The 57,671-nt window shown below is 42.2% G+C and carries 57 protein-coding genes and 4 pseudogenes (2 of these 61 only partly in view); 45 read left to right on the top strand and 16 right to left on the bottom strand.

The window, feature by feature from the left end:
- Positions 1 to 496 carry the 3' portion of a DNA topoisomerase 3 gene (locus tag MHH52_RS15550; protein WP_340003488.1) on the top strand. The gene continues 1,760 nt to the left of window position 1, outside the view, so only the last 496 of its 2,256 coding nucleotides appear in the window; its start codon lies beyond the left edge, outside the window; it ends in the stop codon at positions 494 to 496.
- Between the two features lie 193 nt (positions 497 to 689).
- On the opposite strand, the gene MHH52_RS15545 is transcribed toward MHH52_RS15550, so the two are convergent.
- The 3 genes from MHH52_RS15545 to MHH52_RS15535 all read right to left on the bottom strand — a co-directional run bounded on the left by MHH52_RS15545 (position 690) and on the right by MHH52_RS15535 (position 3,219).
- On the bottom strand, positions 690 to 1,415 hold the full coding sequence (locus MHH52_RS15545) for a DsbA family protein (protein WP_340003487.1): 726 nt from the start codon (positions 1,413 to 1,415) through the stop codon (positions 690 to 692).
- A gap of 103 nt (positions 1,416 to 1,518) precedes the next feature.
- On the bottom strand, positions 1,519 to 2,265 hold the full coding sequence (locus tag MHH52_RS15540; RefSeq protein WP_340003486.1) for an HAD family hydrolase: 747 nt from the start codon (positions 2,263 to 2,265) through the stop codon (positions 1,519 to 1,521).
- Positions 2,266 to 2,301: 36 nt separating this feature from the next.
- Positions 2,302 to 3,219, bottom strand: coding sequence for a helix-turn-helix domain-containing protein (locus MHH52_RS15535; protein WP_340003485.1), 918 nt, complete (start codon positions 3,217 to 3,219; stop codon positions 2,302 to 2,304).
- Positions 3,220 to 3,381: 162 nt separating this feature from the next.
- On the opposite strand from MHH52_RS15535, the gene MHH52_RS15530 reads away from it, so the two are divergent.
- From MHH52_RS15530 to MHH52_RS15505, 6 genes are all read left to right on the top strand, one after another.
- Positions 3,382 to 4,536, top strand: coding sequence for an MFS transporter (locus MHH52_RS15530; RefSeq protein WP_340009678.1), 1,155 nt, complete (start codon positions 3,382 to 3,384; stop codon positions 4,534 to 4,536).
- 90 nt (positions 4,537 to 4,626) lie between these two features.
- Positions 4,627 to 5,352, top strand: a complete 726-nt coding sequence (locus MHH52_RS15525; protein WP_340003484.1) for an ATP-binding cassette domain-containing protein — start codon at positions 4,627 to 4,629, stop codon at positions 5,350 to 5,352.
- 40 nt (positions 5,353 to 5,392) lie between these two features.
- Positions 5,393 to 6,670: a hypothetical protein gene (locus tag MHH52_RS15520; RefSeq protein WP_340003482.1), complete on the top strand. Its 1,278-nt coding sequence runs from the start codon at positions 5,393 to 5,395 to the stop codon at positions 6,668 to 6,670.
- The gene (locus tag MHH52_RS15515) at positions 6,663 to 7,361 is read left to right on the top strand and encodes a response regulator transcription factor (protein ID WP_340003480.1); all 699 of its coding nucleotides are present in this window, start codon (positions 6,663 to 6,665) and stop codon (positions 7,359 to 7,361) included. The genes MHH52_RS15520 and MHH52_RS15515 overlap by 8 nt, the downstream gene beginning before the upstream one ends.
- Positions 7,358 to 8,815 (top strand): HAMP domain-containing sensor histidine kinase, encoded by a 1,458-nt coding sequence (locus tag MHH52_RS15510; RefSeq protein ID WP_340009676.1) that lies wholly within the window; start codon positions 7,358 to 7,360, stop codon positions 8,813 to 8,815. Before MHH52_RS15515 ends, MHH52_RS15510 begins: the two co-directional genes overlap by 4 nt.
- Before the next feature lie 11 nt (positions 8,816 to 8,826).
- A complete protein-coding gene (locus MHH52_RS15505) occupies positions 8,827 to 9,900 on the top strand; it encodes a GNAT family N-acetyltransferase (RefSeq protein ID WP_340003479.1) in 1,074 nt (357 codons plus the stop codon).
- Between the two features lie 84 nt (positions 9,901 to 9,984).
- On the opposite strand, the gene MHH52_RS15500 is transcribed toward MHH52_RS15505, so the two are convergent.
- A complete protein-coding gene (locus tag MHH52_RS15500; protein ID WP_340003478.1) occupies positions 9,985 to 11,208 on the bottom strand; it encodes a glucose-1-phosphate adenylyltransferase in 1,224 nt (407 codons plus the stop codon).
- 215 nt (positions 11,209 to 11,423) lie between these two features.
- Between MHH52_RS15500 and glgB the strand changes: the two genes are divergently transcribed.
- From glgB to MHH52_RS15470, 6 genes and pseudogenes are all read left to right on the top strand, one after another.
- A complete protein-coding gene (gene glgB, locus MHH52_RS15495; protein WP_340003477.1) occupies positions 11,424 to 13,361 on the top strand; it encodes a 1,4-alpha-glucan branching protein GlgB in 1,938 nt (645 codons plus the stop codon).
- A 48-nt stretch (positions 13,362 to 13,409) separates the two neighbouring features.
- Positions 13,410 to 14,834: a glycogen synthase GlgA gene (gene glgA, locus MHH52_RS15490; protein WP_340003476.1), complete on the top strand. Its 1,425-nt coding sequence runs from the start codon at positions 13,410 to 13,412 to the stop codon at positions 14,832 to 14,834.
- Positions 14,835 to 15,161: 327 nt separating this feature from the next.
- Positions 15,162 to 15,980, top strand: a complete 819-nt coding sequence (locus tag MHH52_RS15485; RefSeq protein ID WP_340003475.1) for a transporter substrate-binding domain-containing protein — start codon at positions 15,162 to 15,164, stop codon at positions 15,978 to 15,980.
- 136 nt (positions 15,981 to 16,116) lie between these two features.
- A pseudogene (locus MHH52_RS15480) lies at positions 16,117 to 16,749 on the top strand (amino acid ABC transporter permease); the annotation flags it as partial.
- Positions 16,736 to 17,458 carry an amino acid ABC transporter ATP-binding protein gene (locus MHH52_RS15475; protein ID WP_340003473.1) on the top strand — a complete coding sequence of 241 codons (723 nt, stop codon included), beginning with the start codon at positions 16,736 to 16,738 and terminating at the stop codon, positions 17,456 to 17,458. The pseudogene MHH52_RS15480 and the gene MHH52_RS15475, both read left to right, overlap by 14 nt.
- A 154-nt stretch (positions 17,459 to 17,612) precedes the next feature.
- Positions 17,613 to 19,142 carry a Ppx/GppA phosphatase family protein gene (locus MHH52_RS15470; RefSeq protein WP_340003471.1) on the top strand — a complete coding sequence of 510 codons (1,530 nt, stop codon included), beginning with the start codon at positions 17,613 to 17,615 and terminating at the stop codon, positions 19,140 to 19,142.
- On the opposite strand, the gene ppk1 is transcribed toward MHH52_RS15470, so the two are convergent.
- Complete coding sequence (gene ppk1, locus MHH52_RS15465; protein ID WP_340003469.1) at positions 19,090 to 21,204, bottom strand: polyphosphate kinase 1; 2,115 nt, start codon at positions 21,202 to 21,204, stop codon at positions 19,090 to 19,092. The genes MHH52_RS15470 and ppk1 overlap by 53 nt on opposite strands.
- 392 nt (positions 21,205 to 21,596) lie before the next feature.
- On the opposite strand from ppk1, the gene MHH52_RS15460 reads away from it, so the two are divergent.
- Entirely contained in the window at positions 21,597 to 22,256 is a 660-nt protein-coding gene (locus MHH52_RS15460; RefSeq protein WP_313639894.1) for a 3D domain-containing protein, read from the top strand.
- Positions 22,257 to 22,447: 191 nt separating this feature from the next.
- Here the strand turns inward: MHH52_RS15460 and MHH52_RS15455 are convergent, their stop codons facing one another.
- Positions 22,448 to 23,329 carry a polysaccharide deacetylase family protein gene (locus tag MHH52_RS15455; protein WP_340003468.1) on the bottom strand — a complete coding sequence of 294 codons (882 nt, stop codon included), beginning with the start codon at positions 23,327 to 23,329 and terminating at the stop codon, positions 22,448 to 22,450.
- 184 nt (positions 23,330 to 23,513) lie between these two features.
- On the opposite strand from MHH52_RS15455, the gene MHH52_RS15450 reads away from it, so the two are divergent.
- From MHH52_RS15450 to mobB, 10 genes and pseudogenes are all read left to right on the top strand, one after another.
- A complete protein-coding gene (locus tag MHH52_RS15450; protein ID WP_340009674.1) occupies positions 23,514 to 24,548 on the top strand; it encodes an NADH:flavin oxidoreductase/NADH oxidase in 1,035 nt (344 codons plus the stop codon).
- Positions 24,549 to 24,635: 87 nt separating this feature from the next.
- The gene (locus MHH52_RS15445; RefSeq protein WP_340003467.1) at positions 24,636 to 25,340 is read left to right on the top strand and encodes a dihydroorotate dehydrogenase electron transfer subunit; all 705 of its coding nucleotides are present in this window, start codon (positions 24,636 to 24,638) and stop codon (positions 25,338 to 25,340) included.
- Entirely contained in the window at positions 25,333 to 26,265 is a 933-nt protein-coding gene (locus MHH52_RS15440) for a dihydroorotate dehydrogenase (protein ID WP_340003466.1), read from the top strand. Before MHH52_RS15445 ends, MHH52_RS15440 begins: the two co-directional genes overlap by 8 nt.
- Before the next feature lie 23 nt (positions 26,266 to 26,288).
- The gene (locus tag MHH52_RS15435) at positions 26,289 to 26,627 is read left to right on the top strand and encodes a hypothetical protein (protein WP_340003465.1); all 339 of its coding nucleotides are present in this window, start codon (positions 26,289 to 26,291) and stop codon (positions 26,625 to 26,627) included.
- 70 nt (positions 26,628 to 26,697) lie between these two features.
- Positions 26,698 to 27,366: a PspA/IM30 family protein gene (locus MHH52_RS15430; RefSeq protein ID WP_340003464.1), complete on the top strand. Its 669-nt coding sequence runs from the start codon at positions 26,698 to 26,700 to the stop codon at positions 27,364 to 27,366.
- A gap of 123 nt (positions 27,367 to 27,489) precedes the next feature.
- Positions 27,490 to 27,894 carry a DUF350 domain-containing protein gene (locus MHH52_RS15425; protein WP_313639888.1) on the top strand — a complete coding sequence of 135 codons (405 nt, stop codon included), beginning with the start codon at positions 27,490 to 27,492 and terminating at the stop codon, positions 27,892 to 27,894.
- A gap of 14 nt (positions 27,895 to 27,908) precedes the next feature.
- Positions 27,909 to 28,415, top strand: a complete 507-nt coding sequence (locus tag MHH52_RS15420; protein ID WP_313639887.1) for a DUF4178 domain-containing protein — start codon at positions 27,909 to 27,911, stop codon at positions 28,413 to 28,415.
- Between the two features lie 197 nt (positions 28,416 to 28,612).
- Entirely contained in the window at positions 28,613 to 28,813 is a 201-nt protein-coding gene (locus MHH52_RS15415; RefSeq protein ID WP_340003463.1) for a hypothetical protein, read from the top strand.
- A 100-nt stretch (positions 28,814 to 28,913) separates the two neighbouring features.
- Positions 28,914 to 30,176 carry a gephyrin-like molybdotransferase Glp gene (gene glp, locus MHH52_RS15410; protein ID WP_340003462.1) on the top strand — a complete coding sequence of 421 codons (1,263 nt, stop codon included), beginning with the start codon at positions 28,914 to 28,916 and terminating at the stop codon, positions 30,174 to 30,176.
- Positions 30,177 to 30,189: 13 nt separating this feature from the next.
- Positions 30,190 to 30,816, top strand: a pseudogene (mobB, locus tag MHH52_RS15405) (molybdopterin-guanine dinucleotide biosynthesis protein B).
- Between the two features lie 135 nt (positions 30,817 to 30,951).
- Here mobB and xerS read toward each other — a convergent pair.
- Positions 30,952 to 32,034 carry a tyrosine recombinase XerS gene (gene xerS, locus MHH52_RS15400; RefSeq protein WP_313641264.1) on the bottom strand — a complete coding sequence of 361 codons (1,083 nt, stop codon included), beginning with the start codon at positions 32,032 to 32,034 and terminating at the stop codon, positions 30,952 to 30,954.
- Between the two features lie 164 nt (positions 32,035 to 32,198).
- Between xerS and MHH52_RS15395 the strand changes: the two genes are divergently transcribed.
- The 4 genes from MHH52_RS15395 (at position 32,199) to MHH52_RS15380 (ending at position 34,355) form a co-directional block, all read left to right on the top strand.
- Positions 32,199 to 32,708 (top strand): GNAT family N-acetyltransferase, encoded by a 510-nt coding sequence (locus MHH52_RS15395; protein ID WP_340003461.1) that lies wholly within the window; start codon positions 32,199 to 32,201, stop codon positions 32,706 to 32,708.
- 229 nt (positions 32,709 to 32,937) lie between these two features.
- On the top strand, positions 32,938 to 33,030 hold the full coding sequence (locus MHH52_RS15390) for a sporulation protein YjcZ (RefSeq protein ID WP_340003460.1): 93 nt from the start codon (positions 32,938 to 32,940) through the stop codon (positions 33,028 to 33,030).
- 186 nt (positions 33,031 to 33,216) lie between these two features.
- Positions 33,217 to 33,840, top strand: a complete 624-nt coding sequence (locus MHH52_RS15385) for a helix-turn-helix domain-containing protein (RefSeq protein WP_340003459.1) — start codon at positions 33,217 to 33,219, stop codon at positions 33,838 to 33,840.
- A 35-nt stretch (positions 33,841 to 33,875) separates the two neighbouring features.
- Complete coding sequence (locus tag MHH52_RS15380) at positions 33,876 to 34,355, top strand: flavodoxin domain-containing protein (RefSeq protein ID WP_340003458.1); 480 nt, start codon at positions 33,876 to 33,878, stop codon at positions 34,353 to 34,355.
- 108 nt (positions 34,356 to 34,463) lie between these two features.
- Here MHH52_RS15380 and MHH52_RS15375 read toward each other — a convergent pair whose 3' ends face one another.
- Together MHH52_RS15375 and MHH52_RS15370 are read right to left on the bottom strand one after the other, a co-directional pair.
- Complete coding sequence (locus tag MHH52_RS15375; protein ID WP_340003457.1) at positions 34,464 to 34,718, bottom strand: hypothetical protein; 255 nt, start codon at positions 34,716 to 34,718, stop codon at positions 34,464 to 34,466.
- A gap of 232 nt (positions 34,719 to 34,950) precedes the next feature.
- A complete protein-coding gene (locus tag MHH52_RS15370; protein WP_313641246.1) occupies positions 34,951 to 35,886 on the bottom strand; it encodes a Gfo/Idh/MocA family oxidoreductase in 936 nt (311 codons plus the stop codon).
- 110 nt (positions 35,887 to 35,996) lie between these two features.
- Here MHH52_RS15370 and MHH52_RS15365 point away from each other — a divergent pair, with 110 nt between their 5' ends.
- The gene (locus MHH52_RS15365) at positions 35,997 to 36,953 is read left to right on the top strand and encodes a WYL domain-containing protein (protein WP_340003456.1); all 957 of its coding nucleotides are present in this window, start codon (positions 35,997 to 35,999) and stop codon (positions 36,951 to 36,953) included.
- A gap of 162 nt (positions 36,954 to 37,115) precedes the next feature.
- On the opposite strand, the gene MHH52_RS15360 is transcribed toward MHH52_RS15365, so the two are convergent.
- Positions 37,116 to 38,360 carry an MFS transporter gene (locus MHH52_RS15360; RefSeq protein ID WP_340003455.1) on the bottom strand — a complete coding sequence of 415 codons (1,245 nt, stop codon included), beginning with the start codon at positions 38,358 to 38,360 and terminating at the stop codon, positions 37,116 to 37,118.
- A gap of 144 nt (positions 38,361 to 38,504) precedes the next feature.
- On the opposite strand from MHH52_RS15360, the gene MHH52_RS15355 reads away from it, so the two are divergent.
- The 3 genes from MHH52_RS15355 (at position 38,505) to MHH52_RS15345 (ending at position 42,041) form a co-directional block, all read left to right on the top strand.
- The gene (locus tag MHH52_RS15355; RefSeq protein WP_340003454.1) at positions 38,505 to 40,286 is read left to right on the top strand and encodes an ABC transporter substrate-binding protein; all 1,782 of its coding nucleotides are present in this window, start codon (positions 38,505 to 38,507) and stop codon (positions 40,284 to 40,286) included.
- Positions 40,287 to 40,669: 383 nt separating this feature from the next.
- Positions 40,670 to 41,593 carry a ketopantoate reductase family protein gene (locus tag MHH52_RS15350; RefSeq protein ID WP_313641251.1) on the top strand — a complete coding sequence of 308 codons (924 nt, stop codon included), beginning with the start codon at positions 40,670 to 40,672 and terminating at the stop codon, positions 41,591 to 41,593.
- 34 nt (positions 41,594 to 41,627) lie between these two features.
- Positions 41,628 to 42,041: a VOC family protein gene (locus tag MHH52_RS15345; protein WP_340003453.1), complete on the top strand. Its 414-nt coding sequence runs from the start codon at positions 41,628 to 41,630 to the stop codon at positions 42,039 to 42,041.
- Between the two features lie 176 nt (positions 42,042 to 42,217).
- Here MHH52_RS15345 and MHH52_RS15340 read toward each other — a convergent pair whose 3' ends face one another.
- The gene (locus MHH52_RS15340; protein ID WP_340003452.1) at positions 42,218 to 42,826 is read right to left on the bottom strand and encodes a TetR/AcrR family transcriptional regulator; all 609 of its coding nucleotides are present in this window, start codon (positions 42,824 to 42,826) and stop codon (positions 42,218 to 42,220) included.
- A gap of 146 nt (positions 42,827 to 42,972) precedes the next feature.
- Here MHH52_RS15340 and MHH52_RS15335 point away from each other — a divergent pair, with 146 nt between their 5' ends.
- From MHH52_RS15335 to MHH52_RS15325, 3 genes are all read left to right on the top strand, one after another.
- A complete protein-coding gene (locus MHH52_RS15335; RefSeq protein ID WP_340003451.1) occupies positions 42,973 to 43,272 on the top strand; it encodes an SDR family NAD(P)-dependent oxidoreductase in 300 nt (99 codons plus the stop codon).
- A gap of 162 nt (positions 43,273 to 43,434) precedes the next feature.
- Positions 43,435 to 44,007: a hypothetical protein gene (locus MHH52_RS15330; protein ID WP_340003450.1), complete on the top strand. Its 573-nt coding sequence runs from the start codon at positions 43,435 to 43,437 to the stop codon at positions 44,005 to 44,007.
- Positions 44,008 to 44,237: 230 nt separating this feature from the next.
- Complete coding sequence (locus MHH52_RS15325; RefSeq protein ID WP_340009672.1) at positions 44,238 to 45,110, top strand: GNAT family N-acetyltransferase; 873 nt, start codon at positions 44,238 to 44,240, stop codon at positions 45,108 to 45,110.
- A 152-nt stretch (positions 45,111 to 45,262) separates the two neighbouring features.
- On the opposite strand, the gene MHH52_RS15320 is transcribed toward MHH52_RS15325, so the two are convergent.
- Positions 45,263 to 45,430 (bottom strand): hypothetical protein, encoded by a 168-nt coding sequence (locus MHH52_RS15320; protein WP_313641256.1) that lies wholly within the window; start codon positions 45,428 to 45,430, stop codon positions 45,263 to 45,265.
- 282 nt (positions 45,431 to 45,712) lie between these two features.
- Positions 45,713 to 46,171: a hypothetical protein gene (locus MHH52_RS15315; protein ID WP_340003449.1), complete on the bottom strand. Its 459-nt coding sequence runs from the start codon at positions 46,169 to 46,171 to the stop codon at positions 45,713 to 45,715.
- Positions 46,172 to 46,286: 115 nt separating this feature from the next.
- On the opposite strand from MHH52_RS15315, the gene MHH52_RS15310 reads away from it, so the two are divergent.
- The 3 genes from MHH52_RS15310 to gerPC are packed head-to-tail and all read left to right on the top strand — an operon-like array spanning position 46,287 to position 47,405.
- Positions 46,287 to 46,511 carry a spore germination protein gene (locus MHH52_RS15310; protein ID WP_340003448.1) on the top strand — a complete coding sequence of 75 codons (225 nt, stop codon included), beginning with the start codon at positions 46,287 to 46,289 and terminating at the stop codon, positions 46,509 to 46,511.
- Between the two features lie 12 nt (positions 46,512 to 46,523).
- A complete protein-coding gene (locus tag MHH52_RS15305) occupies positions 46,524 to 46,745 on the top strand; it encodes a spore germination protein GerPB (RefSeq protein ID WP_340003447.1) in 222 nt (73 codons plus the stop codon).
- Between the two features lie 48 nt (positions 46,746 to 46,793).
- Positions 46,794 to 47,405 carry a spore germination protein GerPC gene (gene gerPC, locus MHH52_RS15300; protein WP_340003446.1) on the top strand — a complete coding sequence of 204 codons (612 nt, stop codon included), beginning with the start codon at positions 46,794 to 46,796 and terminating at the stop codon, positions 47,403 to 47,405.
- A gap of 654 nt (positions 47,406 to 48,059) precedes the next feature.
- Here gerPC and MHH52_RS15295 read toward each other — a convergent pair.
- Positions 48,060 to 49,016 (bottom strand): annotated as a pseudogene (locus MHH52_RS15295) (alpha/beta hydrolase).
- Positions 49,017 to 49,172: 156 nt separating this feature from the next.
- Positions 49,173 to 50,480 (bottom strand): amino acid permease, encoded by a 1,308-nt coding sequence (locus MHH52_RS15290; protein WP_340003445.1) that lies wholly within the window; start codon positions 50,478 to 50,480, stop codon positions 49,173 to 49,175.
- Between the two features lie 127 nt (positions 50,481 to 50,607).
- On the opposite strand from MHH52_RS15290, the gene MHH52_RS15285 reads away from it, so the two are divergent.
- The 3 genes and pseudogenes from MHH52_RS15285 (at position 50,608) to MHH52_RS15275 (ending at position 53,108) form a co-directional block, all read left to right on the top strand.
- On the top strand, positions 50,608 to 51,504 hold the full coding sequence (locus tag MHH52_RS15285; protein ID WP_340003444.1) for a LysR family transcriptional regulator: 897 nt from the start codon (positions 50,608 to 50,610) through the stop codon (positions 51,502 to 51,504).
- Between the two features lie 63 nt (positions 51,505 to 51,567).
- A complete protein-coding gene (locus MHH52_RS15280) occupies positions 51,568 to 52,473 on the top strand; it encodes a tyrosine-type recombinase/integrase (RefSeq protein ID WP_340003443.1) in 906 nt (301 codons plus the stop codon).
- A 47-nt stretch (positions 52,474 to 52,520) separates the two neighbouring features.
- Positions 52,521 to 53,108, top strand: a pseudogene (locus tag MHH52_RS15275) (DUF3898 domain-containing protein).
- Positions 53,109 to 53,167: 59 nt separating this feature from the next.
- On the opposite strand, the gene MHH52_RS15270 reads toward MHH52_RS15275, so the two are convergent.
- A complete protein-coding gene (locus MHH52_RS15270) occupies positions 53,168 to 54,088 on the bottom strand; it encodes an L-lactate dehydrogenase (RefSeq protein WP_340003441.1) in 921 nt (306 codons plus the stop codon).
- A gap of 172 nt (positions 54,089 to 54,260) precedes the next feature.
- Between MHH52_RS15270 and MHH52_RS15265 the strand changes: the two genes are divergently transcribed.
- The 4 genes from MHH52_RS15265 to MHH52_RS15250 form a co-directional block, all read left to right on the top strand.
- Complete coding sequence (locus tag MHH52_RS15265) at positions 54,261 to 55,643, top strand: amino acid permease (RefSeq protein ID WP_340003440.1); 1,383 nt, start codon at positions 54,261 to 54,263, stop codon at positions 55,641 to 55,643.
- A 26-nt stretch (positions 55,644 to 55,669) separates the two neighbouring features.
- Complete coding sequence (locus MHH52_RS15260) at positions 55,670 to 56,959, top strand: YCF48-related protein (protein WP_340003439.1); 1,290 nt, start codon at positions 55,670 to 55,672, stop codon at positions 56,957 to 56,959.
- A gap of 230 nt (positions 56,960 to 57,189) precedes the next feature.
- The gene (locus MHH52_RS15255) at positions 57,190 to 57,366 is read left to right on the top strand and encodes a hypothetical protein (protein ID WP_313641086.1); all 177 of its coding nucleotides are present in this window, start codon (positions 57,190 to 57,192) and stop codon (positions 57,364 to 57,366) included.
- A gap of 192 nt (positions 57,367 to 57,558) precedes the next feature.
- On the top strand, positions 57,559 to 57,671 hold the beginning of the coding sequence (locus MHH52_RS15250; protein WP_340009670.1) for a DUF2500 domain-containing protein. It continues 277 nt past the right edge of the window; the window shows 113 of its 390 coding nt (coding positions 1–113); its start codon is at positions 57,559 to 57,561; its stop codon lies off the right edge, out of view.

The following is a 57,671-nucleotide window of genomic DNA, read 5'->3' as shown; positions in this document are numbered from 1 at the left end:
CGGGCAGTTTATGGAGAATGTAAAAAGATTCGCCTGTATGATCGTGGATAAAGTACGAGTACAATCTCGGGCGTCCAAAACCTCTTTTGAAGGGGAGACGCCTTCTGTCAATACAAGTGCTAAAGGGCGAAGTGCTGGAAGTACATCTCGTAAAACCAGCGACAAACCTGCGGCGCCGCGAAAGCGCAAGGCAAGTAGTGAAGAGGAATCCGCCAAATCAGGTCCTAAGGTCATCGGAAACTGTCCGCGTCCCGGCTGCGGTGGAATGATTTTTATGGGGAAAAAGGGCTACGGCTGCTCTCATTACAAGGAAGGCTGCAAATTCGTGATCTGGAAAGAAAATCATGGTCGTACACTCACGGATGCGCAAGTGAAGGCGTTGATTGAAAAAGGTCGGACGGGCAAGCTAAAGCTAACCAGCGAAGATGGTACACCTCTGGAAGGCAAGCTAGTGCTTCAGAATATGGATACGGGCCAATTAGCAGTAGAATCATAGTCGATCGGAAAGATTGTATGTACAGCAAAAAGGTGTCTTTAGCCATGATGGATACATGGCAGAGACACCTTTTTTTTAATATAAGAAAGTATAAGTTTCACACCATACTTTATGTCTTAAATTTCTCGCTTAAATGCTTACCGTCCTTATAAGGACGCCGAAGGGGTTAATGCTTGTATTGCTAGCTTTATAATTATTCAGTGGCTTTAGCCAGCTGCGCTTCAATCGCTGCAGTTAGCCCTTCATAGGATGAGTCCGGAAGTAGTACTCCGTTCACCATAAACTTAGGTGTTCCATTAACCCCGTAGGATCCAGCGATCTTGAAGTCTTCTTTTACATCGAACATGTAGGTGTGATTCTTGAGATCTGTCTCGAATTGTGCGTAATCAATGCCCTCAATGTTATTTTTGACGAAATTTAGAATGAACTTCTGAGTAGCCCAGATTTTGCTCTCATCGCCTTGATTGGCGTACAGCTTATGGAGGTATTCCCAGAACTTCTCGTTGCTTTGCTTATAAATGGCTTCACCTGCGCTTGCAGCAAGATAGGAATCTCGATCCAAGAAGGCAAAGTTCATGAAGAAGAGCTCAACTTTTCCGGTATCCACGTAGTCTTTAACAAAAGTATCTAGATATTTCTCCGTCCAATTTTTGCAGGGAGGACATTTGAAATCTGCAAATTCGATGACTTTGATTGTGGCATCAGGACTACCAAGATGAGGTTGCTTTTCGTATTTCAGCCCATCAACAACAATGCTTCCCTTCACGTCGGTGTAGTTAGGTAGTCCCTCTGTACTGTCCGTCTTGTCATTTAGAATGAAGACAATAACAGCGATAAGGATTACTACAACTACGCCTAAGAGCATGGGAAGCATTTGTTTGTTAGTTCGAGAATGGTTGGACTTCACTTTCTTGTTCATATCTCATCTCCTACCTCATATGGGAATTGTACTAAAATAGTATAATCATCCAAGAGGTAGAGTAGATATGTCATTTGTAACAATGTCTGAGGTTACGTTGCACCTAGAGTTTCTGCAGGGTAGCTGTACGAATAACAGGAGGCACCTCATGAATGGAGGAAATGGTCTTAACAGCTTGCTGCATCTCATGCTCCAGTTCAATAAGGTTATAGCTCCATTCATTCTGTTGCTTCAGATAGATACTGTTAATGCCTGCGGTTACTGCCGGAAGTACATCTGTACGTAACGAGTTACCAATCATCCAGGTACGTTTGCGGTCAAAGCCTTGTGTAGTCAAAATATTTTCAAGCGCCTCAACATTCTTATGCTGACGAATATAGATCCGGTCATCAAAGTAAGCATCCAGTTTCATTTGCTCAATTTTACGTTGTTGGATCGTATCGTCTCCACCTGTGTACAGGAATAAATGGTGACCATCCTGCTTCAGAGTATCAAGCGTTTCAACCATGCCAGGGTAAGCTTCGATTTCTTGGTCGTAGACGCTTAGTCCAAGCTTGTGTAATTGCTGCTCTTGAAAACGGTCCGTCGGACGATTATATTTGGCGCAAAAATAACGGTAGGTAGCGATTAGGGATTTAGGGAAATTATCGCTGGCAAGACCACTTGTGTTGACCGTGTGCACGTCAATTTCTATTTGTTTGTTACGTAATTCACTGGTGCTTGGGCCAAATTCATTAAACCAATCTGTCATCAGTTCAAAATATTGCCCTAAAATCAGATCGAAATATTTGTTGCAGTGGACCAGTGTATCATCTAGATCGAAAATCACCTGTTGTGTCATGTATTTCATATCTCTCACTCCTTGGATCTGTATCTGTATAGTGTTCTATAGGTAAATATAAGACTCTAGGAACATTTGAAGCTCTGAGGCGCCATCTGGACGAATACTGAAACGTTCGTCTTGTTCACCTCTGAGATGGATGCGGAGTAGGCCGGCTACTCGTAGAATCATAAGGTGATGCATCAGCATTTCTCTGGATTGATTAAGATCAGATTGCATCTCCCACAGCGACTTGGGTTCATGTGCGACATAGCGAAGCAATCGAAGTCTGGTGGGGTCGGAAAGTGCCTTGGTCATGCGCAAAAGCACCATAGGTGGTTCATTTTCGTCTTCTAAAGGTACATCTACAGGATACTGTACGATCACCATGGTTTTGTAGAAGCAGTAGGTGTTAATCGGACGATTATGAACAGTTGGTAGTAATACAATCGTTTTTAGATCCGTGATCTCCTCGAAAACTACACCGCCAGATGCATATTCAATTAAAGATATGGGGTCCATTTTGCTTTCGAGCATTTTTTTCTCAGAAGCATCTTCAATTAATAGCGGTAATATTTTGTGCTCCACATGGCGGAAGTATTGCTCGTACCAGAGACGCAAGAGTGGACTATAGCTGTTCCGGATCCGAAAAGCATCTTCAATCGTAAACTCCTGAATGAGCGGAGCGATTTGCTGATAACATTCTTCTATGGAAGCTGAATCCAGATCATCTAAGAAATGCTGCACTGAAGTTGCGGGTCCTCGAATGTAAACCCAGGCATAAAGCACATCATAATCCGTAAAAGGCCACTCGGCGGCTTGCATTAAAGCTGTTACCTTATGAGGAGAAATGCGATCTTCCACATCACTTATCCAGTGGGGACCAATGTCCAAATTGGAGATCCATTTTCTAGTTACATATAACATAAAACTGTCCAGCAGTTCATAAACCGGCGATACGTCAATCTTTAATTCGTACTCCATGTCTCATGCACCCCCAGGAAATCCGTAACATCTTCATATTATCTCTTGTTTTGAAGAGGGTTGTCCACTATAATGTTCGGTGTTTGCCAATTGGCGTTAGATCAAATTAGCGTTATTAATCATAGGGGGATATCATCTGTGTCAGACCGGCCAAAATTATCTATTCGAAGTAACAGCAAAATGAATTTCATGATTCTTATTACCGCTACTATAGCGGCTGGACTCAGCCAAGGGATGCTCCTTCCCGTATTATCCATTCTATTGGAGCAAAAAGGAGTTTCCTCTTCACTTAATGGACTAAATGCAGCTGCTCTATACATAGGATCATTCGGAATGACCTTGATTGCTGAAAGAGTTCTAGGAGCGATTGGATTCAAAAAATTGATTGCTGGCGGGATAAGCCTAGTTTTAGTAAGCTTGCTCCTATTCCCTTTTTTTCCTGGAATCAAAATATGGTTTGTATTGCGTCTACTTGTAGGTGTGGGTGATGCATCTATCAATTATGCCGCCCAGCTATGGGTACTGCTAATGACACCTGCCGAGCATCGCGGGCGAAATCTTTCCCTATACGGGATGTCCTATGGTCTGGGCTTTAGCTTGGGGCCGCTGGGAATCAGTCTGCTGCGCTTTGGTCAGGCAATACCTTTTATTGTTCTAGCATTTCTTTTTTTATTGGTCCTAATACTTGCAGTTACTATGCTTCCGGATTCCCGTCCAGATAAAGTAGAGAGTGGAGAAAGTCAGGTTCGCCGTTTTGGCCGTTGCTACAGTCTAGCATGGTTCGCTTTAATCCCTGCACTCTTATATGGTTTCATGGAAGCAAGCTTAAACAGTAACTTTCCAGTGTATGGTCTCCGGATCGGATACAGTACGGATCAAATTGCGGCCTTATTGCCTTTTGCGGGCATTGGAGGACTGTTGTTACAATTTCCACTGGGTTTATGGAGCGACCGATTTGGTCGTAAGAAGGTATTGATTCTAACTGGGATTGGAGGCGGAATTGCCTTCACATTGCTGCCACTAGCGGGTGACCATTTCAAATTAACTATGGTGCTGTTGATGATTGCAGGTGGACTTGTTGGCTCCTTTTTCTCGTTAGGGCTTAGTCTAGCTGCGGATATTTTACCACGCCATCTACTGCCTGCTGCAAATGTGGTTGCTTCCTTCCATTTTAGTATTGGCAGTATAATAGGTCCAGGTATCGGCGGTTTGCTCATGCAAGTCGGCTGGGGCGGGGGGATTTTCGGCTTAATGGGTGCATTATATATCATGTTCGGATTGCTTGGGTTATTTTTCTCGCCACGACAAAAAATTTGAGGTAAGATAAGAACGAGTGCTCGCATGGAAATTCATCTGGCTTTCAGAGTACACTATAGATTATAGATAAAGACAGGGAGAGGCTGAACTATGATCACAGTTGAACACTTAGCCAAGGCAGTTGGGGAAGACAAAAATCCAGTTCTTCAGGATATAGGGTTTCAATTAGAACCGGGTGAGTTCGTAGCAATACTTGGAGCTAGCGGCAGCGGTAAGACCACTTTGCTGCGTTGTTTAGCGTTGCGTGAAAAGTGGGATAGAGGGAATTTTAGAGTGGACGGTACAGATATAATGGCGAGTGCCTTTACAGGTAAAAGAAAAATCCGCCGCGAGTGGGCTTACCTGGAGCAGAATGCAGAGCTCAACCCTAACCGTACTGCATTGAAAAATGTACTGGTCGGCCAGTCCGCACAAACGCCGTTATGGCGGATGGTCACAGGGATGGTACGTTCAGATGATTATATGGGTGCAATGGATGAATTAGATGCCCTTGGCCTCCTTGATAAGGCGAAGATGAAGACAAGCCAACTTAGTGGTGGAGAAAGGCAGCGTGTAGCGATTGCTAGAGCGTTGACTCACGGTGCTAAAGTGATTTTAGCGGATGAACCGGTTACGGGATTAGATCCCAAATCCGCGGAGAGCGTCTTGGAAACATTGCGGAAGTTATGTAAAGAGACCGGTCTTACCGTTATATCGGTACTACCTATTGAATTAGCGGAACGTTTTGCTACACGTCTTTGGGTACTAGAAGATGGCAGAATTAAGCATGATATAAAGGGGCGTAGATTAACGATCCAAGAACGTGCAAATCTTTAAATATAGGACACGGATAAGGGAAAGAGTGATGAAGTTGAATATGAGAAGTCTTAGGTGCCTTGTTGCCGCAACGCTGACGTTATCCGTACTGTCGGGTTGTACTTTCATCAGTGATCCTGTTTCTAAGATGAAATCCCCACAATTGTCTGCTGATAAAGCAACACTTATGGCTGCTATTAATTCACTTATGCCAGCAGGTTCCACGTTGATTCGTCCGACCAATGACGATGATAGTACTATCTTTACCGAGGATCTCAACAAGGATGGAGTTATGGAGACGCTAGTGTTCTATAAGACGCCAGGAGAAGCCGTAATAATTCACGGGATGATACTGGAGAAACAGGGCGACACTTGGGTCAAGAAGCTTGTATTCGATGGCGACGGATCTGTACTAGAGTCGGTTGATTTGAAGGATATGACGGGTGATGGGAAGCTTGAAATTGTTACCGGCTATTCACAAGGTGAAGAAAAGGGTCTTGTCGTCTATAGCTATTCCACTGGATCATTAGAAGAAGTACTTTCACATCCTTATACAAAATATATGATTGATGATCTTAATGGGGATGGAATTGAAGACATCACCGTTGTTTATTTTAAAAGAAATGAATTTGCAACCATTTCGATCTATCAGTACAATGATGGCTTTAAGGTACTCGATAAGCTTGATAATATCGACCCTTATTTTAATAATTATTACAATATTGTTGCAGGAAAAATCTCAAAGGATAAAGAAGGAATCGTATTGGATGCTGCAGTGGATTCCCAATCTGCCTATACCTCTATTGTCGTTATGGAGAATAACAAGCTGCGTGTGGTATTACCAGGTGATGCGCGGACTTATAAAGATCGTCGGATTGCAAGCGAAGATATTGATCATGATGGCATTATTGAAATTGGATTGCTTGAGGCGCCTAAAGGATGGGAGTATTTCGACCCCGCTGAAATTCCATACTTTACCTCCTATTATAAATGGGATGGGAAAGACGGTCTGACCTTCGCAACCCAGCTATATCATGATCCATCGGATCGATTCAATATTAATTTTTCTCCGGAATGGCATGGGAAGGTGACGGTTGATACGAAATCGGTTCTGGACGAGAACCTTAAGTTCATCATGTCAGATACCGGTGAGACGGTTGCTGAGGTTTCCTTCTTTTCTCCTTCTGAATGGGACCGTGTGAAGAATGACGGTTGGGATCTGCTTGCACGTGATGCAGACAAGGTCATCGCCTACCGCGGTAAGTTAGAACAAAGTACACAAAAGGAAGGAAGCAATAAAATTGCTCCCCCTATAGAAAGGAAGGGAATAGATGAGTAAAGTACTGATTTTGGAAGATGAGGAGTCCATTCGTAGTTTTATTGTCATTAACTTGAAGCGTAATGGGTTCGAAGTGATAGAGGCTGCGGATGGGCATGAAGCTCTTCACAAGTTAACCACGATCCCTGATATTGATATCGCTCTATTGGATGTAATGGTTCCGGGTATTGATGGATTTGAAGTATGTAGACGGGTCAGAGAAACCAATGAACGTTTGGGTATTATTTTTCTGACAGCCAAGGTTCAAGAGCAAGATAAAGTGTATGCCTTATCTGTAGGAGCGGATGACCATGTTAGCAAGCCATTCAGCCCGACAGAACTGATTGCTCGAATTCAATCGTTGCTGCGCCGAGTGAACGTTCATCGTGAACAGTCAGCGAAGGTTTCTTTCGTTTCAGGACCATTTACTTTGGACCTTATTTCCAAACATTTTAAACGTGATAATGAAGCCATTGAACTGACACCAACGGAGTTTTCATTGATCCAATACTTTCTCGAAAAAGAAAATACGCCGCTCAGCCGCGATCTTCTGCTGGATCATGTGTGGGGCAAGGAGTATATGGGTGATCCCAAGATCGTGGATGTGAATATTCGTCGTCTGCGTCAAAAGATAGAGAATAATCCGTCAGAGCCAGAATTTTTGCAAACGGTATGGGGACACGGATATAGATGGAAAGGCCAAGTACAATGATTAAGAAGGGGATGCGCAGACAAATTGTTCTACACTACATTCTTGTAGTTTTTTTGGCGCTTCTCCTCGTAGAAGTTATCTTCCTGCTTGCCATCAGAACGTATTATTATGACAGTGTATATAGCAAGATACAAAATCACATTACCACGGCAGAGTCGTTTTTTCATAAATACGAGCTAGATGGCGATAACAACTCGAACCAGCTGCAAGTGCTACTGGAGAGATTTGCGCTGGATAAAACCGAGCTAGAAGTATTGACCCTGAATGGGGATATGATCACCAGTTCGACTGGCTTTCAGCCAGACCGTACCATTACAACTAGTGATGTCCCTGAAGCGGTAGGGGGCAGTATTGGCCGCTGGGTAGGGCGCCAGAGTGGTACTAACGAGAGTGTTATGGCTGTGTCAAAGATGCTGCAGGTTCACGGACGTGATACGTATATTCTAAGATATCTTACTTCACTAGAAGGTATTAACAATGATTTGCTTAATCTTACATTACTGTCAATTGGTATAGGTGCAGCTGTCATGGCTGTTGTTATCGTGTTCAGCTTCGGACTTGCCAATTCAATCGTAAAGCCGCTCAATAACATTACGGCGGTTTCAGCCCAGATGGCTAAGGGCAGATTTAATGTGCGAATTAAGGGAAACTACAAGTTTGAGATTGGTGAGCTAGCTTCTACGCTGAATTATATGGCTCAGGAAATTGTGCGCAGCAATCAGATTAAGGATGATTTCATCTCGTCCATTTCACATGAGCTGCGGACACCCCTTACAAGTATCAAGGGGTGGAGTGAAACCTTGGTCTCTGGTGGCTATGATCCGGAGGAGACGAAGCTTGGAGTTAGCATCATTTCCAAAGAAAGTGAACGTTTGATTGGTCTAGTGGAGGAGATTCTCGACTTTTCAAAGCTGCAGCAGAACCAAATGAAACTGTCCATTGGGATTGTTGATGTGAAAGTGTTACTTCAGGAGACGATACTTAATATTTGGGCCAAGGCAGAGAAGAAACGAATCCACTTGCTCCTAGAATGTGAAGATGGAATCTTTGTAAAAGGAGATGCCAATCGTCTAAAGCAAGTGTTCTTGAATCTGGTAGACAATGCGGTGAAATTCTCCCATGAGGATTCCAGTATAGAATTGTCTGCGAAGAGACTGTCAGCTACAGAGACTGCTATCATGGTGCGTGATAGTGGAATAGGTATTAGTGATGCACATATCTCCAGAGTTAAAGACCGTTTCTTTCAAGTGGATGCGTTGAACGGAGGAACGGGTTTAGGACTAGCCATCTCCCAACAAATCGTGGAACTTCATAACGGGAAGCTCGAAATGGAAAGTGAGCTTGGAAGCGGAACTGAAGTTACCGTAGTGTTGCCACTTACTGAGAAGCTGCCTGAGGTCAGTTCAGATCAAGTAGCACACAATCAAGCTACCTTGCCTGAATCAGATGTCTAGGAGGTATGGAAGTGGAAGTCTTGGGGAACTCAATTAAGATTGTTCGCGGAGAACCCGATCGGACAGGTGATATCTTGAGGTTGCTGCAGGAAGCAGCAAATTGGATGGAGTTAAATGGGATTAAGCAATGGACCTCGGGCCAATTTAATGAGAATGATATCACAGGCTATTTCACCGACAGGCATGTTTATCTTGCGCTTGATGATGATGCTGTAGTTGGAATGTTCACGTTACAATTCAGTGATCCTCAATACTGGGGAAGCAAAAATGATGAGTCTTATGCTTATTTGCATAGATTGGCTGTGGCGGGTTCACACCGCAGTCAGGGACTTGGTCAGCATATGCTTAAATATGCTGTGGTGCGAGCCAAAGAACTTGGCTGCAGAGGACTCAGATTTGATACCGTCGCTCACAACATTAAACTCAATCGTTATTATCAAAGCATGGGTTTTCATTATATAGGCACTAACGATATGGGAAATGGTCGTTTAGTGAACCTGTATGAGCATTATGAGGAGCAACCTGATCCCGATCGTCTGATTCTTAGATTTATTTCCGAATCGGACTTTGAACACTTGAAACGATGGAGTATCTCACCTGAGTATCTGAAGCAGTGGGCTGGACCTTCATTTACTTTTCCTCTTGATGATGACCAGCTTACTAAGTATTTAAGCGGTGCTAATCATCCAGTGAATTCCGATCGCCTTATCTTCTGTGCGGTGCTCGAAGCTACTCATCAGGTCGTGGGTCACATCAGCTTTTCAACCATAGACCGGTCGAATCGATCTGCACGTATTGGCAGAGTAGTAGTAGATCCTGATTATCAGGGTAGAGGTTTTGGAACAAGGATGATGAATGAAATGCTCCGGATCGGATTTGAGAGCTTGGGTATGCATCGTCTTTCCCTTGGTGCTTTCGCTTTCAACACCGTTACCCTGAAATCCTATGAAGGTGTGGGCTTTAAGCGGGAAGGTGTTCAACGCGAAGCGGCGTTGTTTGGGGATCAATATGTAGATTGTGTGGAATTGAGCATTTTAGATAAAGAATGGTCAGCACTCCAAAATTTCATAAGATTTAACTTCTAACAACCGAAGGGGCTGTTGCTCTGGTCATGATCGACCAGGACAACAGCCCCTTTTTATATAAAGTAATTATATATATAATGGTTTTTATGAAGGGAGAACTTCCCGTAGTCGTCCTGTCTTCTCATAAACGTCCTGAAACAGACGGGAAGGTTGGTTTCGAACCGCTGGCTTAGCTGCTACGGTCTCGTTAGGCCCAACGACTACAATATTATTTATGCTTCCCTTGATGACAGCCCCATCCTTAATGATTGCACCTTCGCCAATAATGGCATTTTCGATCTCTACTCCACGTCCAATTCGAACACCAGGCATAATAACGCTTTGCTTGATCAAGCTCATCTTGCCAATTTCCACACCATTGAAAATTACAGAACGTTGCAAGCTGCCTTCTTGCGTGCAGAATTCATTAACGAGAGAGTCCGTTGACGGGATCTGAACACGTGGTTTATGAACAGCAAGCTTTGTCCGGCGACTCCGGCTATACATCGGCCAATGAGCTTTGTCGAGCTTCATGCCATTGTTTTTTTGCAGAAGATCCATATGCGCTTCCCAAAGACTACCCACAGTACCTACATCTCTCCAGTACCCTTTGAAGCGGTAAGCGAATAACTCATCATTCTGATCAAGCATCGTTGGTATAACGTCTTTACCAAAGTCATGGCTGGAATTCGGATTAGCTGCATCCCGCAACAAGTGCTCCTTCAGATAAGCCCACTTAAACAGGTAAATACCCATTGAAGCCAAATTACTTTTAGGTACTTTTGGTTTTTCCGCAAACTCAGAGATTTTTAGTTCATCATTTACGTTCATCACTCCAAAACGACTGGCTTCATCCCATGGCACCTCCATTACTGAGATTGTAGCTTTTGCAGCTTTCCCTACATGATAATCCAGCATTTTACGGTAATCCATATGGTAAATATGATCACCGGATAGAATGAGTACATGTTCTGGATTGCGGCTATCGATATACTCAATGTTCTTATAAATCGCATCAGCAGTTCCTGTATAGCTATCTCTGCCTTCAACACCGGAAGGAAGGAGTGTGACACCTTTGTCCTTTTGACTATGTAAGCCCCAAGGTTCACCTTCACCGATGTGATCATGCAAGGATTCAGCTTCATACTGAGTCAGGACACCTACTGTATCAATTTTGGAGTTTACACAATTACTAAGCGGGAAGTCAATAATTTTATACTGTCCACCGAAAGGGACTGCAGGCTTAGCCATACTGGAAGTCAAGGGAGCCAATCTACGGCCTTCCCCTCCTGCCAAGAGCATGGCGATACAATCTTTTTTGTTATTCATATGTTATCCCTCCCATTATTTTGTCAATGCTTGTAACATAAACTTACGACAAGCACTTGAAACGACATAGGTGAAGTATATTGCTGTGTAAAAAGAAAAATTACAATTAATATTTCTTTATCAGAAAATCTTTTCTTTTCACATCAAATCATTTTCAAAATGGTAATATTCGGTTAATGTAATAGGTACAAGCATTCAAAAAAGGTGGTGTAGAATTGGCTGAAATAGCAAAAATCGATACCCTTCCGTCAGTTGCTGATATTTATTTGTTCCATGAGGGCACCAATTATCGCAGCTATTCTATGCTGGGTGCGCACATTGCCGCTGAAGAAGGCGTTACGGGCGTGCGCTTTACCGTGTGGGCTCCTCATGCGACATATGTAGGACTAGCTGGTGATCATAATGGCTGGGTTGGAATGCTGGACGTGGACTCGTTATATAAGATACCCGATTCAGGATTTTGGAGTCGTTTTTTTCCGGGAAAAGAACCGGGAACTTTTTACAAATACAGGATTGTTGCCAGTGATGGCTCCAGCTTCCTAAAAGCTGATCCATTTGCCTTCAAAGCTGAGGTTCGCCCGGCGACTGCATCCGTGGTTACGGATCTCAGTGGTTATCGTTGGGGAGATGCTGCATGGCGGAGAAAGAGTAAAGTTCCATATCATCAACCGATGAACATTTATGAAATGCATTTTGGAACTTGGCGTCAAAAAGAAGATGGGGAATTTTACAGCTATCAGGATATGAGTGATTTATTAATTCCTTATCTGATGGAAATGGGCTACACCCATGTTGAGTTTATGCCGCTAGCTGAGCATCCATACGATTTATCTTGGGGCTATCAAGGAACTGGGTATTTCGCGGCGACGAGTCGATATGGTGAGCCCCATGAGTTGATGTATTTAATCGATCATCTGCATCAAGCTGGAATAGGTGTGATTCTGGATTGGGTTCCGGCCCACTTTGCAAAAGATGCACACGGTTTAAGGATGTTTGATGGTTCGCCACTATATGAATATGCAGATCCGATGTTAGCGGAAAAACCAGGCTGGGGAACACTTTCGTTTGATTTCAGCAAGCCTGAAATTTCTTCATTCCTCATTTCTAACGCACTCTTTTGGTTTGAGTATTATCATATTGATGGAATGCGTGTTGATGCAGTTACGAGTATGCTTCGTCTCGATTTTGAAAAACAGGCTCATCAATATCGGCGTAATGTGAACGGTGGTTTGGAGAATTTAGAGGCCATCAAATTTATACAGAATCTGAATAAAGCAATATTTCATTATTTTCCAAAGGCATTGATGATGGCGGAAGAATCTAGTGCTTGGCCGGGAGTTACAGCGCCAGTTCATGAAGGTGGCCTCGGCTTTAATTACAAATGGAATATGGGATGGATGAATGACACTTTAGGCTACATAGAACATGATTTCTGGGGGCGACCTAATCATCATAATTTACTAACATTCCCAATATGTTATGCTTATGCCGAAAATTATGCATTGCCGTTATCACATGATGAGGTTGTACATGGCAAGAAGTCGTTATTGGACAAAATGCCTGGTTCTTATGAACAAAAGTTCGCAGGACTTAGGCAACTGCTTGGTTATCAAATATCGCATCCCGGTAAAAAGCTTCTGTTTATGGGCGGGGAATTCGGCCAATTTATCGAGTGGAAGGATCAGGAACAGCTGGATTGGCTACTGCTGGATTATGACAGCCATCGCGGCATGCTCGCCTACACTGCTGCACTTAATAAACTGTATCGCTCGGAGAAAGCACTGTGGGAGCTTGATCATTCCCAAGAGGGTTATCAATGGATTGATGCGGATGACAATGAACAAAGCGTTATTTCATATATGCGTAGAGGTAAGAAGCCTGGAGATACATTGCTATTTATCATCAATTTCCAACCCGTTGAACATCAACATTATCGTATTGGAGTTCCGCGCCCAGGGACTTATGAAGAAGTCTTTAGCTCGGAAACTGTAGAGTATGGAGGTTCAGGTCTGCACAATGTGCCTCAGAAGAGCAATAAGCTGGAATGGCACAATCAGGTGAACAGCATAGAGCTAACATTACCGCCTCTTAGCTTCCTGGTGTTTAAGAAAACGGCAAGATTGGGTAAAAGTAAAGAGGTAAATGAGTTATAGATCAAAGTACGTATAGAGAATCCGTACACTTTAAAGGGGGAAATAATCATGAAAGTTTTATTTGCCGCAGCTGAAGCTCATCCTTTTGTCAAAACGGGTGGTCTGGCCGATGTCATTGGGGCATTACCTAAAGCGCTGAAGGGTGCTGGGGTGGATGTTCGAGTGATTTTACCTAAGTATCGTGGAATTCCAGAAAAGTTCACTTCGAAAATGGAGCATTTAACGGAAGTGTACGTGCCGATTGGCTGGCGCAATCAATACTGCGGGATTGAACGAATTATTTATGACGGTATCCCTGTTTACTTTATCGACAATGAGTATTATTTTGGACGGGATGGAATCTACGGATACATGGACGATGGAGAACGCTTCGCATTCTATAATCGTGCAGTGCTGGAGTGTCTGCCAGCTATTGATTTCCAGCCCGATGTACTGCATTGCCATGATTGGCATGCGGCCGTAATTCCGATGCTGTTACAGGGGCATTATCGACACAATCCATTTTACAGCGAAATGCGAAGTGTATTCACCATACATAACCTGTTATATCAGGGAGTGTTTCCTTATGAAGTACTTGAGGAGCTATTGGGTCTGGATAGCAGTTATTTTGGAGGCGTGGAGTATTACGGTAATGTGAACTTCTTAAAAGGTGGCATTGTTTACAGTGATCGTGTCACCACCGTTAGTCCAACCTACTCGGAAGAAATTCGGACACCTTATTATGGTTACGGGCTCGATGGTTTGTTGAATGCACGAGCGGACATTTTAAGCGGTATTGTGAATGGAATTGATACGAAAAGTTATAATCCTGCGACAGATCCAAGTCTTGCTACCCGTTATCGTTCCAATTTGTCGAAGAAGACTGAGAACAAGTTAGCCTTGCAAGAGGAATTAGGATTACCTGTGGACGCTAATATTCCAATGGTGGCCATGGTTACTCGTCTTGTGGATTCCAAGGGCTTAGATCTGCTTACTCGCGTGTTGGATGAGCTTCTATATACTGATGACATTCAATTTGTTCTGCTTGGAACAGGGGATGAAACCTATGAGCGATGGTTCAGAGAAGCGGCGTGGCGTTATCCAACAAAGTTATCTTCACAAATACTCTTTAATGATGCACTCTCACGCAAAATATATGCCGCCAGCGATATCTTTCTCATGCCTTCTAAGTTTGAACCGTGTGGGATCAGTCAACTTCTCGCTTTACGATACGGTAGCATACCGGTTGTGCGGGAAACCGGTGGCCTGAATGATACTGTTGAAGCTTATAATGAAGAATCCGGTAAAGGAAACGGCTTTACTTTCAATAACTACAATGCCCACGATATGATGTTTACGCTTCGCAGAGCGATCTCATTATACAAGCAGCCTGAACACTGGAAAAAGATTACGAAAAACGCGTTCGCTGGCGACTACAGCTGGAATGTATCCGCTCAGCAGTACATTGATATTTATAACGAAATTACAGAATAAGGGTCATCTGATTCTGTACTAGGTTAATAAGGAGTGTACCTGAAGTATGACTCATACTTTTAGGGTACTCCTTTTTTTATGGAAACTAGGGTCAATTCGCCGCATGATTTGGTTAAGATGGGGAATAGTAAAAATGTATAAAAATATATCAAATGTGAATAAATGTTGTTTAATTTGTTTCTGAATAATGAGCATTTCACTTTGAAACCCATTAAAAGGAAGTTATTGTCACAATTATGCCTTTGCATATTCATGCGTTTTGATTTATAATAAATCGGTCAAAGGGACTACTTAGATTTTTTCATAAGAATAGGGGGAGATATAGAAATGAACAAATGGGGTAAACTTGGTTTAGGGATGATATTAGCGGTAGGTCTGTTGTCAGGCTGCGGTCAAAATAAAAATGATAATGATACCGCTGCAAGTGGAAATGCAACTAACGGTGGGGCTACTAAGAAGCTAACTATGGGAACAAGTGCAGATTTTCCTCCGTACGAATTCCATAAAGTGGTGGATGGTAAAGATACTATCGTAGGTTTCGATATCGACATTGCTAAGGAAATTGCTGCTGATATGGGTGCTGAACTTGTAATTAAGGACTTGCCATTCGATTCACTGCTAAACGAATTGTCCAGCGGGAGAGTAGATATTGTTATTTCTGGACTTAGCCCGACTGAAGAACGTAAAAAAGCAGTTGATCTCTCAGACATTTATTACAAAGCTGAGCAAGCCATTGTTGTGCGCGAAGCTGATAAAGATAAATACGCCACTATGGACGCTGTGAAAGGTACCAAAATAGGTGTACAGTCAGGTTCGATTCAAGAGGATATTGCAAAAGGGATTGAGGGAGCAAAGATCATTTCGCTTGGTAAAATCTCCGAAATCGTTCTACAATTGCAATCCAATCGTGTAGATACTGCTATTATTGAAGGACCTGTGGCTAAATCATTCGTTAAGAATGTACCAGGTCTTGTAATTACAGATGCTAAGCCAGAAGTTGAAGATGATGGTTATACTATTGGTATTAAAAAAGGCAACAAAGAGCTTCTGGATCAAGTAAACAGTACACTGACACGTTTAAACTCAGAAGGTAAAATTGATGAGTACGTGGCGGCAGCTAGTAAACTTGCAGATAGCACGAAGTAAAGGTACAGATTATTTTTATTTTCTGCTAAAATAAATTGTATTGTATACAGAAAATAGCGGAACGTTGCTATTTTCTATTTTTTTGGAGATGGGAGGATAGGTTATGGACATTACTTTATTTAAAATGGCTTATGATTATCGTGATTTTTTCCTGACCGGTTTGCAGTATACCTTGCTGCTTGCCGTTCTGGGTGTTTTCTTTGGTTTTATTCTAGGGATTATTGTTTCCTTGCTGCGTATGTCCAAATGGGGTGTGCTTCGCTTCTTGGCAACAGCCTGGGTAGAGTTCCTTCGTGGCACACCTATGCTTGTACAACTGTATCTGATCCATTATGGATTGGCTACGTTCGGGATTGAGTTTACACCGATTCAGTCGGGGGCAATAACTTTATCCATTAACAGTTCTGCTTACCTTGCAGAGATTTTTCGTGCCGGGATACAGGGTGTCGATCGTGGACAAATGGAGGCAGCCCGTTCGCTTGGAATGAAACAAGGGATGACTATGCGCCATATCATACTCCCTCAGGCACTCAAGAGTGTTCTTCCGGCAATCGGAAATGAATTCATCACCATTATCAAGGAATCATCGATTATTTCTTTTATCGGAGTAACGGATTTGATGTTTCAAGCACGTACAGTTACAACGATTTCATACGATGGTATGACACCACTGGTAATTATCGCATTTATGTACTTTGTTCTGACATTTACGCTATCGAAGATCCTAGGCAGACTGGAAAGGAGGCTGAATACCGATGATCGCCGTTAAGAACTTACGAAAGAACTATGGGAAGCTGGAAATTCTCAAAGGTATCGACTTAGAGATTCATAAGGGAGAGGTCGTTGTTGTGATCGGTCCAAGTGGATCGGGTAAAAGTACCTTTCTGCGCTGTTTGAATCTACTGGAGCAACCAACAGGTGGCGAAATCACTTTTGAAGGTGAATCTATCACCTCCAAGAAGCACGATATCAATGTAACGCGTGAGAAGATGGGGATGGTATTTCAGCAGTTTAACCTTTTCCCTCACAAAACAGTTCTTCAGAACATTACACTAGCACCGATTAAAGTAAGAAAAAAACAACAGGCTGAAGCCGATAAATTCGCAATGGAGTTACTCAGGACTGTAGGACTTGAAGATAAGAAGGATGCTTATCCAGCTCAACTGTCTGGTGGACAGAAGCAGCGGATTGCGATTGCTCGTGCACTAGCGATGCAGCCCCATGTGATGCTCTTTGACGAGCCGACCTCTGCACTTGATCCAGAGATGGTTGGTGAGGTGCTTGAGGTTATGAAGAAGCTAGCCGAAGACGGGATGACGATGGTCATTGTTACCCATGAGATGGGCTTTGCCCGTGAAGTCGGCGACCGTATTCTATTCATGGATGGCGGCGTGATTGTAGAGCAGGGTACACCTGCACAAGTATTCGGGAATCCTCAGCATGTACGTACTCAGGATTTTTTAAGTAAAGTGTTATAAAAAGTTAAGTTGTAGCGGCCCTCTGACAAGTTATCCGAGGGCCGCTTTATTTTTAACAGTAGCGTAATTTGGGGATATATTGGACTGAGTTCATTTATTTATGTTAACCATGTATAATAGATGGTCAATCAACTTGAAAAGGAGTACATACATAATGAGAGATGATCTGCGCCGGATAGGCATTATCGATATTGGTTCTAACTCCATTCGTCTTGTAATCTATGATACAACGCCGGAAGGAGGCTATAAGATCATCAAGGAATGTAAGTACTCCGCACGTCTTAGTGAGAAGATTACGAAGGAAGGTCGACTGGAGCGGAAGGACATGGAGACGATTATTCCAGTCTTGCGTCAGTTTAAGGAGATCTGCAGTGCTTTCGAAGTGCAGACTATTCGTGCAGGTGCTACAGCGGCAATAAGAAACGCAGCTAACTCAAGTGAAATTATTGCCTTTCTGTCAGAAGCCTCTACCATACCTATTGAGGTCATCAGTGGCCATCAGGAAGCTTATTTTGGCTTCTTGGGCGTCATAAACGCATTTAATGTTGAGGATGGTTATGTCATCGATATTGGTGGCGGGAGTACAGAAATAACTCTTTTTTGCGGGCGTCGTTATCAACACAGCATATCCTTCCCGTTTGGGGCGGTGAATACAAATCTTATGTTTGGTCAGGGTGGGAACTGGAACGGCGATCAGATTCACAAACTGGAGACTTTTGTTCTGGGGAGATTGGTAGAGCATGATTGGCTTAATGCAAAAGCAGGACTTCCATTATTTGGTTTGGGAGGGACGGTTCGTTCCTTAGGCAAGCTGGATCAGAAGACTAGAGCATACTCATTACCTAACTCTCATGGTTACACGATGCCGAGTGAGACGATTGAACATTTTATGAACACGTTACCTTCGATGCCTTATGATAAACGTAAAGATTTAGATGGGTTGTCTAAGAGCCGAGCAGATATCATCGTATCCGGTTTGATTATTTTCCATACTGTATATCAGTATATTGGTGCTAGCCAGGCTGTAATCAGCGGGGAAGGGCTCAGGGAAGGCATGCTACATGACCTACTGGAGCCGGAGCAACCGGTACGAGACAGTGCGCTTGAATACAGTTTAAACACGATCATCCGGTTTGATATTCATACCTCTAAACGGTATTTAGATCACATCAACAAGCTAGCTCTCAGTCTGTTTGACGCGTTCAAAGATGAAGAGAATAAAGCTGAACATGAGATGTTAATTTACGTATCCATTATGCTCCATCGAACGGGATCTAACATTAACTATTATCAATCCAAACGACATACCCTGTATTGGCTGATGAATTCACCGATTCGTGGTCTAACACACCGCCAGCTTATCTTATGCGCGATGATTGCCTCGTACAGCACAAAAAGCCGGAAGCAGAAATTGTCCCTGATGCATAAGGACATTTTAATGCCTTCCGACGAAGAGTGGATTCATAAGCTCGGATCTCTTGTACAACTGAGCATTGCACTGGACAGCACCGAGATCGGGATTGTAAGCGGCTTGAAAGCTAACCTGCACGGCAACACACTTCATCTGGACTTAGAGGGCGCTTCAGCACTTCTGATTGGTCTAGAGGACATTGAGAACGCCTTGAAAGCATTTAAGAATGCTTGGGCGGTGAAGGTAAAACTCGGTTTCCCTTCCAACGCGTAACATCCATTGCTGCGAACTGGCTCCGGAAAGGGGCCTTTTTGTCGTCTGGTTGCTCGTAATATCCATTAGGCTGTAAGAAGCTGGCTTTAACATTATCTTTAAGGGATAGTTCAAGAATCTTAACGATCTGTTTACGAATATTGCTGTCTCTAACTGGACACATCAGCTCGATCCGTCGGGTTAGGTTTCTAGTCATCCAGTCTGCACTGGATAAATACACCTCAGGTTTTCCGCCATTTTCAAAATAGTATATTCTTGAATGCTCCAAAAAGCGGTCTACAATACTGCGAACAGTAATGTTTTCGCTTAAGCCTTCAATCCCCGGACGAAGACAACAAACCCCCCGAACGATTAAATCGATGGATACACCGGCTTGTGCGGCACCATATAAATCGTCAATTACTTGTTGATTAGATAGAGAGTTCATCTTGGCAATGATACGTGCAGGTCTGCCAGCAGCGGCATGTTCCGCTTCACGTTTCATCAGCCTTTGTAAAGAAAGGCTCATGTCCGTTGGAGCTACAATGAAGGAGTTCCAGTCAAAATCAGCGGAATAACCAGTCATTTGATTAAATAGCTCAGAAGCATCGAGTCCGATATCGCTTTGAGCGGTAAATAGACTGAGATCTGTGTAGACTTTGGCTGTACTGTCATTGTAGTTTCCTGTGCCTACATGCACATAGCGACGTAATTCATGACCTTCTTGACGGACGATCAAGGTAACTTTAGCATGTGTTTTGAGTCCAACAAGACCATAAACGACATGACATCCAGATTTTTCAAGTTGTCGGGCCCAAGCGATGTTACGTTCCTCATCAAATCGTGCTTTTAACTCTACAACGACTGTAACCTGTTTACCGGACTCAGCAGCATTAGCGAGTGCGGTGATCAGAGGAGAGTTTCCGCTAACTCGGTATAAAGTCATCTTAATGGCCATCACATGTTCGTCCTCAGAGGCTTGAATAATGAAGTCCGTCATCGCATCAAAGGATTCGTAAGGGTGGTAGACTAGGACGTCCCGTTCACGCAATACCTCAAAGAAATCCTCGTTTTCTTCAAATTCAGCAGGGTAGACGGGCTCAATGCTTGGATAGTTTAAGTATCCAAAGCCTTTTATACTGCCGGAAAAATTACGAAGGAAACCTAGATCCAGTGGACCTTCAATTTCAAATACGAAGTCTTCCAGTTCAAACTCAGCTTGGAGCTGTTCCAAAGCATACGGATGGATTCCTTTTTGTACTTCAAGCCTTGCTGGAACTCCGCGACGACGCTTGCGCAGCTCTTTTTCAATCTCTTCTAGAAGATCCTCGGCACCTTCCTCGTCGATCGTGAGATCAGAGTTGCGAGTCAAACGAAATTCACTAACGGCAACGGGTTCGTAACCACTAAATAAAGTTTGAATGTGATGACGGATGACATCCTCGATAAATACAAACTGCCGTTTCTTGCTGTTAGATCGGTGTGGAAGAGGAATACATCTTGGCAGATTAGATGGAATTTGTAGAATAGCAAAATAAGGCTCTTCTTCATGACCATTCTTACGAGTAAGAACTACTGCCAAATAGATAAATTGGCTATGAACGAGTGGAAACGGTCGACTCTGATCTACAGCCATTGGCGTAAGTACAGGATAGATAATATCCCGGTAATATTGTTCTATGGACTGCTCTTGTGCATGAGTGAGATCCTCATAATCCACAAAAACGATACCTTCTTTATGCAAACTCCGTGAAATATCACGGAAAATTCGGTATTGGTCGGCAACAATTTTGGTAACTCGTTTGATGAGGCGTTTATATAGCCCGGAGGGGGTGTAGCCAGTAAAATCTTTTTTTGTATAGCCTGCCCGGATCTGATCTTGAATTCCTGCTACTCGAACGCTTATAAATTCATCAAGATTGCTTGAGACGATAGCCAGAAATCTTGCTCGTTCCATTAGCGGATTATCAGGGTCTTGCGCTTCTTTAAGCACGCGTCGGTTAAACTCGATCCAGCTCAAATCCCTATTGAGGTAAGCAGTGGCTGGACTGCTTTGGTTGTTTTTATGCTCTTCTGTATTCATGGGACCTCCAAATATGATTCGTTGTCTAATCTATTTATCATATTCTATCATTCTACTATTGGATAAAGTATGAAATGTTAACTCTATGTAAAATCTTCGGGAATTTTATATGATAATTTTTTGAAAAGGTACATATGTGTTGTGAGTTGGTTTACATAATAAAAATTATGTTGACAACCATCCGCAAAAATGACAATATTGAAACTTGATATTTCATAATGGTAACAATTACATAAGCATTGGTTACAAAATTGTGATATATTAAGTCCTGTCAGTTTTACAAAAGACTGCAACACATCAAGACATCACACAAGATGTACATAAGTACTTAAAATGTACACGAGCGTATACGGAAGTCATACTGTTTACGCTCATCTAATGAGGAGGCAATTATGAAGAACAAATTCAGAACAATTAAAGCCCTTGCTGCAGTTATGGGAATCAGTGCATTACTGCATGCCGTTCCAGCTCATGCGGACAGTGTTCATATCGCTAAGGAAGGCAATACTTTTTATACTTTATCCAAGCAATACAATGTAGGTGTGAATGAATTAATGAAAGCTAATCCAAACGTTGCAGCATTGAACATTTACGAAGGTCTCGAAATTACAATACCTAGTAAAATGCAGGCTGAGTCCGTACCTGCGCCAGACAAATCAACAGTGATTACGCCAAGTCTAAATGTAAACCCAGATACTAAAACAGTTGAAGCATGGGGTAAGTCCTTCAATTATGACAAAACGATTCAAGTAAAAGCTTCAGCGTATTCTTCCGCAAGCAGTGAGAACGGAGGATGGGGCGCAGTCGATTATCTCGGTAATCCTCTCAAGCTTGGGACTATTGCTGTTGATCCAAATGTGATTCCTATCGGTACCAAAGTATTGGTCACGGGTCATTCACACGATGGATTGCCAAAAGAAGCTTTTTTAGCTACGGCAACAGATGTGGGCGGTGCGATTAAGGGTAATCGTATCGACATCTTTATTCCTGGTAGCCAAAGCTTTGTAGCGTCTTTTGGTTATCAATATGTACAATTATACATTGTTAAGTAGGTAGATAATAATAGAGAGAATTATAAAGATAACTTAGAGTTATGGAAAGTTCTCAGATAAGATTAAACAAGAAACGGAGGGAGTCCTAAGCGGCTGCCTCCGTTTTTTAACGTATCAGAAAATATATATTTGGGGCCCCCACAAAGTACTTGAGTACACATCGAAGCAAAGCTCCACTTTGTGGGGATATTTTATTTACTTTTGGAGACCTGTAGTAATTGAGGAACGGTAACGAAAGTATAGCCCCGTTTTCGCATAATTGTTATTACTTCAGGTAAGGCTTCAATCGATCCTTGAAGATGACTACCTGGACCGCCTCCACCGTGTTGAAGAATAATAGCTCCTTTTCCAACATGGGCTAGAATGTTATTTCTAACTTGGTTTTTGGAAAGTCCTTTCCAGTCCAAAGAGTCCACATTCCAATTCACGAGCGTGTAGCCATTATTTTTTGCCCATTTTAGCTGCTGTTCACTGATGTCCCCATAGGGTGGGCGAATTAGACGGGGTTTATATCCGGCCAAGGTTTGTATAATATTTTCGGTCTTAATGATTTGTGTTCTAAAATCGTTCATCTGCAGCTTCACAAACTGAGGGTGGTTATACGAGTGATTTCCAATCGCATGTCCTTCTCTAATCATCCTTCTCACCATAGCTGGATGTTTCTTTGCTCGATTTCCCACCACAAAGAAGGTTGCTTTGACATTATATTTCTTAAGGATGTTAAGCAATTGGGGTGTAAATCTTGGGTCAGGAACATCATCGAAAGTAAGGGCGATGACTTTATTCCGAGGCCCACTAGTCTTAAATGTCTCCGGATATTTGTGTAATAACTGACTTAACGTCAGACCTTTAGTGGTCTTATGGTTGTTAAGCGTCGAACTATTTGTAGCAGAGCTACCTGCTGAAATCGCCTTATCTTCGTCTGAAGCGGGTACACTTTGTGTATGATTCTGTGGAGTCTTCTGACTCTGAACAGGGGCTGACACAACCTCTGAAGAATAGGTTGGGAATAGCATAAGTATGATTGTTCCTAATATTACGAGCAGTTTCTTACCTCTCCGTTGAAAATGCATCCCCATCTGCCTCCTTTACTACCTGAACATCGCCATATTCTTAATTGTTATCTCCATAGATGGGTGAATTTATGCTACTTATCGAAGAGGTTGAGTTAAGATTTCTTGAAGGAACCAATGCGTGTATACTAATAGAACGGGAGATTCCCGAGCCAATTATAGATTCGGAAGGATGGAGACAATGATGTCTGATTTGTTTGCACCGTATGAGTTGAAGGGGTTATCGTTGAAGAATCGTATTGTTATGCCGCCTATGTGCCAGTATTCGGTGGATAAAGAGGATGGCATCCCTAATGATTGGCATTATGTTCATTATGTAAGCCGTGCTATTGGAGGTACAGGATTTATCATCGTGGAAATGACGGGTGTTCATCCAGACGGTAGAATCACCAATCGAGATACAGGAATCTGGAGTGACACGCAAATTGCAGCTTATCGTAGGATCACGGATGGTGTACATGCTTATGGGTCAAAAATCGCTATTCAATTAGGACACGCTGGACGTAAAGCAGTGGATGCTGAACCACCAGTGGCTCCATCTGCAATTCCTTTTGATGCTAATTCCAAAACGCCACAGGCTCTTTCAAAGGAAGGGATTTCTGAGATGATTGAAGCCTTCCGTGAAGGTGCGCGCAGAGCTGTGGAGGCAGGATTTGATACGGTCGAAATTCATGGTGCACACGGTTATTTAATTCACCAGTTTCATTCACCACTGACAAATGTCAGAGAAGATGAATATGGACAAGATCCTGCGCTTTTTGGAGAACAAGTAGTTAAAGCAGTCCGAGAAGTTGTTCCTGTGGACATGCCATTAATCATGAGAATATCTGCGAAGGAATATGTAGAGGGTGGATATGATGCTGCTTACGCCCTGGATATTTGCAGACGATATAAGAATGCTGGAGTGGATATGCTCCATGTTTCTTCCGGTGGGGAAGGTCCCATAGGTTCAAATGGGGGGCCTAACGCAGGACCTGCCTATCAAGTAGATCTGGCAGAGTATATCCGTAGTGGATTACACGTGCCTGTAATTGCAGTGGGGCGGCTTGAATCCTATACTGAGGCACAGTCCATCGTCGCTGAAGAACGTGCGGAACTGGTAGCCGTTGGCCGCGGGATGTTAAGCGATCCATATTGGGCTTTACATGCGGAAGAAGCGCTTGGAGGCGTAATTAACGTACCTAAACCTTATGAACGTGGGATCTGGAAAAGAGGATAATCAGCATTCAGTGTGAAGTTTGTCACAGATTTTATACTCCTTCTAAGGCAATCTTAATAAAGATAAAATTTGAAGGAGCTTGATAACGTGGGGATGGTTTTAAGTAACGATCGGCTAACAGACGGAGTGTACCACCTTAAGGTTGAAACGAATAGTGGCGGTAAAATGGGTCAATTCTACATGTTACGGGCATGGGGCGCATATCCCATTCTTTCCAGACCGTTAAGTATACATGAAGTAAACGAAGATAGTATTGAATTTCTATATCATGTTGTTGGAGAAGGTACTGAGATATTCTCACGCTTGACTTCAGGTGATTCGGTGGAGCTCGAGGGACCTTTTGGTACGGGATTTCCACAGGTCGAAGGGAAGGTTGCACTAATCGGCGGTGGAATAGGAATTGCGCCTCTTTATTATTGTGCGAAACAGCTTCCTGGATGTGATATCTATTTAGGCTTTAGCCGAGAAGCTTACCGGACAGAAGCTTTCCGTCCATTCGCCAATGAGCTTACAGTAGATGTGGGCGGATTTATTTTGGATCGTGTGGATTTTAGTCAGTATGATCATGTTTTTGTCTGCGGTCCGCATCCTATGCTTAAAGCTGCACAGCTTAAAGGTATAGCCGCTGAAGAGGCAGGCAGCAGAACAAAAGTTTACCTATCTTTGGAGAACCGAATGGCTTGCGGTATTGGAGCCTGTCTTGTCTGCAGTGTGTCCTGTCGTGATGGTCAACGAAAGGCTTGTGCAGACGGACCTGTGTTTCTTGCTGAGGAGGTGATTTTCCATGACTAAGATGAGTACAACTATTGCAGGCGTTCATTTTAAGAATCCGATTATTATGGCATCTGGAACATTTGGCTTTGGTCGTGAATATGGAAAGCTGTATGATGTGTCTTTGCTAGGTGGAATCTCAGGTAAAGGGCTCACCCTCCATCCAAAAGCAGGTAATCCTGGCACTCGTGTATACGAGACAGCCTCTGGAATGCTGAATAGTGTAGGACTGGAGAATCCAGGTGTAGGCGCGTTCTTAGAAAAAGAATGCCCTTATTGGGAAACGCTCGATACCGCTCGTTTGGTGAATCTTGGGGGCGGCACTCTTGAGGATTACGTACTTGGAGCAGAGATGATCCAGCGTGATGCAGATCTCCGTTCAAGCTTAGGGAAGACAGCTGTAGATATGATTGAATTGAATATTTCCTGTCCTAATGTAAAAGAAGGCGGAATCGCATTTGGGATCAAGACCTCTGAAGCTCAAAAAGTAGTACAGGCCGTTAGACGTGCCACCAAGCTGCCACTTGCAGTAAAACTGTCTCCAGGCGCGGAGAATATCGTTGAAATGGCGCAAATGTGTCAGGAAGAGGGAGCAGACGCAGTCTCGCTAATTAACACCATTTCCGGAATGAAGATTGATGTACGCCGTAGAAGTAGTGTATTTAATAACTTGTATGCCGGACTGTCCGGACCTGCGATAAAGCCAGTCGCTCTGCGCATGGTGCATCAAGTTGCCCAGAACATATCTATTCCTGTGATCGGAATGGGTGGCATCACCACAGCCACTGATATTATTGAATTTATTATGGCAGGAGCTGCGGTTATCCAAGTGGGAACTTACAATTTCATGAATTTACGAGCAGGTAGTCAGCTTGTTGAAGAGCTTGAGCAATTCATGGTTCAAGAGAACATCCAATCACTGGATGAAATACGTGGCATTATATAAAGTGGAGTAGTGAGGAGATACTATTGGCTTCTAATAAGATCAACCCTGATGATATTGAACTGACGGCGACGGCTGTTGGCCGCGATCTCTTGCTCTTGATTAGCGGAGGTGTTCGTCATATCGGAGCGGCAAGTACCGCTTATCTAAATGGAGATCAGGTTGAGGTGTTGACCTCTGCTGTTCCACATCATAAAGAGCATATGATAAGCGAGTCTATTGCGGTCAGGGTAGCTGAGGCGCTGAACAGGACAGTCACAGTTGTTATGGGGATTCACTACGACGATCTCTCGAAAGAAGGCATTATGGAAGTCGTGGAGATTGTGAATAATAAAGTAAATCAACATTTAGCGCAACAAATTTGAAACGGTATTGGCAATTCTGCGTAAAAGATATCAAGTAAGCATTTAAATTATCTTTTGGAGGAATGAAACCATGTCTATATTTAAAAGATTGCGCGATTTAACAATGTCTAACGTAAATGCGATTATTGACAAAGCAGAAGACCCGATTAAGATGACGGACCAGTACATTCGTGATATGACCGAAGATTTGGAAGATGCAGAAAAAGCTGTAGCGGCTCAAATCGCTATTGAGAAGAAGTTCAAGCAGCTTTATGAAGAGCAGGAGGCGCTTGTTAACAAACGTACTCAACAGGCACATGCTGCAGCTCAAGCTGGTAATGTTGACCTTGCTCGCCGTGCTCTGGAAGAGAAGAAGGCTGCTGAAGCTAAACTGATAGAATACAAAACTAGCTTCGACCAGAACAAGGCATCTGCGGATAATCTTCGTGGCAAGCTTGACGAGATGCGCAAGCAGCTCACTCAAATGAAGAACAAACGCGAAACATTGGTTGCTCGTTATAATGCTGCCAAAGCTCAAACTGAGATTAACAAAGCAATGAGTGGTTTCAGCTCCGATTCCGCATCAGCTGGTCTGAAACGTATGGAAGATAAAATGCTGCAAGCAGAAGCTCAAGCTGAAGCTAGCAATGAGATGAGCTCGAGCAACAAATCACTTGATGATGAGTTCGAGAAGCTGAATAAAGATCAAGCAGTGGAAGATGAACTGGCTGCTCTGATGAAACAATACGAGAAGCAATAACATTTGATCTTAGCCGATTCACGGCTGATGTTCACAGGCGAAGGGGAGACAGGAATATCGTTTCCTCTTCGCTTTATCTATGCTTATGACAGGCATGCAAAATGAATAAGCGGGGGCTATAGAATGGATCTCCATATCCTGGTGTCCATGGTCGTGTGGACGGTGAGCGGCGCGGTGTTACTGTTTGTGCTGATGTTCGTAGATTCACTTTTCACGCGATACAATGATTTAGAAGAGTTAAAGGCTGGAAATATGGCAGTTACTACACGTTTTGTAATGAAGCTATTGGCACAAGCATTTATTTTATCGTCATCGATAGCTGCTTCTAACAGCCTGCTAGATGCTTTGCTGATCTCGATAGTATCATTTTTTCTTTTGCTTATTTTGGAAAGAACGGTCCGTCTTCTATTGGCTAAATGGGGGAATCTGGATCTGGATCATGGTACACAGCTTGGCAAAATCGGGTATGGCTTACTATCAGGTTCGCTGCAAATTACGGGAGCATTAATTATTTCTGCATTTATGTAGGAGGAACGATCAAGTTGAGTATATGGAAACGTATAGGTAATCTATTCTCCAAGCCAGTGGCTCAGGAAGTTCAGAAAAGTATGCTTAATTTGTCTCCCGGAGACATCTGTGAAGTATCGCTTGTTACCTATGAGGTAACCGGCAGGACTCATAATCGTGGACGAAATGCAGTAGTTCTGACACTAAGAGATGGAAGTCAGATTGCTTATTTGCATATTGAGGAGCGGGAACAACTACAATACGGATTGTATAAACCCATTGATGGGCGCTTAGATAATCCTGCTGAAGTTCCAACAACACTTGAACTGGACGGCTATACTTTTTTTCTAGAGGAAGAATATGAGGGATTTGTTGCTGTCGCAGGTCAAACCCCTTTTATGAATGGCGGAGAGCAACATGTGTGGCAATATCAGTCAGATGATTCTCGACTTCTGCGTGTGGAATGGCAACATGGACGGTTCATGCTTTATGAAGGTGAGAAAGTAATTCCTGGTGATGTGAAGGTAATTAGAGCATCCTAGAATTGAAACGGAGGGAGATGTGATCTAGATGATCGCATCTTTTTTTTGCAACTATAAAAAAGCAGACTCGTATACTGGATTAACAAGAATAATGGGAGGGGAAAGCAATGGATAAACAGAGCAAGCTGAAATCAGTAAAGGATTTTGCCGAAAATATGATAAGAGGTGCCACCTAGGGTTCTATATTTGATCCAGATATGACTGAAGAGAAAGTAAATGCAACACCTGTATATACCGGCAGAGAAGTAATCAATCAATACACAGGAAAAGAAAAATTGAATGAAGTTGAAATGGAAGAACTGAAACGAGCTACTAAGTATACACGCATGATTAAATATCTCTTTTCAGTTTATACAACGAATCATTTATTCGTAGAAAAGGCTACCGTCCTTTTATAAAGGACGGTAGCCTTTTGTGTGTATGATTACACTTCCTGAAGGCTCATGTTAAAATATTATCTATTACTTAAAAAAATGACGTTTTAGAGCGGAGGCTTTTATGAAGGATAATAAATTTCAGCGCAAAGCGCTTCAAGTTAAAGCTGCACAGGCCAAAATTATCGAATATGCTCATCCGCTAGAATCCCAGCAGGTACCATTAAATGAGTGCTGTGGACGTTATTTAGCTGAAGAAGTGATAGCGCCACACCCTTTTCCCACGTTTAATCGTTCTGGTATGGATGGATATGCGATTATCGCAGCGGATACCAATAAATGTGTAAATGGACAAGTCGTTTGGTTAGAAATTGTGGACAATATTCCATGTGGCGCTGTGCCATCGGTAGATATAACTTCAGGAACAGCAGCAAGGATAATGACTGGAGCACAGGTGCCGTCAGAGGCCGATACTGTAGTTATGTTGGAGGTAACAGAGACACGTGAGGTGGAAGGAAAGACCTACGTTGGAATCCGAAAGAAGCAGGAAGCTAATCTTAATATCACACCGATGGGGCTGGAGTTAAGCCAAGGTGAGCTGGTGCTGCCAGCGGGAGGTTTAATCTCTATGGGGGATATAGCTGTACTAGCAGCGTTTGGCATACATACAGTGAAAGTCTATCGTCAGCCTAAGGTAGCTATCTTTGCGACAGGAACAGAGCTATTAGAGGTGCATGAACCGTTACAGCCTGGCAAAATTCGAAACAGCAACTCACCTATGCTTGAAGCCTTAGTCAAAGAGGCAGGTGGGGAGCCGGTGATGCTGGGAGCTATTGTTGACGATCTGGAGCTGGCTCGAAGTAAAGTACAGATGGCGCTCGAAACTTATGATTTTGTGATTACAACTGGTGGTGTGTCTGTAGGAGATTATGATATCATGGGCGATTTAGTACGTGAACAGAGTGGAGATATGCTATTTAATAAAGTGACGATGCGTCCGGGGAGCGTAACTACTGCTGCTGTTAGAGGCGGTAAGCTACTGTTAGCCTTATCAGGTAATCCAGGGGCTTGTTTTGTTGGGTTTCAATTGTTCGCACGCCCTGTTATTAGATTAATGCAGAGCGCGTCACAGCCATTCTTACCAGAATGGAGCGCAACTCTTGGGGCAGATTATAACAAAGTGAATAACTTTACCCGCTTTGTTCGGGCTCGATTAGAGATCCGGGATGGTAGTCTTTATGCAGTTCCAGCATCTATCGATGAATCCTCCGTGATGGTCACGATCAAGGATAGCGATTGTCTGATTGTTGTCCCACCAGAGGAACGAGGCTTATCTGCGGGGGCTAAAGTGACTATTATCAAGCTGCCTGGAGAAATACGTGTATAAAGGAGAACCAGACATGATGCGCGGTAGAAGGAACACTTCGTTAAGATCATCAAGCCTATGCCGCACACATCATGGAATTAATCGTCAGAAGGGTCGAAATCCAGATTTAGACGATCAACTACCAGCGGTTTGCCAATTTTTTGGCTATAAAAACAGCGGAAAAACCACGTTGATCTGTCATCTTATTCCGCTGCTTCAGCAGAATGGGTTCACAGTAGCCGTAATTAAGCACGATGCACATGGCTTTGAGATCGATCAACCTGGGACGGATACTTAGTGACAGCGCGAAGCAGGGACATCAGGAATCGCTATCACAAGCCCTACACAGACTGCACGAATAGAAGAGAGGGGTAGCGGATTAGCAGAGCTTATAACCTCTTTTTCAGCGTATGATTACATTTTGATTGAGGGGTTAAAGAATGAAGCCTATCCTAAGATCGTGCTGATCCATGAGGAAGACGACTTACAACTGTTAGATAAGTTGAGCAATGTTATTGCTAACGCGTTTTGGCAGCCCATGATGAACAAGGTGTCGATGCAAGCAGTGGAGCGAAATGAACTTTTTGAAATTAACAATAGGATGGAAATAGCTAATTATCTAATGCGCCAACGAGATTTTTTACAACATTTCATCATATGAAAAATTCACAATAGAAAAGCCAATAATCAAACTTTAATGCTAATCTGATCAGTCTTTCTAAACCATGTAAAAAGAGAGTCAGCCACATCTTTTCCATAAAATTGGAAGGGTAGTAGCCGGCTCTTTGAAAAGAAATTAACTATCCAAACGGCGTTCAATCGCCTCGGACATCGTTTTGTCAGTGAGATGAGCATAGATTTCGGTTGTTTCTGTGGAAGCGTGCCCGAGCTGTTCTTTAGTCTTGTAAATATCGTTTTGCAGATAATAGTCTGTTGCAAAAGAGTGACGAAGCTTATGTACCGTTAGATAGGGCTTACCAAAGCGCTTTGCGTATTTAATAATCATTTCTTGAATGGCTCTTTTGGTCATGCGCTTACCTTCTTGTCGTCCGTTGGGCAAAGCGATAAACAATGCTTTTTCCTTTTTTGGCGTTTTATAACGGGTTTGACGTAGGCTCAAATATAGAGCTAGATCATCTTTAGCTTGTTCTCGAAAATAAACAGGGGTTTTGAATGTTTCGTCATTGTTCCCTTTTCGGGTGACATAGATAAGTTTGTTGTTAACATCCAGATCATCCACGTTCAGATTGACTACTTCGGATACACGCAGGCCAGAATTCAGAATTAAGCTAGCAATACAGGCATCGCGCTCGCGATTTAATTGAAAGGAATAATAGGCTTGCTTATTACCTTCAACATCTCGTCCATATCCTTCATAAATGTAACCCACGAATTCCAGCAGTTCCTCATCTTCTAAAATCTTGCCCTTTAATTTAGCAGCAGTATCCTTAGGCTTATGAGTTCGTTTAACTTCAACCTTGGCCATAATATTTCGTTTAAGCAAAGGGTAGAAATTCTCGTCCTCAGCGATTTGACTTAAATAATGAAATAAGGAGCGTAAAGCGGACAGTTTACGGGACACAGTTACACGTGTATTTGTTCCCTCAGCCCGGGTAGTAAGATGTAGGCGGTATCCAACAATACTGTCCATATGCAGGGTTTCTAATTCAAGCAGCGTGATCTCTGTGTTAGAGCTGGCCTGAGAGAGACCTTCAGCACGCAGCCAACCAAAAAAGGATTCATAATCCCGGATATACTCCAGTAGGGTGGACGGGGATAGATCAGGTCGCTTATAGTCAATAAACTGCTGAACGAACCAAGGCATGAGAGGTAGCTTTAGATCCAGTTTTTTACGGTCATCGTTCTTTTGAACGCTCATGTGATTCACCTTTTCCATAGTTTGCATATAATTTCTTCCTTCTATCTTATCATGTTTTGTCTTCCTATGGGCTTTGATCAAAGCTAATTACAAGAGATGAACTTGCTCCTGTAGTAACTAAGTTATATGATGTGAAGTAAACATAAATAGCAGAGGTGCACCTAATGGAACTTGTAATGGAGCTGGTTCCCAAAGAGCGGAAACAGACAATAAGTAAACTAATGCAGTACTATTTATATGATTTCACTCGTTATCTGGAGCTTGATGTAGACCAGGATGGAGTATATCCAGCCTATCCGGGATTAGAATCTTATTGGAGTAGTGGCAACAATAAATTTGCGTATTTGTTTAAAGTGGACGGGCATATCGCTGGATTTGCTTTGGTGGAACGGTTGTTTCGTAATTCCGAGGGGCAATTTTACATGACTGAGTTTTTTGTTATGCAAAAATACCGCCGAAGCGGTGTAGGTACATGGGCTGCGCATAAATTGTTTGAGATGTACCCTGGTGACTGGAAGGTTTCACAAGTTCGTGCAAATACGCCCGCACGAAATTTCTGGCATAAAGTAATTGGGGAGTACACAAATGGAGAATTTCAAGAGCGCTTTAATCCGCAACAAGGAAACCCAAGTCAATACTTCAACACATTAAATATTAATAGGGTGAATAATTGACCTAAAATAAAATTGAAAAGGAAACCATGAAATTGTGGTCATAATAATTAAATGATTATCTTAAGGTTCAAGAGATAAGTACATATATTGTTTACATAATCTATAATATGTAAACCAATAACCCAACAGCCCCAACGGGACTGTTGGGTTATTTTTGTTCATTATACCCAATCAGAGTGGGGGATTTAGCATATCTTATGATGTATTCAATTACAAAGGAGGAGTTAAAATGGGCGATTTTGCAGGAGGTTTTACTTCAACAGGAGCTATTCTGGTTTTGTTTATCCTGTTGGTTATCATCACTAAAACTCTTTGTCTGTAATCCTTTAACTTCAAGAATAAGGGTTCCGTCAGTCTATATGGACTGGCGGATTTTTATGTCTGGATATGACATTAAAAGTTGGGTTAATTGCATGTGACTTACTATATAGAAATTAAAGTTATATCAAATATATATTTAACAGTGTTCAATGATTGAACGATGTTCAAAACATAAGGAGACGTCAAGATGACTAAAGAACAACGGCAAACGCGTGAGCGTGAAGATATGAAGAAAATGATATTACAGGCCGCGGCTTTGTTGATTGCGAAAGACGGTATTGAGAAGCTTTCTATCCGCAAAATTGCAGAGAGAATCGAGTATTCTCCAGGAATTATTTATCATTATTTTCAGGGAAAAGATGAAATTGTAGTGAGATATTTGCAACAAAAATATACAGATATGGTTGCCGGGCTTCAGTCCGTACAACGTAAGGTAGAGCATGAACTGCCAGCAGAGACGCTTTTGAGACAATCGCTTGAGCAAATGATCAGGATGACCCTTTCAACAGGTGTAGAGTACCGTAATGTAATGCTGAACGATACACCAGCTGTCCTTAATTACACAGCTGTTCTATTCAAAGGAGCTGCTCAGGAACGTAAAGCGATTGGTATGCTCTGCCAATGTCTATCTAGGTTTGAATCGAAAGCACTCCGTGAGGAATCTTCGATAGAGCTCACTGCTCAGGTAATATGGAGCGCTGCGTTCGGATTAATCATGCGTTTGATTGTGGAAAAGGATCTGCCTGAAGAACAGGTCGAAGCACTGATTTCTTGTTATCTGGATGCAATGGTTGCAATAGCAACCAGGTGAAATCTAATAAATCTTATAAAGTAGGAGCGATTAGAATGAAGACTATTATTATATATACCTCTAAATATGGATGTACGGAGAAAGCTGCGTATTTATTGAAGAATCAGTTGGGTGAAGAGACTGAAGTAGTTAATTTGATGCTTGCCAAAGAGCCGACACTAGAACGTTATAATACTGTCATTTTAGGTGGATCTATTTATTATGGGAAAATACAAAAACAAATGACTGAGTTTGCTACAAAATATCAAAATGAACTAGGTAAAAAGCGCATAGGATTGTTTATTTGTGCAGGAGCGAAGGGTGAGCAAGCCACACAGGAATTGAAATCTTCATTTCCAGAAGAGCTGTATAACCAATCAATTACAAAAGAAGTGTTCGGAGATGAGATTTATGAAAAGAAGTTATCTTTGCTAGATCGATTGGTTCTGCGAATGGTAAAAGGGAAGAATAAGAGTGTAAATGGATTATCCGAAGAGACGATAGAGCGTTTTGCATTTGCGATGAAGAAATGGTAAAAGAGTGTGGAAAATCGAATTTAACGATATAGTTAACATAATTATAAATATGTTAACTATATCGTGGTCATCTAAAAGCAGTCATTCATAATATCGATGAGTGGTTACTTATAAAAGAATTGATTTTATCTCTAAAAATTCCGCGTTTGTCGTAAATAAAATGTAATTAGTAATTTTTGTTCGGATTAATAATCGATTAGTTGCTCCATAAGGTATCCCTATCCGAATCGCAGTCTTATCGCTACCAGCATAAGTAGGATCAAACGCTACCTCCACAATATCAGCAAAGGGTACCACCACTTTTGTGAATTGCCACCGTTTAACTAGTTTATTCTCTGATTTATCTACCTTAATTCCAAGCATGAAACCCCTCCAGTACCCTAGTGAAATAACAGCTTTTTTTGAACAAGGACTAAGGATAGCTTATCACAAAGGGCTAATTCAATTATTAATTATACTATTTCATCATATGAAAAATTCACAATAGATAAAGTCAAAATCCAATCTCACCCTGGTCACTATACTTCATTTCTGAAAATCCAGCTCACCCAACAAACCAAACCCATGAAAAAGGATATAACACCACCTCATCCATTTATACAAGCTTTTTTCCTATCTTAATAGCTAGTTCTATTGCTTGTAAGGCATGATCTAACTCGATTATTGACGAAGTACTATCCTCTAAGCATTGGAGTACATGCTCAATACTCTTTTCATAGGGATTAACTGGATCTAATAAAAGTTCATGTTTACCTGAAGAGGTATATTCAATGAATGATCTTTCCACAGATCCTTTCATATCGTCACTTTCTTGATAGACAAGTTTTCCTTGTTCAAAATAAGCTTCATAACCTACTGAAAAAGGATAAGCAGCCGGCATTTGTGAGGACACAACGATCTCTACGGATACATTAGGTTGTTGGAAAACCGCACGTACTAACGCTTGTTCATTTTTACCACCATCGGTTCCCCAAACCGAGTGAGGTTCCGTTGACCCCAGCACCCAGGTCACAAAATCCAATTCGTGAATCATCAGATTTGTAGCAATGGAGTGTAGTCCGAGGTCACCCCACAAGGGAGGTGTTTCTCTTTTTAAGGTGAGGGATAAAAGCTTCCCGTATTTCTCATTATGAGTCGTTTCGTATAGATATTTGTACGCAGGATCGAATTTGATGAACTGGTTAACGAGGATTCGAGAGTCATATAGTTGTTCTACTTCCTTCAACGCTAGGGCATCTTCGATGTTATAACAAACGGGTGTTTCACAAAATACATGTTTTCCATTCTTAAGCGCATTAACAGCATAGTGTCTATGTAAATTAGAGGGCAAACAGATGTCAATCACATCGATGGCGGAATCAAGCATAATATCTTCAATATTTGTAGTAATCTCAACGCCTAACGTTTGTTTTAGCTTCTGCAGCTTAGCTTCATTCCTACCAAAGATAATCACTTTGTCTACTCGCTCCATTTTCGTCAATAACTCAGCATGATAAGCTCCGAACCCTGTTCCTAATATGCCTACATTCATGTGTATCAGCTCCTTTTATGTAATGAACTAATTATAATCTTCTATTATTGACAACAGCTTGGCAAGAATTATGATGTATACTTTAAAAAAAGAAATACAGGAGGCTCCCTATGCGCTTGCACCGTTTGATTGCTATTTTATTATTAGTGGAATCGAGAGGGAAAATGAAGGCCAATGATTTAGCTCTAGCCCTGGAGACCTCCATTCGTTCTATCTATAGGGACATTGATGTACTAGCTGAAGCAGGGATACCTATGTTATCCACGCCGGGACCGAATGGTGGCATCTCCTTAATGGAGGGTTATACAGTTAACCTGAATCAGCTTCACGGCGAAGATGTAATCAATCTATATCTAACAGGAATGGGGATCTATACTGGCGGTCATACTCATTCCGGATTAAAGCTAAAGACAACCCTGCTGAAATTAGAAAAAACATTACCCGCTTCCTATCAAACGGATATCCAGAAGGCACAAAGACGTTTTTATTTCGATGATACGCCTTGGTGGACAGAACGCTTAGAAATACCTTGTCTAGAATCAATTCGGACAGCCGTTTGGAGATCTCAGAAACTACAAATCGAGTACCACAAGATGAACGGAGAAGTAACATGCCGGAAATTGCAGCCCTATGGTCTTGTGGTGAAAAAAGAAGAGTGGTACCTTATAGCCTTCTGTGAAGAAGTCGAACAAATCCGCACGTTTAAATGTGAGCGAATCGCTTCTACGCAGCTTTTGGAGGAAGAGTACGTTATCCCTCAGGACTTTTCATTAGAAGAGCACTGGAAGCAGCAGGGACAGGCATTTAAGCAATCTTGTAAAGAGGAGGAGGTCTATCCTATTGTGATTAGAATGAATAAGAGGAGAGAGGCTTCTCTACATGGGGTGGAGATCATGAACAGGTTAGAGGAAGGAGATCAAATAACCCTGATTGTAAATATGTATAGCTATAAAAGTGCTTGTACGAATGTTTGGGGGATGTTAGGTCAATCCGAGATTGTGGAACCTTTGGAACTGAGACAATATGTGAAAGAGCAAGTGAATTTGCTGCATAGGATATACAATTAGTTTACACTCTTATGAAAAAGAGACCGTCTCGATTGCATCTACTGCAATGAAACGGTCCGTTTTTATTTTAAATATGTTATATACGTTCAAATAGTTTACATAATGATGAATATGTTAACTAATGACGGCTCACCCAAGAAATAACCCTTAGTTTTGAATAAATTATCCTTTTATTACATTAGATTCAACGCCAAGAGACAACTTTTCTCTGGCAGTTAGTCTTTTATGAGCAACGATTAGAAAAGGAAGGCCAATAGCAGTCGTTAAAGCCAATGGCAGGAAGATAGCAAGGCCGTTCTGAGCTCCATAATGGTCAAGTAATACTCCTCCGAAGATAGGTGCTATTACACTCCCTAAATTATTAAATCCAATCGTTCCAAAGTACGTACCTTTCATTTCAGGCTTAGCGATCCGATCAATCAACATATCCATCATCGTAAAGAGCAGGACTTCCCCTATAGTGAACAGAACCACACTGAACATAAGAAGGGCTACTCCTCCAGCCAAACCAACTAAGAGAAGACTGAGTGCAATACAGATATTTCCTAGAATTAAGGGAACAATCGGTGAGAATTTGCTTGCAGTACGTACAATTGGATATTGTACCACAAGTACGGTGACAGCATTTAGCGACAACATATAGGAAAATAATTGCCCACCATTTGTGAAATGGGTGTTCATTGCTAAATACTGTGCCATTGTTGAGCCAAAATGTCCGTATCCTAATACACAAAAGATAGTACCCAGTAACACAGGCAGGAATACACGGTCTCTACCGGTTGTTGCCAAAGCTTCAAGTAAACGTGGTGCTTCAGCTTGAGTACGGTTCGGCAAGCTTGAACGGTGTAATTTGAATTGAATGAATAATACAATTCCGTATGCAACATATACAATTCCAGCGATCATAAAAGGAAATGTAGATTCTGCAGAGCCGAGCTGTAGTCCAATAATCGGACCAAATACAACGCCAAGATTAATGGCAGCGTATCTAAGATTAAATACAAGCAGCTTACTTTCAGCTGGTGTAATGTCGGACAAAAGTGCCCGTGAAGTGGGCTCAAATACAGATCTGCATAATCCGTTCAGGGTGTTCACCAGAAAGAATACCCACAAATGTTGAGCAACTGAGAATCCGAAGAATACAGCCGCCCAGCCGAATACGGAGATTAACATAACGATTTTGCGGCCTACAATATCCGAGATGTATCCTCCGTAGAAGCTGGCCATTACTCCTGCCAGTGAGCTTACGGCTACCGTAATCCCCGTTTGGGTGGGGGTTGCTCCAAGGACTTGGGTTAAATAGATGGATAAGAACGGAATGCTCATTGAAGTTACCAAACGTCCGAACATCGTACCGACGATGATAGTCCAAGCTAGAGGGTGAATATGCCTTAGATGCTGATTCATAATTGAAAAGGTCTCCTAGTCTGATAGCTATAATATTAGTACTGCATATTCATTGCTGATATATGTATAATTATAATGATAAAAGGGGGAAGTAAAAGTGTAAGATTCTCTTACAGTGTTTCACCTTTAAAGGAGTGAACGATTATGGACCATAACAGTAATCATTTTTTATGTTTATCAGCAGCTGTCCTACCTACTACAGGAACAGATGAACCTATTCCTGTAACGATAGAATCACTGGCTTCGATTCTTTGTTGTACTCCACGGAACGTAAAATTTATTTTGCGAAAGCTTGAAGAGCAGGGATTTATACACTGGCAGCCGGGAAGAGGGCGCGGGCATATATCGCAGTTAACTTTTCTACGAACGATTGAAGAAGTGCTGGAGGGCAACTTTCAGGAACTAATAAGTAAAGGAAAGATTAAGGAAGCCATAGAGTTATTAAGTCGTGGCCAAGTTAGCGATCCATTAAAGGAACGGTTGTTAATGGTGTTAAACAAGCAGATGGGCTTCCGTAGTGAATCGGAGTCGACATCAGGATTGGACGTCTTGCGAATAACACGTAATCGGCATTTGGAAGTACTGGATCCAGCATATGTATACACCGCGTTTGAATCCTACTTACTTGGACAAATTTATAGCACATTAGTTACCTATGATGCGGCTAGTGATTCCTTTCTCCCCGGACTGGCTCATATGTGGGAAGCCAATGAAGATCATACAAGTTATATTTTTTATCTCCGTAAGGGTGTGCGGTTCCATCACGGTAGGATTATGACCTCGAGAGATGTAAAAGAGACATTTCAGCGGCTTATAGACTTGAACAGTCCGGCGTTAAGTCTGTATAAGGATATTGAGCGAGTTGAACTCGAAAGTGATCACCGGATCCGGTTCGAACTATCTCGTCCGAATCTCTTTTTTCTCCACATGTTCAGTTGTATTCATATGTCGATTCTTCCTTTTGATGTAGATCTCGCTAATGAAGTGAGTGGAACAGGACCTTACCGTTTACTAGATCTAAATGAAGATGTGTTAGTCCTAACGGCTTTTGATTATTATTACGGAATTCGCCCGCTGCTAGATCGTGTGGAGATTTGGTATTTGCCAGAACAAGCTTCAAATGAACGATTGTACGAACTACCAAATCCCGTTCAAGGAGAGCTATTACCTAATATCATCTGTAACCACAGTATTGACTACCCTGCCCTGGGATGCCGATATATCCTGTTTAATTTCCATAAGGAAGGCATTCATCAAAATCTACAATTTCGGCAGGCGATTCGTATACTTTACAGTCGAGCGGCTTTAATTAAGGAGTTAGGAGGGAACCGTATTACTCCTGCTGATAGCTTTTTACCTTGGGAGAGCAGTAAGAGGGATTTCGTAGAGCCTGCCTTGGAGCACGCAAGAAACCTGTTATTGGCGAGTGGATATCAAGGAGAAACCTTAACATTTGCTACTAAAGATAAAAAAGAAGAGCGAGAAGAAGCTTTGTGGTTTCAAGAACGGGCTGCTTCAGTTGGACTGCAAATTAAACTCAATTTATTCAATGAATTTAACTCAGAAACCATAAAGAAAAAGAACACCGCTGAAATCCTGCTTGTTGAAGAGGTTCTTGAAGATGACTGGCAGTGGGGTATGATTAACTACTTTAATAATAAATCTAATTATTTATTTTCACTGCTGCAGAACGATCAGGTCATGTTATTCTCAAAGCTACTAGACGAATTCACGCAATCCCCTAAGGAGGAAAGAATTAAGTTACTGGACCAGGCGGAAGGTGTGCTTAGAGACAACTTTTGGGTGTTACATGGCTGTCATATGAATAAAAAAGCACAGCTTAATCAAAGCTTGTTTGGCCTTCATACGGGCTCATTTGGCTTCCTAGATATCTCCAAGCTATGGATCAAAACTACTAGTTTTTAAGAAGAGTTATCTAAAAATTGTTAAAATATAAGAAAGTATAAATTTCACGCGATACATTATCCTTCTATTTCTCGCATAGACGCTTACCGTCCTTTAGGGACGCCGAAGGCGTTTATGCTTGTACAGGAATGTTATCTTTTGCTATACTTTCCGGAGGCTGTATCGATTAATTATCGAATGGTGCTCTAATAGGTTTTGATATATGAATAATAATTCACTTGTAGCCATGGAGGTGAACTCGTTGGATTTTGCTCTGATCCGTAAGGACCGAGACAAAAGAACGGTCGATACTTGACACTTTTTTTGCCTTTCGGACCTGTTTAGCAGATAGCTAAAAGGTCTTTTTGTTTGTTCAAATTAAGGAAAAAGAAGGAGAGATTATCATGCGTTTTCTTATCGTGGGTGCAGGCGCTATAGGTGGGTATTTCGGAGGTCGTCTAGTTCAAAAAGGAGAAGATGTTGCTTTTCTCGTTCGTGCTGCCAAAAAGATTCGGTTAGAAGCGGACGGTTTGATGGTAAAAAGTGTTCATGGGGATATACAGACATCTGTGCGAACGATTACATATAGGGAAGGGACTGAACCTTTCGACTGCATTGTTATAGCGGTTAAGGCTTACCATTTGCTTCAGGTAATGAATGACATTGAGCCCTACGTCGGTGAACATACACTGATACTCCCGCTCCTCAATGGATATGATCATTTTAGCATTTTGCAGAAGCGTTTTGGTCCAGAACATGTACTAGGTGGTCTTTGTTATATTGAAACAACGCTAGATTCTGCTGGCACTATCGTTCAAAGTAGCTCGTTCCATAGTATTGTATTTGGTGAATGGACGGGTGGGGAATCAGAACGAACCCAGTTGCTTCTTGGTCATTTGGATAATGCGGGATTCACTGTGATGTTAAGTTCTGACATTCAGCGCGAAGTATGGCAGAAATATATATTCGTAGCTAGTCTAAGTGGGATTACAACTTTAATGGATAGCTCTGTTGGGCCTATTTTAGCCTCATCACCTGCACGTGCTATCTATGAGCAGCTTCTACAAGAGATTGTGAGCCTGGCTCAAAAAGCAGGAATGCCTGTGGGACCAGAAATGACAGCTTCTACGATGCAAAAGATGCTTTCTGTGCTACCCGAATTCACTTCATCCATGCATCGGGATATGCATAAGCAATTGCCTGTAGAGGCAGACCATCTGCATGGTGCACTTCTGGGTATGGCTTTACCGGGTCAAAGCGCATATCCTGTTCTCGAAACCGTGTATGCCCGTTTGAAAGTATACGAAAGCGTTAATGATATGAGATGATTTATATTAAATCACAGTAAGGAGCTGGACAATCATGAAGGAAATGGATCAAAAGATCATGACTTTTCTAATGTTCGAAGGCAAGGCAGAAGAAGCAATGAATTTCTACACTTCTTTATTTGATGATTCCGAAATCATCAGCATTAAGCGCTATGGAGCGAACGAAGCAGGGACTGAAGGGAGTGTTATGCGGGCTTCTTTTACATTACATGGACAAGTTTTTATGTGTATAGATAGCCATGTGCAGCATGGATTCACCTTTACTCCGGCGGTATCCTTATATGTGAATTGTGAGAGTGAAGCCGAAATTGAAAAGGTCTTTGAAGAATTAGGTCAAGGTGGACAGGTCCTAATGCCTCTGGGAAGTTATCCGTTCAGTCCTAAATTTGGCTGGGTAGCGGATCGTTTTGGCGTGTCCTGGCAATTAAATCTTTTGGGGAATGCGTAAAACATTATAAGCGTATCGGTTCTACGCAAGGGACCAAAGTGAAGGCATACGATATCATGCGTAAAAAAGAGTAACTAAATACTCCGCGTCATAAGCAGCCGGGGCCGTCTGTTGAATGACGACCCCGGCCGCATAGTGAACGGAGCAGATAGGTATGGAGACCTCCTAATTTCAAATCATTTGTGGCTATTACTCCCTGTGAGATCGCTGGAAAACTCTCGTTCAGATGATTGAAGCCCACTTACTACTAATGATGAGATTCTCTTGGCGACTTCTTCTTGATGCATATTGATATTCGCTGTTAACCATTGATAGACACCTTCATGGATCACTTGTGCAATAATAGGTACATAAAAGTTCTTCTCGTTATCTGGATAGATATGTCTTAAAGCTTTTGACAAGTGAACCATCAACTCATTTAAAATCTTCTCTTTCAATTGAGGTACAACCATCCCTATATAACTGCTGCGACATTGTATGTTCGGTTGCTTATAGAAATCGAATACCGATAATACAAGTTGAGTGATGCCTTCTTGATCGAATTTCATTTCACCTTTAGTGTGTTTTACAATGGCAGCGGATGCGGAATCGCCCATAATGTAATCCAATAATTCGTATTTATCGTTAAAGTGTGCATAGAATGTGGCACGATTAACTTTAGCTCCCTTTGTTATGTCTACGATTGTTATTTTCTCAAAATCCTTCAGGGAAACTAACCGTAAAAAGGAGTCAATTAAAGACTGCTTAGTCTGTGTTATACGCATATTATTTACTTTAGTAGCCATTACTTCACTCCTACCCAACAATTGTTCAATCTTGTTGCTATAGCAACATTTGCAGGTTGATTGTTGATTGATACATTAAATTAGTAGCTGTATATTAGCAATTAAAGCAACAGCTGTTACTTTAATATATCATAGAGAAATTATCAATGATTATAAGTGAACTTAAAAAACTAAACATTGAAGCACAATCTTTTGTAGCGGATGTGACAGATTTAGCAGCTTTAAAACAAGCCTTTCAAGCTATAATAAAAGAGCTTGGTTCAATCGATGTACTAGAATTCAGTCCGTATGCAGGGTGGGATAAATTCACTCATGTGCTGGAAACTACACCTCAAAGTGTGTTAGAACAAATAAACAGTTATTTGCTGCTCGCCGTACTTTCGGTTAATGAAGTATTACCCGAGATGATCAATAGAGGGTCAGGAGCCATTCTTTTTCAAAATTAAAAAATAACCAGGAAAGAACTTTAATTTCCAGATTGCAACATGAACTTAGTTGATAAGTAAGTTGCCTTAATGGCGGCTTTTTATCTAATTAGGTCAGTCCATTATTCGACAGTTATAGCCGGAAGACTTGTATTTCTTAGCACAGAGAAGGAGGGTTTTAGGATGTCCATTAATCCATATCAGGTATGTTCGGTATTTGAAAGTGAGGGGTTCTTGTATAGATTGGTTCAAGAGGAAGACGCTGCGGACTTGTTAGAATGTTATTCTGACGCTGCTTCTATCCCGATCTTCAATAGTGATAACTGTAATAACGATTTTAACTTTCAAACGATAGAAGAGATGAGCAGCTGTATACGATTCTGGCTGGTTGAATATGAGCAGCAAGGTTACGTGCGTTTTAGTATCGTGGAGAAGAATAGTGATAAGGCTGTTGGCACCACTGAATTTTTTGCGAGAAAAGAGAGAGTTGAAGGTATAGGGGTGGTTGGTGTCCTAAGGCTCGATCTGATCTCAAAACTGGAGAATGAAGTAGTTCTTACAGAGATCCTCTCCTTAATTGAGAAGGAGTTCTATGATTGTTTTGAGGTAGATGCGATGATTACCAAGGCCATTCCTAGAGCTGAGCAAAGAATCACTGCACTATTAAGTAGTGGTTATACTAAAATTGAGGGCTATGGACTGGTGCCTTTCAACGATTATTTTATTATCTCGAGGGCTTCTGGTGAGGAGTCGTAGTCTATAACTACATAAGTGAACAGAGGAGGTGAACCTTATGGTTTACGTCCTCTTTTTTTTGTAACAATGTGTAATTCTTAGTTAAACCTATTAATTACCAAAAGAAGTACAAGGAATGTGCTACTATCAATATAGTACATAAATTATGAGAATAAAGGGGAGTTATCTTGACTAATTCTTTAATTCATCCAGCAGAAGGAATAACCATTCGCAATTTTGAGCATGCAGACATGCCATTACTTGGTGGATTATACGACTCAGTTACTTCAAAGGAAAACGCTGTTTTTTGGTGGGTTGGGGATGAGGATAACTGGGCGAATGTGTACTGCGCCTTTGAGAACGGTAAAATGGTGGCTAAAGGACAAGTAGAGATCATGAATATTGTGCCACCTGGGCGTTCTGAAGAAAGTAGGCACTCCATATACCTGAATTTGAAAACAATAACTGAACGAGAGCAAGATTATGATTTATTAGATAGTATGTATCAAACACTCCTCATGAGAGCACTAGACTTAAAGGAAACTTTATCAAAAGAATATAAAACGACTCTATGTGTGGGGAATAACTCATCGGAGATCGCGAACACACAATTTTTTGAAAAAGAAAAGGGCTTCTGTCATTACAATAGCTTATTTAGAATGAATCATAATCTTAATGACACCTTTTCCGCTCCAGAACTAAGTAAGGAGTTTGATTTCGCAACTTGGATGATGGAGACACCTCAAGAAGAAGATCATTATTTAGAATTGGAAGCTGAGGTTTGGCCAGAAACCCCTCTAGGGAAAGAACGGCTATCTGAGTTTAAACAAAATCCTCGTTGGAGCTCGATGGTTGTTCGGGAAGAGGAGAGGATCGTAGGTAGCTTGATGGTATGGCAGGAAGAGAAAAGTGGTTATATTGAAAATGTATTTGTACTGGAGCCATGGAGAAGATCAGGGATTGCTAAGTATATGCTTTCCAAAGCATTGAACTATTTTAGAACGCATGGACTTGAAGAGGCTTATTTGATGGTGCTAACAAATAATGATTCTGCATTGCGTCTTTATGAATCTGTCGGATTCAATTTAACTAGTGAGGAAAGACGATATCGTATCGAAATTTAAAAGTTTTTTATGTAACGGATTACAAAGAAAAGTGCGGCATCATATTCATCGAGCAGATTAAGCAAAGTCCATCATTTGGATTTACTTGGTCCGATGATAGGTCGCACTTTATTTGTTTGGCAATCCGTCGTCTTAGTGAAGAGCGATTCAATTTAAGTTACTTGTTTACCCTCGCATTTCTTACATACGTTAACCTTCTCACCTGAAAGTCCTTTTCCGATATACAAGAGCTTAATTCGTGTGCTGCCGCAGATCAGGCATGTTCCCCTGCCCCGGGATGGAATACGCCAAAGTGCTTTGCCGCGCTTATTTTTGGACATAACTAGTCCCCACCTTTGTCATTGATATCCTATCGTATGAGCGAGGAAGACTAGAAGTTCAAGTTGGATTGAACGAGTATGTTCGTCAGATATTTATAAAGGAATAAATGTCAGCGTTTAATCGGGGAGCTATTTTATGCTGAAAAGGAAGCGAAAAAGGCTGTAAAATGCCCTTAAAAAACAGCGCATAACTTAAATTATACGCTGTTTTGATTTTAAGACGTTTTTTTGAGGTGACAGGGACACTTGGACGAGTGAATTGGAGGGGTTTTAAGGGGTTTTTTATAAATAACGGATGTCGATATCTCTAAATCTACCTGATGACATTTTGAGCATTCTGAATTGCAATGAGCCTTGTTTATAAGTGCCTCTGCTCTGATCCGGATTGACTGGAACTGGGAGCGGGATGATCTCGTTATGATCTTTTCCAAGACCATTTAATTTGATTTGTGTTCGGTTGATTTGTGCCCATATACTTTCGGGGTGAATTCCACTTGGAATACGAATTTTCGTGATCAGATAATTATGTGTGTCCAGATGTTCAAATTGCACACTTGAGGTTTCGTTCGTAAATGAGGAAGAGGTCGCTGCGGTAGCTTCTCTGATTATCTTTTCAACATATCCATCAATCTGGCTTGGATCCAGCTTCCATTGCTCTTCAAGCGACTTTAAGGATAACTTTTTCTTAAAAAAGGGATCTTCGTTCATCCAATCTAAAGGGTTCGATTTATTCGGTCTCATGAACGCTGAACCTCCTTCATTTTTAATCCATTGTATGGGCGTATGACTTACTCAGTGACATCTGGGCGAATATCTACATAGAATAGGTTATCATTCCGAAGGGAGGAGTGGTTTGGTGGTTTCGATCATCGGCAACATTAAAATCAACAACGTGGGCCCTAGTTCCACAGTTTTAGTAGGAAATACGGCATCCGTTATCTTGAGCAGTAACTCTAAAATCTATGCCGGTGCCAACTCCTTCTCCATAGGTGACTCTATAGGTACAAACATTACGAATAATGCAGCCAGTAGTACGAACACGATGGATTCAGATGTGGTGGATCAAGTATCGCCTCCTTAAGGGTGGGTTTACATGAATATTACGGTATATCAGTGCATATCGGTCAATCATCTAAAAATTGGTACGATTTCAAATTCATCGGTACTGCAGATCGGCACTTCCGGCCGAATTAATGCCTTGTCTCATAGTTATCAGTCTAGTGATGTTCCGGATTCATCTCCTGAGCCATCACCAGCGGTAAGTGATTCACCGCTTGTACGCTTGCCTCCACCAACTGAACTATATACACGCTAGAATTAGGCTCTTATCCTTCGCATACAATAAACCATAGGAGGGGGTTGTATGCACCCGTATTATGTTCAACAAGTCTTTAATGCATTAAGAGTACAATCAGAAAAGATTCAACTGCTAGAGAAACAGCTCCAAGATTTACAAGGTGACATAGACAGCATAAAGAACAATAAAACTGCAAGTATAGGGCCTATAAATTATCATTTTGAACAATTGAAAATCGAGAAGCTGGAAGGCACTTTAAACATAGGCATAACACCAAATGAGGGGAATAATCTTGATGAAGCGATAGTCAATGGAAAACCCCTCGGGGCGCAGGAAGCAGGTACAACGGCGTTATCTGATAAGATTCGTCCACAGATTCTGAAGTATGTGCAAGAGGAAGTTCCATCGCAATTTTCACGACTAGAAAGAGAGCAGAACTTGAGTATTGATGAGCAATACGTCCAAATGGTAACCCAGGACCTGCTGAATCAGATGGATGGGCGGATTAACGAGTATGTAAGCCAGCTCCCTACTGGAGAGGATGGGCGTGGATACACAGAAGAGGAAAGTGCTTCTATTGTAGAACAAATCAAACGAGATATTGTTACGGCAGTAGAGCGGCATTTGGAAATAAACATAACCGGAAGGCGGGAGCCGCATGAAAGTAACCGTGATTAACAGAGAGATAAATGTAAATGCAGTAAAGGTGGTTTCGATCTCGGGTTCATCAGTGTTTTTAGTAGGGGATACTCAGACGATTACTTGTTCCTCTCTTTATGACAACATAACGGAAAACATTGCGTGTGAGCCCAGTGATAAAGGGATAGTCCCGTCTGATGCCACCCTTCAGGATAGAAGTTAATCGCCTATGCGCAACTCGAGGATTCAAAATGTCTATATTAACAATTTATCTAACAGTTCCATATTCATCTGCGGATCTACCGAGCGTATTCAATCAAGTTTTGTTGGGAAGAAAGAAACTTCGTTGTCTAACACACAAGCAATGGATAGTTGCAATGAGGAGAATCCACTCTTTTTAAAACCAATTCCTGTTTGGTTAAATTGTGATGTGGAAGACGATGAGTTTAAGATACTGTCCCATCCTTTGGGATCGGATGTTTGTATGAAATACGTCAAAGTGTTATCCATTTCTTCTGGAACAACCTTCCAGATAGGGAATAATGACTCGATTGAGCTGAACAGTCGTATGAGAGAAAATATAAGTTAACATATTTAATATTATGTTAACTTATATTTCACGCAGTCAGAATTAGTGTAGTAAAGGAGCAGCAGGGCTCGTGTATTAAGAGGCGTGTTGCTCCTTTGTTTATATTAGAATCCTTCTTTTAACCAAGTGGTAGCCAGCTTGATGGCGGCTTTTTTGGCATTGGTTTCAGCTAAAGGATTTAGCATCACAAAATCATGTATGATCCCTTGAAAGCAAACTGCGGTGACAGTGACTCCTGCTTCACGTAATTTAGCGGCATAAGCTTCACCTTCATCACGTAGAACATCTGCTTCACCCGTTATGACTAGTGCTTCGGGTAGATCGCGTAACTGCTCTACACTAGCACGAAGCGGGGACGCTGTGATCTGATTCCGCTCCTCAGGGTCAGTGGTATATTGATCCCAGAACCATTTCATACCGTCCCGCTATAAGAAATATCCTTCGGCGAACTCATGATAGGATTCGGTATCAAATGAGGCATCCGTTACCGGATAGAACAAAAGTTGTTTCCCTATTTTAGGACCACTGCGTTCTTTAGCCATCAGAGTAATGGCAGCTGCCATATTCCCACCGACACTATCACCACCTATGGATAACTTGCTAGCATCAAGGGCATGTTTACTTCCCTGTTCAGCTATCCATTTCAGAACAGCATAGATTTCTTCAATTGCTGTAGGATATTTAGCTTCTGGAGAGAGCCTATAATTTGGAAAAACAATAGCAGCCTCCGCTCCAACAGCTAGTTCACGGATCAGACGGTCATGGGTATGTGCATTACCAAACACCCAGCCTGCACCATGAATGTAAAGAATCACTGGCAACGACGCTGAAGAGGAGCTAGGGGGCCGAACAATTCTAATAGAAACATTCCCGTTAGGCCCTCCTGGCACCATAAGATCTTCAATATCGACTTCAGATTTATATATCTCACTGGATTGTACTGTATCTACCGTTTCACGACCTTTTTCTGGTCCAAGATCAGGAAGGAATGGAGGTTTTGAATTATCATCGGCAAATTTCTGCGCTGCTGGCTCAAGAATGATCTTTGGTTGATTTGGCATGATGTATCGTCTCCTTTGTCTGGTCATAGTATAAGTTACCCTCTTCATTCCATAACCATCTAAACGAATGGTGAAACGAAAATGAATTAGAAGAAACCCGTAACCAATCCTGATAAAGGACTGGTTACGGGTTTCTGATCTTTTTAACATCTTTCGTTAACCCTCATAAATTTCATGACTTAAATCCTTCATTCCGGGAACCGCTTGTTTACGTTTGATACGAAAGATCAAAATAAACATCAAAGTAATAAGCAGCGGATAGCCTATCGCCCAGCCTGTAAACGGAAAAACGGCAGCAGTAGCTAGAAAAGAGATCCAGCTAATCGTCACACCTAAACGACTTCCTTTGAGCAGGCGTATCCCAGCGGCACAGCCTCCGATATAAGTCAGGATAAATGTCGCATTCGGAAACTGGATCAAAGTAGTTATTGATATCGTTCCGCTACCGTACAGTGACATCACCATTATAAAACAGAGGAACAGGAAGGCTATCCCACCGATAGGGGTATGATACGGTTTGGATAGTCTTCCCATCCATTGCGGCGCATAGCCCTGACGTGATAACGCATAAGCCACGCACGAGGCGGCACCGGCATAAGCGATAATGGTGGCGGTACAAATGAACAGACCTGTAAGACCTGCGATAAATCCTCCCCAATGTCCAAGTGGTTGGCTTATGATCCAGACAAGTGAGGTGCTCGAACCACCTTTAAGGTAGCTTTGTGTGCCAACCGTAGCTAAAGCGGATAAGAAATATAGAATACCAACAATAATAGCAGCGATGGTTACACCTTTAACTGCAGCCCGTTGTGGATCTTTGAACTCCTCAGAGAGATGTGAGACAGCTTCCCAACCAATAAAACACCAAAATAAGATTGCTGCAGCCTGACCAATGCTCATCCAGCCATGTGGGACAAAGGGAGTAAAGTGTTCAACCTCCATCCGAGGAAGCGCAGTAGCAAAGGAGAAAACGAGAACAGCTACAATCGCAATCACTACCGCAATTTGTACCTTTCCCGCCACCTGCATGCCAATCCAGTTTATAATTAGGCCAATGGCCAACATAACAGCAGCGATAGTAATTCTCGCAGGTTCATCCCAGCCCATTGCGGCTGTCATATAACCAGCTCCGGTCAACGCAGCGACAGGTGCACCAATCGGAACGGACATCAGGAAGAACCAGCCCACTAAAGATCCAGCTTTAGGTCCGAAAGCAAGGGTAACGAAGTGGGACACGCCTCCAGCGTTAGGGAATTTGGCAGAGAGTAGACCCATGGATAAGGCCATTGGCAAAATCAACAGCGTCATAAATCCCCATGCCAGCAATGAAGCGGGACCAGCCATTTCTGCGGCCAGCCCGGGGACGATTAAGACCCCTGAGCCCAATACAGCGCCGATATAAAGAGCTATGGCTTGCGGCATGCCGATGTTTCTTAATAAAGTGTTTGAACTTGAATCTTTCATGGTTTTTAATCCTGCTTTCATTGTCTTTTGTTTTAGAGTAGCAGATAATAGATCCATTGGAAAAACAGAATTTTTGAATAGTATCCATTCGAAATTCCGATGGGTTACTATCACTCAGGGGGCACGTATGGAATCACGTCATCTTTTTACCTTTATAGTCGTAGTGGAGACGGGTAGCTTCACACGCGCTGCACAGAAGCTCGATTATGCACAATCCAGTATCACCGCACAAATTCAGGCGCTAGAGACTGAAATTGGTCAGCCTTTATTCGATCGGATTAGTAAAAAGATCATCTTAACCGATGCAGGTCGCCGTTTGCTCCCATTCGCTCAAGAGATCTCCAGAATGCACTCTCTAGCGCAAGATGCTCTTCGCTCCGAGAGTGAGCTAACAGGGTCTTTACGGATTGGTGCACCTGAATCTCTGGCTGCTTTTCGCTTACCAGGCATTATCAAGGAATTTCGCGTGAAATATCCAAAGGTCCAAATTCTTCTGAAGCCTGGGGCTTGCTGGGAGCTAACGGATTTAGTCCGTTCCGGTGAACTGGATTTGGCCTTCTTACTGCAACCAGAGACGGAAGATAAAGATCTGAATATAGAAACACTGGTGCATGAACAAATGACCCTGATCGCCCCACCGGATCATCCCTTAATGAGTCTTCCAGTGGTAGAGCCGCTTCATCTTAAGGGAGAAACCATACTACATACGGAGACTGGTTGTAGCTACCGTACTTTGTTTGAAAGGTATTTGAACAGTCACGGGGTATTTCCTGACCCTACGCTAGAGTTCTGGAGCATTGAGGCGATCAAGCAGTGTGTTATGGCCGGTCTAGGCATCTCATTTATTCCACAAGTTACAGTGAACAACGAATTGGCGGAAGGCAAGCTAGCTAGATTGAATTGGAATGATGAATCACAGCGTGTTGCTACTCAAATAGCCTATCATCATAAGAAATGGAAATCGCCTGTACTTACTGAGTTTCTATCAAGCGTACACAAGCATGCTGAACAATGGAGAAGTTAAATATAAATCTCGTAGCTATTCTGTGGTACAATAGATTGTCGAAATCAGGGGAGGCTCGAAGCCATGAATGAGTGGAGTGAAGACTACGAAGAAGGGCTTGAGGCTTTTTTAATCTGGATGAAGGATGCCGGGTACACTCCCTATACGCAAAAATCCTATTTAACAGATGTAAGACAGTTTCTAGACAGTCTGAATGGTAAAAAACTAGAGACGGTGAAGAAGCTGCATGTTATTTCCTTTCTTACTTCAGTCCGTGAACGTGGAGTAAGTGATGCTACCCGTAACCGGAAGCATGCCTCTATTAACTGTTTTTTTAAGGCATTAATTGAGCTGGAAATGCTCCTAACCAATCCTGCAGCTGGAATCAAGAAATCTAAAACTGAGATCAATCGTGAGCCGGTCTACTTAGATGAAAGTGATCTGGGGCGATTTTTGTCTTCCATAGATGGAAAATATAAAGGCCGTAATTTAGCAGTCTTTTTGCTCATGTCCTATATGGGGCTTCGGGTGGGGGAAGTCCACACGCTGAATTTAAGTGATTATAATGTAGAAAGGCATTCACTCCGAGTGTTCGGTAAGGGACGTAAATGGCGTAATGTACCGATTCCAGAGGATGTGGTACCTTTTCTCGATCTGGCAATAGAAGAACGATTAAATCCTTGGCGCAGTAAAGAGGAGGCAATGTTCATTTCCCAAAAAGGACGGAGGTTGTCCATACGCGGCATCCAGCAAATCGCTACGGACACCTTCGATCGTTTCCAAAGGGATGTGCCTGCTGCACAACGTCGTCCATATTCCAGCCATAAGCTTCGACATTCTTTCGCTACCATGCTGTTACGAAAAGGGGCGGATCTGCGAACGGTACAAGAACTGCTCGGACACTCTTCCATTCAGACTACAACGGTTTACACGCATATCACGAGCCGGGAGAAGGAAGAAGCCATGTCGAAATTGCAAGTTCAGATTTGATAGGGAGAACTACGCTATGAACGGCTAACTAGAAAAGGGACGTGGCAATGAAGTTTAAAGTACAATTCCTTTCCTTTTATGTGATCCAAATTGAAGGTGGAGAGGAAAAAGGCCCAAAGTCGTACAAGCATTATCAACTTTGGATGACGAAGAGTATGAGTACAGTGAAATCAAGAAATTTCTAGACGGGGAATTCACTTGGGTAGCCAAACGAAAAGTAGAGAAAAACCCGCACACGGAGCTGGTCAAGGCCCCTAAAAAATAAATCAAGTCATGGAATATGTACAGACTTATGTCGAGACCAAGTGGCCAGATGAGAGTCATGAAGAGCGCCAACAGGCGGAAAGAGAACTGAAGTTATGGGATGCCAGCGAGAAGCGGGAGCATACCGAAGTAATGGAAGCAGCGGAACGTATCATTGAAATCAAACCTGAAATTGAGTTGAAATTCAAACTAGATGATACGCTAATCAAAGGACCATTGGCTGCGTTTGGTAACAAAATTCATATAGCCTTCTTAAACGGAAGGTATGAGTCATTTTGGAAGGGGATTCGTTCGTCTTTGACAAGGGATTCTCTCCTGTTGCGCTGCTGCAGCCTGAATCGTTTGAAGTGGTTGCTGTTCTGCTGTCATAAAAAAGGCTATCCCCAGCCATGATTCATGACATTCGGGACAGCCGCAATTCTTCACTTGCTTATAGTTCTAGCTTAGCTATCTCAGCTTTAAGCTTCTCAGCAGATTTCTGGAATAGAGCTTGTTCTGTATCATTCAATGGAAGATTCAGTACTTCTCGTACCCCGGAACGATCTACGACACAAGGGGCGCCAAGGTAGACATCCGAAACCCCGTTATAGTTATTTAATAAAGTAGAAACATTTAACACAGAACCTTCATTATGCAGAATGGAGACTACAATACGGTCAAGTGCTAGTGCTATTGCGTAAGAGGTTGAACCTTTGGCATCAATAATTTCATAAGCGGCATTCTTAGTATCTTGGAATATTTCATCTTGTTCTGCTTCGTCAAAACCGAGATCGATCCCGGCTACATTCGCTAGACTCCAAACCGGAAGCTCCGAGTCTCCGTGTTCGCCTATAATTTGTCCGTGAATACTGCGAGGATCAATTTCTTTGTGGCGACCGATCAGGTAGCGAAACCGCGCACTATCTAGCACCGTTCCTGAACCGATTACTCGTCTGCGATCAAATCCGCTTATTTTCAAAGTGGCATATGACAAAATATCTACAGGGTTAGTAGCAATAAGTAGTATCGCATGTTGATTATATTTCGTGATTTTTTGAACGATATCTTTGAAAATTGAAATGTTTTTACGGAGCAGATCTATCCGGGTTTCTCCCGGTTTTTGTGATGCACCGGCGGTTACAATGATGATGTCCGCTTCACGGCAATCTTCATATGTACCAGCCCATAGCTTCACACCACCAACAAAAGGCATGCCGTGATTCATATCCAACGCTTCTCCAAGTGCTTTCTTTTGATTAACGTCAATAAGTACGAGCTCAGGCATACGTCTCCGTAGCAGTAGTGTATAGGCTGTTGTTGTACCAACTGCTCCAGTGCCGATTACTACGACACGATTGGGTTTCGGGGGCATGATTTCATCTCCTCAGTATTTAAAATTTTTAGCTTTTAATCTTGTTCATCATAATCGTTAACGTTATTGTTTTCAAGCATGTCTTATTTAATTCATTACCCCATTTTGGGCATACTAAATAGTAATTCTCAAATCAGTTTAACACCAAGATAAGACAGGAGAGAATGTAAGTATGGATTTATTTCGCAAAAAACCGCTAATTGCACCTTCAAACTCCGGTGCAATCAAGCTAAACAAAACGCTTGGTGCGTTTGATCTTACGATGCTAGGAGTAGGGGCGATCATCGGTACTGGTATTTTTGTAATGACAGGAGTAGCAGCAGCAGAACACGCTGGACCTGGGCTTGTCATTTCATTCCTGCTAGCCGCTTTTGCATGCGTGCTGTCAGCTCTTTGTTATTCAGAATTCGCATCGACCATCCCTGTCTCCGGCAGTGCCTATGCTTATAGTTATGTAGCCTTTGGAGAACTGCTCGCTTGGATATTAGGGTGGGACCTGGTGTTAGAATATGGCGTTGCAGCAGCCGCAGTAAGCAGTGGGTGGTCAGGCTATTTGCAGGGACTTCTGGAGGGCTTTGGGATTCATATTCCTACAGCACTATCGGGGGCGTATAATGCCGAAGCAGGTACCATTATTAATTTACCAGCAGTGATTATCATTTTACTAATTTCCTATTTGCTGACACGGGGGACTAAAGAGACTGCTCGCTTTAATGCAATTATGGTTGTTATCAAAATAGCTGTAGTGCTTTTATTTATCGTAACGGGAATCTTCTATGTTAAACCAGAGAACTGGACTCCATTCCTACCATTTGGCTATCAAGGCGTTGTTAACGGTGCAGCTACTGTTTTCTTTGCCTACATAGGCTTTGATGCGATATCGACTGCTGCAGAAGAAGTAAAGCAGCCACAGCGCGATTTGCCTATAGGGATTATTTCATCCCTTGCCATATGCTCTGTATTGTATATTCTAGTTTCACTCGTATTAACGGGTATTGTACCCTATACAGATCTCAATGTTAGCGATCCCGTTTCTTATGCGCTTCGTGTCGTAAATCAGGATATGATAGCGGGACTGATCTCGGTTGGGGCTATAGCGGGAATGACCACAGTACTGCTGGTTATGCTGTTCGGTCAAACTCGACTGTTGTTTGCAATCTCTCGTGATGGTCTTTTGCCGCGAGGATTGTCTAAGATCAATGCTAAAACACAGACGCCTATACGAAGTACTTGGATGGTAGGCATCATTATAGCTGTATTAACAGGCTTTATACCTTTGGATCGCTTGGCTAACTTAACAAGCATTGGAACACTGTTTGCCTTTTTTGTTGTTTCTTTGGGTGTAATTGCCCTGCGGGTTATTCATCCCAACATGAAAAGAGGTTTCAGGGTACCCTGGGTACCTTTCATTCCGTTGCTAAGTGCGGCAACATGCGGATATTTGATGTATAATCTAGGTAGTGAGACATGGATTGGATTTCTTATTTGGACGGGTCTTGGACTTCTAATCTATTTTCTATACGGCTACCGTAATAGTAAGTTGAATCATAAATAAGATTTCAATTGAGAGGAGAGAGGGCATTGACATCTAGGACTGCGGGATTGAAAACACTAAGAATGTTTATGATGCTATTTTTTTTAGCGTGGATAGTCTCGGCATGTTCTTCACCTCCACCGGAGCCTTCTCCACAGCCACAGCCTACAGAAGCGCCGGAAGAAGGACAGACGATTACCCTGATTACACCACCTAGTAACAATACTAACAATGAGAGTGGCCCAAAATATCAAGTTCAAACTCGAATTACGGGTTTCCATCTGCTTAGTGAGACAGTGGGCATGGTCTGGGGTGTTACAAAAAATGAACTTCGTTTGTACGTTACCCATGATAATGGAGCGACGTGGGCTAATATTTCTCCTGCGCCAAATGTGCAGTTCACTTCCACCCCTGTCTATGGAAAAGGCATTTTTTTTACTGACCCTAATCATGGTTGGATTATAAGAAGTGCATTTGGTACGACAGAGAACATAGTGTTACGAACTACAGATGGAGGGAAGAGCTGGAAAATCTCATCACTAGGTGACGATAATGATGTAACTTCCGTTTATTTCAATTCACCAACACAGGGATGGTTGTTGACCTCCTCGAACGCTACTTCTAATAAAGAGAACAAGGCCCTCTATTCAACGTCAGACGGTGGGGCCACATGGGAAGAAGTGATGCAGAATGAACAATATAATCCGAACCTTCCAAATCATTCGATACCATTAACAGGTGTAAGCACTGGAATGATATTCAAGAACCGTGTAGATGGATTTGTGACTCTGCAGACAGGTGCCCTTCCTAAGATCTTTATGACCAAGGACGGTGGTCAGAGTTGGAATCCGGGACCACCTTTTCTGTTAAACGAACGACTAGAAGGCTGTGACAGAGTGATTACTGGCAAACCAGAGTTCTTCAATGATAGTAAATCTAATGGCTGGATGGATGTGGGCTGCCATAATGATAAGGAAAAGAAGATCACTTACCACGGTTACTTTACCGCTAATGGTGGAGAGAACTGGAAGTTCACACCCTTTGGATTAAAGAGTCAAACCGAAGGAAATCATCAGATTGCTCCTACGTTCTTGAATTCACAATTCGGTTGGGCTATCATTGACAACACCCTTTACCACACAGTTAATCAAGGGAACACTTGGCTCCCCCTTACAGAGGGCAGTGTTCTGCAGTCTAAGCTTGTGGAATATCCAGAGGCTGTTAAAATGCAGTTTATCTCCTCAGAGTTGGGTTGGCTTTTGCTTGAGAAAAAAGAACAAAAACGCTCGCTCCTCTTACAGACTACGAATGGTGGGATTAGTTGGCGTGTGATGTAAAGTGAATAGGGGCTGTCTCAAAAGTAGTGATTGCTACTTATGGGACAGCTTCTTTTTTGAGAGTAATTATGTGTTTTTTGATTGATTGAATATAAGGAAAAAACTTAATTAAAATTTTCTTTATAGATGTGAAAAAAATCACATGACATTTAAATGATCGTGTGATATATTTAACACATAGAACAAGTTCAAATTTTCACAAACTTAACTTTCGAATAGGAGAGATTACAATGAAAACTTTTGAAACAGATTATATGACAAGAAACCTGCTGCAACTTTGCTACAACTGTGATGACGCTCACCTGTGTGAAACGGAAGAAAAATGCAGAGCTTGCTGGGCAGATAACGGTATGTTAGATGAACAGACTGACGAAACTAAGCAATTGCTAGACCTCGTTCATGCTTAATCTGATCACTCAAAACTATGATTAAAGACCACTCGATTTCTTGAATTCTAAGAAAGCGAAGTGGTCTTTTTGCATCTAGTCTTACTAATTTAATGCTTTCTGGACTAGATGAGGCATATACATGTACAGAAGTGCCCGAAGCTAAGTAAAGGGCTGAATTACATGGGTATGAAGGGGGAAAACGTCATGGGAATGGGCCCGGATCTGTCATGGATGTTTGATTTCTCCGGAACGGTGATGCCGATATTTCTCATTGTAATGGTTGGTATTCTTGCTGTATCAGCAGGCAGGGGCTTGCTTCAATG

Origin of the sequence: Paenibacillus sp. FSL K6-0276, assembly GCF_037977235.1 — a bacterium.
Lineage (GTDB): Bacteria > Bacillota > Bacilli > Paenibacillales > Paenibacillaceae > Paenibacillus_AQ.
Note: the sequence above shows the minus strand (reverse complement) of the source record. Positions and strands in the feature narration are given on the sequence as shown.

Bases quoted from the DNA above. Each gene is read 5' to 3' on its own strand.
- MHH52_RS15355 (WP_340003454.1), top strand. From the start codon at position 38,505: ATGGACCATAACAGTAATCATTTTTTATGTTTATCAGCAGCTGTCCTA.
- MHH52_RS15450 (WP_340009674.1), top strand. From the start codon at position 23,514: ATGTCTGATTTGTTTGCACCGTATGAGTTGAAGGGGTTATCGTTGAAG.
- ppk1 (WP_340003469.1), bottom strand. From the start codon at position 21,204: ATGAATACAGAAGAGCATAAAAACAACCAAAGCAGTCCAGCCACTGCT.
- MHH52_RS15440 (WP_340003466.1), top strand. From the start codon at position 25,333: ATGACTAAGATGAGTACAACTATTGCAGGCGTTCATTTTAAGAATCCG.
- MHH52_RS15305 (WP_340003447.1), top strand. From the start codon at position 46,524: ATGAATATTACGGTATATCAGTGCATATCGGTCAATCATCTAAAAATT.
- MHH52_RS15365 (WP_340003456.1), top strand. From the start codon at position 35,997: ATGCGCTTGCACCGTTTGATTGCTATTTTATTATTAGTGGAATCGAGA.
- MHH52_RS15430 (WP_340003464.1), top strand. From the start codon at position 26,698: ATGTCTATATTTAAAAGATTGCGCGATTTAACAATGTCTAACGTAAAT.
- MHH52_RS15340 (WP_340003452.1), bottom strand. From the start codon at position 42,826: ATGGCTACTAAAGTAAATAATATGCGTATAACACAGACTAAGCAGTCT.
- MHH52_RS15545 (WP_340003487.1), bottom strand. From the start codon at position 1,415: ATGAACAAGAAAGTGAAGTCCAACCATTCTCGAACTAACAAACAAATG.
- MHH52_RS15350 (WP_313641251.1), top strand. From the start codon at position 40,670: ATGCGTTTTCTTATCGTGGGTGCAGGCGCTATAGGTGGGTATTTCGGA.
- MHH52_RS15460 (WP_313639894.1), top strand. From the start codon at position 21,597: ATGAAGAACAAATTCAGAACAATTAAAGCCCTTGCTGCAGTTATGGGA.
- MHH52_RS15320 (WP_313641256.1), bottom strand. From the start codon at position 45,430: ATGTCCAAAAATAAGCGCGGCAAAGCACTTTGGCGTATTCCATCCCGG.
- MHH52_RS15510 (WP_340009676.1), top strand. From the start codon at position 7,358: ATGATTAAGAAGGGGATGCGCAGACAAATTGTTCTACACTACATTCTT.
- MHH52_RS15270 (WP_340003441.1), bottom strand. From the start codon at position 54,088: ATGCCCCCGAAACCCAATCGTGTCGTAGTAATCGGCACTGGAGCAGTT.
- MHH52_RS15315 (WP_340003449.1), bottom strand. From the start codon at position 46,171: ATGAGACCGAATAAATCGAACCCTTTAGATTGGATGAACGAAGATCCC.
- MHH52_RS15370 (WP_313641246.1), bottom strand. From the start codon at position 35,886: ATGAATGTAGGCATATTAGGAACAGGGTTCGGAGCTTATCATGCTGAG.
- MHH52_RS15330 (WP_340003450.1), top strand. From the start codon at position 43,435: ATGTCCATTAATCCATATCAGGTATGTTCGGTATTTGAAAGTGAGGGG.
- MHH52_RS15425 (WP_313639888.1), top strand. From the start codon at position 27,490: ATGGATCTCCATATCCTGGTGTCCATGGTCGTGTGGACGGTGAGCGGC.
- gerPC (WP_340003446.1), top strand. From the start codon at position 46,794: ATGCACCCGTATTATGTTCAACAAGTCTTTAATGCATTAAGAGTACAA.
- MHH52_RS15335 (WP_340003451.1), top strand. From the start codon at position 42,973: ATGATTATAAGTGAACTTAAAAAACTAAACATTGAAGCACAATCTTTT.
- MHH52_RS15360 (WP_340003455.1), bottom strand. From the start codon at position 38,360: ATGAATCAGCATCTAAGGCATATTCACCCTCTAGCTTGGACTATCATC.
- MHH52_RS15520 (WP_340003482.1), top strand. From the start codon at position 5,393: ATGAGAAGTCTTAGGTGCCTTGTTGCCGCAACGCTGACGTTATCCGTA.
- MHH52_RS15500 (WP_340003478.1), bottom strand. From the start codon at position 11,208: ATGAATAACAAAAAAGATTGTATCGCCATGCTCTTGGCAGGAGGGGAA.
- MHH52_RS15290 (WP_340003445.1), bottom strand. From the start codon at position 50,480: ATGAAAGATTCAAGTTCAAACACTTTATTAAGAAACATCGGCATGCCG.
- MHH52_RS15255 (WP_313641086.1), top strand. From the start codon at position 57,190: ATGAAAACTTTTGAAACAGATTATATGACAAGAAACCTGCTGCAACTT.
- MHH52_RS15280 (WP_340003443.1), top strand. From the start codon at position 51,568: ATGAATGAGTGGAGTGAAGACTACGAAGAAGGGCTTGAGGCTTTTTTA.
- MHH52_RS15375 (WP_340003457.1), bottom strand. From the start codon at position 34,718: ATGCTTGGAATTAAGGTAGATAAATCAGAGAATAAACTAGTTAAACGG.
- MHH52_RS15540 (WP_340003486.1), bottom strand. From the start codon at position 2,265: ATGAAATACATGACACAACAGGTGATTTTCGATCTAGATGATACACTG.
- MHH52_RS15265 (WP_340003440.1), top strand. From the start codon at position 54,261: ATGGATTTATTTCGCAAAAAACCGCTAATTGCACCTTCAAACTCCGGT.
- MHH52_RS15515 (WP_340003480.1), top strand. From the start codon at position 6,663: ATGAGTAAAGTACTGATTTTGGAAGATGAGGAGTCCATTCGTAGTTTT.
- glp (WP_340003462.1), top strand. From the start codon at position 28,914: ATGAAGGATAATAAATTTCAGCGCAAAGCGCTTCAAGTTAAAGCTGCA.
- MHH52_RS15345 (WP_340003453.1), top strand. From the start codon at position 41,628: ATGAAGGAAATGGATCAAAAGATCATGACTTTTCTAATGTTCGAAGGC.
- MHH52_RS15390 (WP_340003460.1), top strand. From the start codon at position 32,938: ATGGGCGATTTTGCAGGAGGTTTTACTTCAACAGGAGCTATTCTGGTT.
- MHH52_RS15535 (WP_340003485.1), bottom strand. From the start codon at position 3,219: ATGGAGTACGAATTAAAGATTGACGTATCGCCGGTTTATGAACTGCTG.
- glgA (WP_340003476.1), top strand. From the start codon at position 13,410: ATGAAAGTTTTATTTGCCGCAGCTGAAGCTCATCCTTTTGTCAAAACG.
- MHH52_RS15475 (WP_340003473.1), top strand. From the start codon at position 16,736: ATGATCGCCGTTAAGAACTTACGAAAGAACTATGGGAAGCTGGAAATT.
- MHH52_RS15285 (WP_340003444.1), top strand. From the start codon at position 50,608: ATGGAATCACGTCATCTTTTTACCTTTATAGTCGTAGTGGAGACGGGT.
- MHH52_RS15395 (WP_340003461.1), top strand. From the start codon at position 32,199: ATGGAACTTGTAATGGAGCTGGTTCCCAAAGAGCGGAAACAGACAATA.
- MHH52_RS15470 (WP_340003471.1), top strand. From the start codon at position 17,613: ATGAGAGATGATCTGCGCCGGATAGGCATTATCGATATTGGTTCTAAC.
- MHH52_RS15455 (WP_340003468.1), bottom strand. From the start codon at position 23,329: ATGCATTTTCAACGGAGAGGTAAGAAACTGCTCGTAATATTAGGAACA.
- xerS (WP_313641264.1), bottom strand. From the start codon at position 32,034: ATGAGCGTTCAAAAGAACGATGACCGTAAAAAACTGGATCTAAAGCTA.
- MHH52_RS15485 (WP_340003475.1), top strand. From the start codon at position 15,162: ATGAACAAATGGGGTAAACTTGGTTTAGGGATGATATTAGCGGTAGGT.
- MHH52_RS15325 (WP_340009672.1), top strand. From the start codon at position 44,238: ATGCCATTACTTGGTGGATTATACGACTCAGTTACTTCAAAGGAAAAC.
- MHH52_RS15525 (WP_340003484.1), top strand. From the start codon at position 4,627: ATGATCACAGTTGAACACTTAGCCAAGGCAGTTGGGGAAGACAAAAAT.
- MHH52_RS15380 (WP_340003458.1), top strand. From the start codon at position 33,876: ATGAAGACTATTATTATATATACCTCTAAATATGGATGTACGGAGAAA.
- MHH52_RS15415 (WP_340003463.1), top strand. From the start codon at position 28,613: ATGACTGAAGAGAAAGTAAATGCAACACCTGTATATACCGGCAGAGAA.
- MHH52_RS15385 (WP_340003459.1), top strand. From the start codon at position 33,217: ATGACTAAAGAACAACGGCAAACGCGTGAGCGTGAAGATATGAAGAAA.